Raw genomic sequence first — 57671 nt, 5'->3', positions numbered from 1 at the left:
ACAGGCGCTCAGGTTTGGCTGTCATCAAACAATTATAGACACACCTATAATTGTTGTGGCTCTATTTCCGTCCACGCATGCGAACGCCCGGGCGCGGCGGGCGCCCGGGCGTTCTGATGGGACGGCTACTTGGCGTTGGCCTTCAGGTAGTCGCTGTTCATCTGGGCGATGGCGTCCAGCGGGATGCCCTTGGGGCACACCGCGGTGCACTCACCGGTGTTGGTGCAGCCGCCGAAGCCCTCGGCGTCCATCTGGTCGACCATGGCCTTGGCCCGCGACAGCCGCTCGGGCTGTCCCTGGGGCAGCAGACCCAGGTGGGTGATCTTGGCTGCGGTGAACAGGGACGCCGACCCGTTCGGGCAGGCCGCGACGCAGGCGCCGCAGCCGATGCAGGTGGCCGCGTCGAACGCGTCGTCGGCGTCCTCCTTGCGCACCGGGACGCTGTGGGCGTCGGGCGCCGAACCGGCCGGCACCGAGACGAAACCGCCCGCCTGGATGATCCGGTCGAACGCGCTGCGGTCGACGACCAGGTCCTTCACGACCGGGAACGGCGCCGCCCGCCACGGCTCGATGGTGATCGTGGCGCCGTCCTCGAAGTGGCGCATGTGCAGCTGGCACGTCGTGGTCGCGCGCTGCTCGCCGTGCGCCACGCCATTGATGACCATGCCGCACATGCCGCAGATGCCTTCGCGGCAGTCGTGGTCGAAGGCGATCGGCTCGTCGCCCTCCACGATGAGGCGCTCGTTCAGGACGTCGAGCATCTCGAGGAAGGACATGTCCGGGGAGACGTCCTCCACCCGGTACGTCACCATGCGGCCCGCGTCCGAGGGTCCGCTCTGACGCCAGACCTTGAGGGTCAGATTCACTTGTAGCTCCGCTGGGTCATCTTGACGTACTCGTACTCGAGCGTTTCCTTGTGCAGGACGGGCCCGTCGGCGGTGTGCTCCCAGGCCGACACGTGCGCGAAGTGCTCGTCGTCGCGCAGGGCCTCGCCGTCGGCGTCCTGCGACTCGGCGCGGAAGTGGCCGCCGCACGACTCGGTCCGGACCAGCGCGTCGAGGCACATGAGCTCGGCCAGGTCGAAGAAGTCGGCGACGCGGCCGGCCTTCTCCAGCACCTGGTTCAGCTCCTCCGCGGTGCCGGTCACCTTGACGTTCTGCCAGAACTCCTCGCGCAGCTCGGGGATGCGCTCGAGGGCCTTGCGCAGCGACTCCTCGGTGCGCTCCATGCCGCAGTAGTCCCACATCAGCTTGCCGAGCTCACGGTGGAAGGAGTCGGGCGTACGGGTGCCGTTGACCGACATCAGCCGCTCGATCTTGTCGCGCACCTTGATCTCGGCCTGGGCCACGGCCTCCTCGTCGACGTCGCCGAACGGCCCGTCGGCGAGGTAGTCGCCGACGGTCGTCGGCAGCACGAAGTAGCCGTCGGCCAGGCCCTGCATCAGCGCGGACGCGCCGAGGCGGTTGGCGCCGTGGTCGGAGAAGTTGGCCTCACCGACGACGAACAGGCCGGGGATCGTGGACTGCAGGTCGTAGTCGACCCACAGCCCGCCCATCGTGTAGTGGACGGCCGGGTAGATGCGCATCGGCACGTCGTACGGGTTCTCGCCGGTGATGCGCTCGTACATCTCGAAGAGGTTGCCGTACTTCTTCTCGACGGCGTCGCGGCCGAGGCGGTTGATCGCGTCGCGGAAGTCGAGGTAGACGCCGAGCCCGCCGGGGCCGACGCCGCGGCCCTCGTCGCAGACGTTCTTGGCGGCGCGCGAGGCGATGTCACGCGGGACGAGGTTGCCGAACGCCGGGTAGATGCGCTCGAGGTAGTAGTCGCGCTCCTCGTCCGGGATGTCGCCGGGGGCGCGGGTGTCGTTCTTCTTCAGCGGCACCCACACGCGGCCGTCGTTGCGCAGCGACTCCGACATGAGCGTCAGCTTCGACTGGTACTCGCCCGACACCGGGATGCAGGTCGGGTGGATCTGCGTGTAGCAGGGGTTGGCGAAGTACGCCCCGCGCTCGTGCGCCCGCCAGATCGCCGTGGTGTTGCAGCCCTTGGCGTTCGTGGACAGGAAGAAGACGTTGCCGTAGCCGCCGGTGGCGAGCACCACGGCGTCGGCGAGGTGGCGCTCGATCTCGCCGGTCACCATGTCGCGCACGATGACGCCGCGCGCCCGGCCGTCGGAGATGATCAGGTCGAGCATCTCGTGGCGGGTGTGCATGGTGACGGTCCCGGCCGCGATCTGCCGCTCCAGCGCCTGGTACGCGCCCAGCAGCAGCTGCTGGCCCGTCTGGCCGCGGGCGTAGAAGGTCCGGGAGACCTGGGCGCCGCCGAAGGAGCGGGTGTCGAGCAGGCCGCCGTACTCGCGGGCGAACGGCACGCCCTGGGCCACGGCCTGGTCGATGATGTTCACCGAGACCTGGGCGAGGCGGTAGACGTTCGACTCGCGGGCGCGGAAGTCGCCGCCCTTCACGGTGTCGTAGAAGAGGCGGTAGATGCTGTCGCCGTCACCGCGGTAGTTCTTCGCGGCGTTGATGCCGCCCTGGGCGGCGATGGAGTGGGCGCGCCGCGGCGAGTCCTGGTAGCAGAACGAGGTGACGTTGTAGCCCAGCTCGCCCAGCGTCGCGGCGGCCGAGCCGCCGGCCAGGCCGGTGCCGACCACGATCACGTGCAGCTTGCGCTTGTTGGCCGGGTTGACCAGCCTGGCGCTGAACTTGCGCTTGTCCCAGCGGTCCTCGATCGGGCCCTCGGGAGCCTTGGTGTCCCGGATCTCGGGCCCTTCGGTGTACTTCACTTGACAACTCCGAACGTGATCGCGAGGGGCGGGGCCAGGAAGCCGAGCACCAGCACCACGGAGACCGCGGCGGCGGTCACGCGCAGCACGTGGTAGCGGTTGCGCTTGGCCCAGCCGAGCGTCTGGAAGGCGCTCCAGATGCCGTGGCGCAGGTGCAGACCGACCATGACGACGGCCACGGCGTAGATCAGCGTCACCCACCACCGCGAGGGGTCGAACCCGGCGACCATCCGGTCAGCGGGCTCGGAGTCGAAGCCCTTGGGGTTGACCACGCCGAAGGTGAGGTCGAGCAGGTGGTAGATGACGAACAGCACGATCGTCACGCCGCCCCAGCGCATGATGTGCGTGGTGTAACCGCCGGCCTGCGACTTCTTGGCGACGTACTTGACCGGGCGGGCGTGCGCCGCGCGGCGCGAGAGCGAGATGGCCGCCCACATGTGCAGCCCGACCGACGCGACCAGCACGATCTCCGTGATCGTGAGCAGGGTGCGGTACGGCAGGATGGGCTCGCCCAGCGTCCTCAGGGCATGGGCGTACTCGTTGAACGAGTCGTGCCCGAGGAAGATCTTGAGGTTGCCGATCATATGGGCGACGAGGAAGAGCACCATCACGGCGCCCGTGACGGCCATGACGACTTTCTTGCCGTTCGACGAGCTGAAGAACCCGCCTGGCCTCTTCCTCGTTGAGGACTTCTCTGGGGAGTTAACAGACGCGGTCGCTGAACCGCGCTCTATCGTGGCAGTCACGATTTCTGACGCTAGATATCCAGCATCGATCCGTCCAAGTCATCACAGGTCTCGTTTGCATAGCCTGAGGCTATGATGTGGGTAGGCGGGGCTTTATGCCGGTCTTACATCGCGCGGGTGCGAGGAATATCACATGCAGTTGCAGCAGCTCGCGTACTTCGTGGCGGTCGCCGAGACCCGGCACTTCACCCAGGCGGCGGAGCGCATGCGGGTCGCGCAGCCGTCGCTGAGCAAGCAGATCAAGGCACTGGAGGCCGATCTCGGCGCTCCGCTGTTCTCGCGGGCGCGCGGCAACGTCACGCTCACCGCCGCCGGCGAGGCCCTGCTGCCGCTGGCCCGCCGCATCCTCGCCGACACCGACACCGCCCGGCAGGAGGTGGCCCAGCTCGCCGGGCTGCGCCGCGGGCGCGTACGCCTCGGGGCCACGCCGTCGCTGTGCGCGGGGCTGCTGGCCGACGCGCTGGCCCGCTTCCACCGGGCGTACCCGGGCATCGAGCTGCTGGTGGAGGAGGGCGGCTCGCGCGACCTGGTCAGGGCGCTGGCCCGCGGGCAGCTCGACCTGTCGCTGATCATCATGCCGCTGCAGAGCGACGACCCCTCGCTCGCGACCCAGGAGATCCTGCGCGAGAACCTCGTCGTCGTCACCGCCTCCCACGAGCGCATGAAGAAGCCGTACCTGCGCATCGAGGAGCTGCGCGGGCGGCAGATGGTGATGTTCCGGCGCGGCTACGACCTGCGCGAGGCCACGCTGACGGCCTGCCGGCAAGCGGGCTTCGAACCCCGCTTCGCCGTCCAGGGCGGTGAGATGGACGCCGTGCTGCGGTTCGTGGAGGCGGGCCTGGGCGTGGCCGTGGTGCCGTCCATGGTGCTCGACGGACGTCCCGGCCTGTCCGGCACCCCGCTGGCACCGCCGGGCCTGAGCCGGACGATCGCGCTCGCCCACCGCAAGGACGTCGAGCCGACCAGGGCGGCGCAGGCGTTCCGTGAGACGTTGCTCACCTTCGTCGTCGAAGCCGGCCACGAGGGCACGCTTCCGCAAGGGGTGGAGCTCATCGCAGAATGAGCATCTAGGTCTCCGCACGCATCCCGAAGAGGCGTATGTGACGGCAAATCTTTCCGAGACGCTGACCTTGCTGCTCATCGAGGACGACGACGGAGACGCGTTCCTCGTCGAGGAGCTCCTCAAGCAGGCCGTGGCGCCTCCCAAGATCTTCCGCGCGCGCAGCCTGGAGGAGGCGAAGGCCAAGCTGACCTCCGACATCCAGTGCGTCCTGGTGGACCTCACCCTCCCCGACGCCACCCGCCTGGAGGCGCTGGAGGAGGTGCTCGCGCTCGCCCCCGACACGGCCGTGCTGGTGCTGACCGGGCTGCGGGACGTCCACGTGGGCGTGTCCGCCGTCCAGTCGGGCGCCCAGGACTACCTCGTCAAGCAGGACGTCGACGCGCGGCTGCTGGCCAGGTCCATCCGGTACGCCATGGAGCGCAAACGCGCCGACCTGGCCCACGTACGGCTGGTCCAGGCGGAGCTGACGGCCAAGGAGAACACCCGGCTGGAGGGCGCGCTGCTGCCCGGCCCCCTGCTGCGGACCTCGGGCATCCAGCACGTGACCCGCTACCTGCCGGGCAGCGGCGGCACGCTGGCCGGCGACTTCTTCGACACCGTGCAGATGCCCGACGGCTCGGTGCACGTCGTGGTCGGCGACGTGTGCGGGCACGGCCCCGACGAGGCGGCGCTCGGTGTGGCGCTGCGCATCGCCTGGCGCGCCCTCGTCCTGGCCGGCCAGGAGGGCGACACGTTGCTGCGCACCCTCGACACCCTGCTGCGCGCCGAGCGCAAGGCGCCCGAGATCTTCACCACCCTGTGCATGGCGACGATCTCCCCCGACCTGTCCCACGCCCGCATGCGCGTGGTCGGCCACCCGCCGCCGCTGCTCGTCCGCGACGGCGTCGTCACGGTGGTGCCTGGCACGCCGTCCGGCCCGCCGCTCGGCATCTTCCTCGACGCGCGGTGGACCGAGATCGACGTTCCGCTGGGCGAGGAGTGGACGATGATGCTCTACACCGACGGCCTGATCGAGGCCGCCGCGGGCGAGCGCGAGGAACTGGGCGTCGACGGCCTCGTCGACCTCGTACGCGAACACGGACGCATCGACCTCGACCGGTTGATCAGCCATGTGGGCACGCTGAGTGACGATCTCGCCGTGGTCCTGCTGGGCAGGAGGAGAACGTGAGCATCCACCCCCTTCCCCCGCCCAAGGAGCCCACCGGGCTCGGCCGGCTGCCGGTCGCCCGCTGGTTCCTCGCCATCGGGACGCTCGCGGGCGTGACGTTCGCGGCCGGGTTCGCGGTCATCATGACGATCCTCGGCGACGCCGTCGCCCTCTCCCAGCGCACCGACGTCGATGCGCAGATCGCGCGGCTGAACACCGCCCTGCTGCTGGTGTTCGGGCTGCTCCTGGCCTGCGGGCTCGGGCTGGTCTTCGTCGTCCGCTTCGCGGTGCTGAAGCCCATCGACCAGCTCACCGAGCAGGTCCGCGCTGTCGCGGGCGGCGACTTCGACCGCGATCTGCACGTCGACCGCCCGGCGGAGCTCGCCGAGCTGTCCAGCCACATCGACTCCATGCGCCGCCGCGTGGTGTCGGCCTGGCGGGTGGCGAGCGACCAGGCCGAGGAGCTGCGCAGGTCCAACAGCGAGCTCGAGCAGTTCGCGTACGTGGCCAGTCACGACCTGCAGGAGCCGCTGCGCAAGGTCGCGAGCTTCACGCAGATGCTGGAACAGCGCTACGGCGAGCAGCTGGACGACCGTGCCCGGCAGTACATCCACTACGCGGTCGACGGCGCCAAGCGCATGCAGCTGCTGATCAACGACCTGCTCGACTTCTCCCGCGTGGGCCGGGTCAACGGCGGCAGGTCGCCGATGGACGCGGGCGCCGCGCTCGACCGCGCGCTGGACAACCTCTCGGCCGCACTCGAGGACGCCGACGCCGTGGTCACGCGCGACGAGCTGCCCCGGGTCGACGGCAACGCCTCCCAGCTCACGCAGCTGTTCCAGAACCTCGTCGAGAACGCCGTCAAGTTCCGTTCCGCCGAGCCGCCGCGCATCCACATCGGGGTGCGGCGCGACGGCGACATGTGGGAGTTCAGCTGCTCCGACAACGGCATCGGGGTCAACCAGAAGTACGCCGACCGCATCTTCCTGATCTTCCAGCGGCTGCACGCCCGCGACGTCTACCCGGGCACCGGCATCGGCCTCGCGCTCTGCCGGAAGATCGTCGAGTATCACGGCGGGCGGCTCTGGCTCGACGGCGACGCCGACGGGCACGGCACCACGTTCCGCTGGCTGCTCCCCGCGGCGGGTGACGGACGATGAACGAGGGACGGCCCATCGAGGTGCTGCTCGTCGAGGACGACCAGGGCGACATCCTCCTGACGCGCGAGGCGTTCGAGCTCAACAAGGTGCGCAACCGGCTCCACGTGGTCAACGACGGGGAGCAGGCGATGGCGTTCCTGCGCCAGGAGGACGGCTACGCCGACGTCCCGCGCCCCGACCTGGTCCTCCTCGACCTCAACCTCCCCCGGATGAGCGGCCTCGAGGTCCTGGCCGAGGTCAAGGCGGACGCGGCGCTGCGGACCATTCCCGTGGTGGTCCTGACGACATCTGAGGCGGAGGAGGACATTCTGCACAGCTATCGGCTGCACGCCAACGCCTATGTCACCAAACCTGTCGATTTCGAGCAATTCATCCGAGTTGTCCGCCAAATAGATAATTTCTTCGTCACCGTGGTTAAGTTGCCGATTCCTGGGAATCGGCTTTGACGCACGGTACGTGACGGGAATCACAGCTGGCGTGAGTGACGCTGCTCACACAAATGGATCCTGTCGTCGTAACGTATCCCCCACCAAACGCGCGCCCCGTGCGGATCGAGCCGTGAGCGCGCCCAGCGAAACGACACCACGGACCCCCGGCGCGAAGGGTCCGCGGGAGGTGGAGAGGTCAACGATGACCCAGACGACGCCCGAAGCCCCGGTCCGACGACAGCGTGCGCAAGTCAAAGTTCGCACCTTGCGCACAGACAGATGGTGGCTGGTCCCGTTCGTAACATTTCTCGGGCTCAGCTCGTTCCTTGTCTATGGTGTATGGGCGATCATCGACACGAGCATTTTCGTCGAGCCCTACATCGCCCCGTTCGCCTCGCCCTGTCTGGCCGCGGTGACGTGCCCGGAAGGGGCGCGAGTGTTCGGCTGGGCGCCGATCGGCGACTGGTACACGCTGTCGCCAGGCCTGCTGATCCTGGCACTGCCCGGCGGGTTCCGGCTGACGTGTTACTACTACCGCAAGTCCTACTACCGCTCGTTCTGGCTGTCACCCCCCGCGTGCGCCGTCCAGGAGCCCCACGGGAAGTACACCGGTGAGCGCCGCTTCCCCCTCATCATGCAGAACATCCACCGGTACTTCTTCTACGCGGCCATCGTCATCGGACTCGTCCTGGCCTACGACGCCGTCCTCGCCGTCGTACACAAGCCGGACGGCCTCGGGTCGTGGATCCTGATCGCCAACGCCGTCCTGATCAACGCCTACACCGCGTCGTGCCACTCCTGCCGGCACATCACCGCGGGCCGGCTCAACCACTTCTCCCGTCACCCGCTGAGGTATCGGGCCTGGACGTTCGTCTCCAAGCTCAACGCCAAGCACCAGCAACTCGCGTGGGCCTCGATGTTCTCGGTCATGGGCGCCGACCTCTACGTCCGCCTGGTCGCCAAGGGCATCATCGCCTTCCCGTTCGCGTAAGGACCGACTTCAGTGGAAAACACGCACAACACAGAGCGCCACGAATACGACGTCGTCGTCATCGGCGCCGGTGGCGCCGGCCTGCGCGCCGCGATCGAGGCCCGCCAGCAGGGCAAGCGGACGGCGATCATCTGCAAGTCACTGTTCGGCAAGGCCCACACCGTCATGGCCGAGGGCGGCGCCGCCGCGGCCATGGGCAACGTCAACTCCGCCGACAACTGGATGGTGCACTTCCGCGACACCATGCGGGGCGGCAAGTTCCTCAACAACTGGCGGATGGCCGAGCTGCACGCCAAGGAGGCCCCCGACCGGGTCTGGGAGCTCGAGGCCTGGGGCGCGCTGTTCGACCGCACCAAGGACGGCAAGATCAGCCAGCGCAACTTCGGCGGGCACGAGTACCCGCGTCTCGCGCACGTGGGCGACCGAACGGGTCTCGAGCTGATCCGTACGCTGCAGCAGCGGGTCGTCGCGCTGCAGCAGGAGGACTACGAGACGCACGGCGACTACGAGGCCTACATCAAGGTCTTCTCCGAGTGCACGATCACCCGGCTGCTGAAGGACGGCGACGCGATCTCCGGCGCGTTCGGCTACTGGCGCGAGTCCGGAAATTTCGTGCTTTTCGACGCACCTGCCGTCGTCCTCGCCACCGGCGGCATCGGCAAGTCGTACGTCGTCACCTCCAACTCCTGGGAGTACACCGGCGACGGCCACGCCCTCGCCCTGCTCGCCGGCGCGAAGCTCATCAACATGGAGTTCATCCAGTTCCACCCCACGGGGATGGTCTGGCCGCCGTCCGTGCGCGGCATCCTCGTCACCGAGTCCGTCCGCGGTGACGGCGGAGTGCTGCGCAACTCCGAGGGCCGGCGCTTCATGTTCGACTACATCCCCGAGGTGTTCAAGGCGCAGTACGCCACCACCGAGGAGGAGGCCGACCGCTGGTACACCGACCAGGCCAACAACCGGCGCCCGCCGGAGCTGCTGCCGCGTGACGAGGTGGCCCGCGCGATCAACGCCGAGGTCAAGGCCGGACGCGGCTCACCCCAGGGCGGCGTCTTCCTCGACGTCTCCACCCGCCTGCCCGCCGAAGAGATCAAGCGGCGGCTGCCGTCGATGCACCACCAGTTCAAGGAGCTGGCCGACGTCGACATCACCGCCGAACCCATGCAGGTGGGCCCGACCTGCCACTACGTCATGGGCGGCGTCGAGGTCGACGCCGACACGGGCGCGGCCGCCGTACCGGGGCTGTTCGCCGCCGGCGAGGTGTCCGGCGGCATGCACGGCTCCAACCGGCTGGGCGGCAACTCGCTGTCCGACCTGCTGGTGTTCGGCCGCCGCGCGGGCGCGGGCGCCTCGGCGTACGTCGACCGGATCCCCGCCCGTCCCAAGGTGCTCGCCGAGCAGGTGGACGCGGCCCGCGAGGAGGCGCTCGCCCCGCTCGGGCGCAGCGGCGACAACCCGTACGAGGTGCACCACGAGCTGCAGCGGACGATGAACGACCTGGTCGGCATCATCCGCAAGGCCGAGGAGGTCTCCGAGGCCCTCCAGGTCGTGGAGAAGCTCAAGGAGCGCGTCGCGATGGTCGGCGCGGCCGGCTCCCCGATCTACAACCCGGGCTGGCACCTCGCGATCGACCTGCGCAACATGGTGCTGGTGTCGGAGTGCGTGGCGCGCGCCGCGCTCCTGCGCGAGGAGAGCCGCGGCGGTCACACCCGCGACGACTTCCCGGCCATGGACCCCACCTGGCGCCGCAAGCTGCTCGTCTGCTCCCTCGGCCCCGGCGACGGCGTACGCGTCGAGGAGCAGCCGCAGCCGCAGATGCGCGACGACCTGCTCGCCCTGTTCGACGGGGACGAGCTGAAGAAGTACCTCACCGACGAAGAGATGGCCGAGTTCGACGGGATAGCGAAGTCATGAGCTACAAGGCAAAGTTCAAGGTCTGGCGCGGTGAGGGCGGCGAAGGCAGGCTCGAGGACTTCACCGTGGAGGTCAACGAGGGCGAGGTCGTCCTCGACATCATCCACCGCCTCCAGGCCACCCAGGCGCCCGACCTCGCGGTGCGCTGGAACTGCAAGGCGGGCAAGTGCGGTTCGTGCAGCATGGAGATCAACGGCAAGCCCCGGCTGGGCTGCATGACCCGGATGTCCACCTTCGACGAGGACGAGACCATCACGGTCACCCCGATGCGGACGTTCCCCGTCATCAAGGACCTCGTCACGGACGTGTCGTACAACTACCAGAAGGCCCGGGAGGTCCCGTCCTTCACGCCGCCCGCCGGGGTGCGACCGGGCGAGTACCGGATGAAGCAGGTCGACGTCGAGCGCTCGCAGGAGTTCCGCAAGTGCATCGAGTGCTTCATGTGCAACAACGTCTGCCACGTGATCCGTGACCACGAGGAGAACAAGACCAACTTCTCCGGTCCCCGCTTCCTCATGCGGATCGCCGAGCTCGACATGCACCCGCTCGACGTGGCCGACCGGCAGGACGCCGCCCAGGAGCAGCACGGGCTCGGCTACTGCAACATCACCAAGTGCTGCACCGAGGTGTGCCCCGAGCACATCAAGATCACTGACAACGCGCTCATCCCCATGAAGGAGCGCGTGGTCGACGCCAAGTACGACCCGCTGGTCTGGCTCGGCAACAAGATCTTCAGGCGCGGCAAGTAACGCGCGACGCGAAGCGGGGGCCGGTCTGGGCGACCGGCCCCCGCTTCGTCGTGGGTCACTTCTTCTTGCGGCGCTTGTGCTTCCCGCTCTGCTGCTCCTCCGGCTCGGGCAGCGGCTGCACCGCCGTCACCTCGCCCGCCGACGGCGGATCCGCCGGAAGATCGGCAGGCAGGTACGGCGGCGGCTCGTAGTCCCCGGACGGCTCGCCGTGCTCCTTCGACTCACCGTGCTTCTTCGACTCACCGTGCTTCTTCGGGACGAACAGCGAACCCGGCTGCTCCCACGGCTCCGAGTCGCCCGCCTCGGCCGCCGAGGCAGGCCCGAGCGGCGGCTGCGGGCCGTCGTACGGGTCGGCGCCGCCCGGCGGGATGTCCCCCGGTGTCGGCTCCGCCGGGATCACCGGCTCGAACGGGTCACGCTCGCGGGCGGGCTCGGCCGACTCGGTGCCGGCGTCGAACGCGTCGGGCCGCAGCACCACGGGGTCCGCCGGAGGCGGCGGCTCCTGGTACGCCTGCTGCGGGTACGGCTGGGTCGGGTCAGGGAAGCCCGGGCCGTAGGGCGGCTGCGCGCTCGGGTACGTCTGCACCGGCACGAAACTGATGATCGGCGCGTACGCCGTACCGCCCGGGTAACCGGGGGCCGGGAAACCGGCGTACCCGGGACCCGCCGGGTAACCGCCCGGCGGCATCATGTCAGGTCGTGGCTGCGGGCCGGCCTTCCGTACCGCCGCCGCGTGGGCCATGCGGCGCAGCCGTCCCTCGAAGACGAGCACGGCGAACAGCGCGAGCAGCACCATCACCAGGGCCGGGATGCTGAGCTGCTGCGTCAGCGTCTTCTGGTCGAACTCCGGCGCCGCGTTGCGCAGCTCCAGCGGCACCTCCTCGGAGGCGGCCACCTCCGTTTCGGTCGGCACCGCCGTCGGGGTCGGATCGTCCGGCGCGACGGTCGGCAACTCGACGGACTGCTCAGGCGTGGGCGCGGTGGGCGTCGGCGGCGGCACGACCGGCACCTCGACGTCCTGCGTGGGCAGCGAGTGGGTCGGGATGGTCGGGGGCGCGCTCGTCGTCGGAGAGTCGGAGGTCTTCGTCGGCCTGGGAGACCTGGTGGTCCTCGTCGGGGTCGGAGTCGCGGTGACGGTCCTGGTGACCGTCGTCCTCGGCTGCTCGTCCTCCTCGGTGGACGTCGGGGACGGCGAGCCGAGTGTCGTGGTCACGGTGACGGTCGTCTCGGGGACGATGTCGCACACCTCGCCGACGTCACACGGCTCGACGACGGGGTCCAGCAGCACCGAGGCGCTCGCACTCTGCATGACGAACGGCGTCACCCCGACACCCGCCAGGCCCAGCGCCAGGGCGGCAGCGGACACGGCTGTCGCTTTCCTGCGTGCCACCGGTGTCCTCCGCAGTACTCCCGGAACCTTGGTCAAGGGAATACTAGTCGGGGGAAAGGAACAGTAAAGCCCGCTTTACGTCACGTTTCTCCGGTTACGGCCTCGTTGTACCGTGACAATGATCCACAGGGTGCCCATCAGCACGGCGATCCCCGCCGCCGTCATGAACAACCCGGTGGCGCCTTCGACCGCGTTCGCCGCCTTACCAGCCCGTACGGGCTGCGCCGACGCGACCAGCTCCCACGGCAACGGCGGCTCCACCGCTCCCTCGTCGTCCTGGAACGCGGCAAGCCCATTCGCCAACGCCCCACCACCAGCCTGCCCCGGCACCCCAGCCTGCCCGGGCACCTGCCCGGCCCCGACCTGCCCAGCCCCGGCCTGCCCCGGCACGCCGGCCTGACCCGGAACGCTCGGCTGATGCTCCAGCCCACCGATCAACCCCGGCTGCCCGGCACCACTCCCCTGCCCCGCCGCCCCCGGCTTCGCCCCGGCCGCACCGGCATTGGGCTGCCCCTTCGTCTCGGGGCGACCCGCCACCGCACCGGGCTTCCCTGCCGTGGCTCCCGTTTGGCCGCTCACGACGGTGGGCCGTGTGCCGGCCGCCGCCTGGCCACCGGTGCCCGCTGCCTGGCTGCCGGTCTTCCCGGCTTGGCCTGTCGCGCCCTGGAGACCCGTAGCGCCCTGTTGCGCGTGGCCCGCGCCTGCCGCGCCCGCGACCCTCCCGGGGGCGATCCCACCGGGACGACGCGCCTGTGCCAGCACCCGCGCGGGCCGTGGCGCCCCGACGACGGGAGCCCGGACGCCACCCGCCGCAGCCTGCCCCACAGCAGGAGGCCGAGCACCCGCCTGACCGGCAGTAGGAGGCCGAGCACCTGCCTGACCGGCACCACCGGCCGGTGTACCGCCCCGCGTCTCCCCGGCGGCCCCGGCCGCCCCGGGTGCCCCGGGTGCGGCAGCGTCGGGGCGACGGGTGGTTGCCGGCGACGTCCCGTCAGGCAGACCGTCCGTCCCGGAAGAAGTCGTGTCGGGCGAACCAGCAAGCCCGGAAGAGGCCCTGTCGGGGAGGGCCGACGTTCGTGAAGTGGTGGTCGGATCGGCGGAGTCGGTGGTTGCCGGACCGGCGCGGTGGATCGGGAGGGCGGCGGTCTCCGTCATCGTCGTCGTCTCGCCACCGGAGAGCGGCCGCATCCGGACCACCGCCGCGAGCACCATCTCCTCAGCCCCGGACGGCGCCGTCAGCGTGACATCGACGGCCCGCTCACCGCTGAGCTCCCCGAGCCGACACACCTGCGCCCCAGGCGGAACGGCCCCCGCCGAGAGCGGCGTGTCGGTCGCGGCCAGCGCCCGCTCGGCCAACGCCCCAGCGGCCACAACCCCAGCCCGCTCGGCCTCCGTCACACTGCCGGCACTCCCGACCTCGGCCACACCACCCTGGGCCCAGGCCGCACCACCGTCGGGCGCAGACCCGACGGCACCACGCTCGACCCCGGCCGCGCCACTCTCCGCCTCGGAGGCGCCGCCTTCGGCCCCGGCCGCGTAACCCGCGCGCTCGACCCAGGCTCCGGTCGGGGTGGGGACGGCGGCCTGGGCCGGCACCCGGGTCAGGGCCGAGGTCGAGGCCGGCGCGCGCATCGGGGCCGGGGTCAGGGAGGGCGAGGGCTGGGACGCCTGCGCGGTCCAGTCGGCCGCGTCGGGGCGCTGGGGCACGTTCATGTCGTCCGTACGATCGGCCAGGTACGGCGCGCGGCCGTCGAACCCCGCGGGACGGTCGCCCGTGAGGGTGGCGGTGAGGCCGGCAGGCGGGGCGCAGGCGACCTCAGCCAGCGCCTCCGCCGGGTCGGCGGCGACCGCCACCTGGGCCCCTTCGCCCATCCCGTTCAGGCGGACCTTGAACCGCTGCATGTCGCCGGTCCTGATCCACTTCCCGGTGCCGTCGGCTATGTCCACCCTTTCGAGCACCAGCGATACCCCCGTCGCCGCCCAGGGCACAGAGGGAACCGCCGCCAGAATCAGGGCCCCGGCGATGATCCAGCCACGCCGCATCATTCCGACTCCCCCGCTGCGACAAATCACTATGAGTAGTCATTGTGTCACAGAGAGGCACGATCCCATCCTCATGCCCTAGTCGCGGAGAAGGAGATTCTCGACCGTCTTCATGACCGGAAGGTCGGCTCCGAGCCAGTCGACGGAGTAGTACTCGCCCGGTCCGAGCCAGCGCAACGCCAGGTGTTCACGGGCCTGCGGCGTGCCCGAGACGAGCGAGCACAGGTACACGCGCATGAGGTAACCCTCGGCGAGCGGCCAGTCGTCCCCGACGCGTTCGCCCACAGCGATCTGCACGCCGAGTTCCTCGACGCACTCCCGTACGAGCGCCGCCTCCTCACTCTCGCCGGGATCCACCTTGCCGCCAGGGAACTCCCAGCCACCGGCGAGGGCGGGAGGGTCGGCACGCTGCGCCGCCAGCACCCGCTCTCCGGAGGCGACGATCACCGCAGCCACGACGACGACCGCGCTCATGTAGTCCTTTTCCTCACAGAGTGGGATTCTGCAGCCTCTTGAGCTGCTCCTGCACATCGGGGTTCTGCAGGGGGCGGGTGAACCCGACCCGGTCCGTACGGGAGCCGTAGCTCGTGACCTTGATGGGACCGCACAGCCGGCACCGCGCCTCCAGCATCTTGCCCTTCGACACCACGAGCCCCACGTGTCCCGGGCTGTCGGGGGACGTACCCGGCCCGGAGTTGAAGAACACCAGGTCTCCGGGCTGCTCCTGGCCCGCCGACACCTTGATGCCGAACGGCCACTGGCCGAACGTGGTGCGCGGGATCGCCAGCCCAGCCGCCCGGTAGGCGGCGTAGATGACCCCAGAACAGTCGTACGCGTCCGGCCCGGTGCCGCCCCACAGGTACGGCTTGCCGCGCTGCGCCAGCGCGAACGCGAGGATCTTCGCCACGACATCGCTGGGCGCGGCCTCGACCAGGGGGTCGTCGCAGTCCTCCGACGCCTGCGGCGGCAGTTCGACCTCGCCCGACTTGGCGTACCTCCTGGCGATCTCCTCCACCTGGTCGACGTACCACCAGGCGCGGTTGTAGACGAACAGCGCGCGACGCACGTTCTCGGGGGCGCCGTTGCGCTTCAGCATCTTCGCGGCGCCGAGGATGGCGTCGGCCGGGTTGTAGACGTCGCCCACTCCGTCGCCGTCGCCGTCGGAGGCGTACCCGTTGAAGGTCGAGGACATCGGGATCCTGGCCTTGCCGCCCCACGTGGAGATCAGGAACTGCATCGGCCCGGCCGCGCCGGCGTAGTTGGTGCCGCTCTTGACGCCCGGCAGGTCAGAACGGCCGTGGTCGGTCTCCCGCTTGCCCACGGCCGCCAGGATGGTCCACTGGACGCCGATCTTCTTGCCGTACTCCTGGTACAGCCCCAGGTAGTTCTCCGGGATGTCGGAGGCTCCCGAGTCGGACACCTGCTCGACGTCGGCGGTGTCCGTGCAGTCGGCCGTGGTGCCACCGTCGCTCAGGAAGGACGGCATCGTGATCAGCAGCATCGGCGAGATGACGACCGCCACGACGAGAAGCACCGCGGCGAGCCCGAGCAGCAAGGCGAGGCGTGTCGGTGAGAGCTTCACCCCGAGGTGTCTCCCTCCTGGCCCTCCGTGGCCGGCAGGATGTCGTAGATGCGCCAGTCGGATCCGAGCTGGCTGACGGTGACCGCGTAGTCCTCCGAGACGACCTGGTCGCCGCTCGCGGCGGCCACCTTCCTGGTCGCGGTCACCACGAAGACGATGGAGCTCCTCTCGACCTGCCTGATCTCCTTCAGCCGGGCCGTGGCCGTGGAGACCGTCCGGTCGGCACGCTGCTGCTCGACGGTCCCCGCCGACGTCATGGTCCTGACGAGCGTGTTGGCGAGCTCGGCGGTCGTGTACGCCTTCAGTCGCGCCGCGTACGCCGCCGGGTCCTCGTCGAAGCGGAACGTGCCGTACTGGGCGGTGAACCGCTCGGCGAGATCGGCCGCCGCGGCGAGCTGCTCCTTGGTCATCGGCAGGTACGCGTACACGTCGAACGGCTCGCTGCTCGCGGTCGCCAGCAGCGTGCTGGACGCCACCGCGGTCGTGGGCCGCGGCCGCGCCTCGGACGGTTCCGCTTCAGGAGGGTCTGACCAGACCGTCAGGTAGAGGCCGACGGCCGCCAAGACCACGGCGATGGCGGCGAAGGCCAACCCCCGCCGGTCACCTGGCTGCGCCATGTATCAGTCCTTGTCGGGGTTGTTCGGCTTGAGCCAGAAGGGCACGGACGGGCTCTCTCCCCCGGAGCCGCCGCCGTTCCCGCCGCTGCGCAGCCACAGCGGCGGCGCCTCCGTGGTACGGGACGACGACTCGTCGGAGCCGAAGATCCTGGAACCCCCGCCGGACCGGGACACGCCGCCGTTCGTACGCGGCCCGCCGGAACCGCCACCCGACCCGCCGAACAGGCCGCCACCGGACCGCGACCCACCACCGGACCGCGACCCACCGCCGGAGCGAGAACCACCACCGGAGCGAGAACCGCCGGAACCGCCGAACAGGCCGCCGGAGCCCCGCGACCCGCCAGAACCACCGAAGCGGGAGCTACGCGAACCGCCACCTGAACCGCTCGCCGTGCTGCCCCCGCCGCCCCGCCGCGCCCATCCGCCGCCTGACCGGCCGCCGAACCAGCCACCGGACCCACCGGACCCACCGGACCCACCGGAACCCGACCCGCCGGAGGCGGTCACGGCCGCCCCGGAAGCGCCGCCGCGCGCGCGTGCCGCCCCGCCCAGGTTGAGCGGAGGCGCGGTGCCCCGGCGCGGTTCGAGCGACGCCCGTGCCGCCGCCTTGCCGCCTTGGTGCTCGGTGTCCAGCGGAGCCGCCGTCGCGGGAACGCGGGTGCCCACGGACGCGCCCTCGCCCTCCTCACCGCGTACGCGCACCTGAGCCGTCGCCGCATTCGCCGCGGCGCCCGCAGGACTGGCCGCGCCCGCCGCCCGGATGAGCGGCTCGGCCTTGCGCAGCCCCCAGCGTCCGATGCGAGCCGACGCGACCGGTGGCAGCGCGGCCGCCGACCGCTCCAGCACCGACGAGCTCGCCGCCTCGCCCAGCATGCGGGTGGCCACCGTGTGCCCGCTCATGGACGCGAACAGGTGCTGGAACGGCCGCCGGTAGAAGAACACCGCGATCGTCAGCAGCGCCATGAACAGCACCTGCAGCCCCCACGGCATGGCCGTGGAGATGATGAGCGCGTACCCGTACACGAGGACGCTCAGCACGATGGTCAGGACGGCCTGCCGCAGCAGCGTCCCGACGAGCATCTCCACCCAGCGCATGGCGATGATCCGGCCGCTGCCCGGATGCACGCCGATGAGCAGGAAGATCGGCCCGAGGATCAGCAGCAGCAGGAACCCGACCTTCAGCACCAGCAGCGAGACCGCCACCAGGAAGATCAGCAACCCGGCCACGATGGCGGCGATGAACGCGCCGACGGCCACCCCGAGCCGGTTGCTCCAGTCGCGGCCGGAGAAGACGGTGTAACGGGGGTCGTTGCGCAGCTTGTCGGCGGTGGCGGCGTACTCCGACTGCCTGGCCCCCACGTCGGGGGCCGGTTGACCGGCCACGGCGGGCGGGATCGACTGGATCTCCAGCATCTTGCGGCCGAAGTCGCGCACGATGGGCTGCTGCGGGTCGGCGGTGCCGAACAGGCCGACCAGCCACGGCTTGCAGACGAGCGTCGACCACAGGGCGTCGGCGTTCTGCTCGACCCCCGGCGTGCCGGTCTGGCCGTAGCCGCCCGCCTGTACCTGCGGGTTCGTCTCGCCGGGAGGCGGCAGACAGGACGCGCCGCCCGCCCCAGGCAGGCCGGAGAACGCCGAGTTGACGACCTCGCCGGTCTTGTCGGTGACGACCTTGCCGAGGCCGGTGAAGTCGCCGGGACGGCTGAAGAACCAGACCGCCACGGTGACCGCGAGCACCATCCAGATGACGCCCTCGGCGGTCGTGGTGGCCCGCTTGCGGATGAGCCCGTACCAGGCGAGCCAGATCGCGCCGAGGATCACGATCGGCTGGAGGTACTGCCAGTACATGGCGTCGGCGAGGTTCTTCACGATGTCGTCGACGACGTCCTTGATGGCCTGGAGCGGCCCTTCGGTCGCCGCCGCCTGGTACGTCGTGATCGTCAGCCGGTCGATGGCCTTGGCGGCGGTGAAGATGCCGTTGGCCCACATGTTGCCGAGCACGGCCACGTAGTCGGAGCAGCCCAGATCGTGGGTGTGCCAGAACTGGCCGCTCATGCCGAACTGGCCGTAGTTGGTGGTCGGCGCCTGGGGCGGGCCCTCGGGGGCCGGCGGCTGGATCATGCCGTCGGTGCCGCCGCCGATCACCTCGGGAGCCAGGGCGCCCGACAGGTCACAAGGGGCCGCGGCGGCCGGCTGCGTGGCGCCCACGGCGAGCGGCACCACGAGGATGCCGAGGGCGAATGCGAGAACGAGCGCCAGCCGTCTGGACAGCCGGATCTTCATGACCGTACCTCCTGCGCCGTGCCCACGCCCCCTTGAAGATCATCATGCCCCGCGGCGACGGGTTTGTCGTGTGTCGGATTCGTGTCGAGCCAGCGGAGAAGCTCCTCGGAGATCAGGTCTACTCCGATGCGGCCCGCCCTGCCATCGAGATCGCGGAAAATGCATTCACCGTTGCCGAGGGAGCGCAGCACCGCCTTGTGCTCCTCCGACGACTCCACCCCGAGCAGCGACATGACGTGGTCGACCTCCACCCGTTCGGTGGACCGGAACGCGAACACGGACGACAGGCAGTTGGTCACCTGCTCGTTCAGCAGGTCTCCGGCGTTCTGGGAGACCAGCACCAGGGCGGTGTTGCGGGAGCGGCCCATCCGGCTGACCTCCGGCACGAGCTTCGCGCCCTCGGGCGTGGACGTGATCGCCCACGCCTCGTCCAGGAAGATCGCCTTGGGGGCGCGCCGGTCGAGGCCGTTCATCAGCCTGCGCGCGAACTGGGAGACGAGGTAGAGCAGCGCCACGGACAGGCGCTGCTCGTAGGAGTAGTCGTCGCGGCCCGTCGCCACGTCGGGCAGGGTGAGCCCGCCCAGCGTGAAGACGGTCGTCCAGCCCTCACTGTCGATCTGGTCGCCGCCCGAGGGGTCGAAGCAGAGCCGGGCCAGGTGCATCTCCGACATCGACCGCAGCACCGCCCCCAGGTTCTTCGAGGCGGGGTCGTCGGCCCGCTCCAGGAAGTCGACCACCTTGCCCAGCGACGGGTCGGGCTGGTTGGACACCGCCGCCACCGCCTGGATCATCGCCGACTCGCGCTCCTCCGACATGCGCGGCAGCAGCAGCCGCAGCGTCTCGGTGGCCATGGTCTTCTTGGCCGCGATGTCGTCGCCGAACGAGAACGGGTCGAGCAGCCCGGGCGCGGCAGAGCCGAGCGGGATGACGCGCGCCTTGCGCCCCCGCTTCTCCAGCAGCTGGACGAGCGACTCCGCGTCGCCCTTCGGGTCGATCACCGCGACCGTGACGCCGCGCAGCGCCATCTGGTAGATCATCAGCAGCGCGAGCGTGGTCTTGCCACCGCCCGGCTCACCGGTGATCGCGATGGCGGTCGGCCGGTTACGGGTCGCCGCCACCAGGGGGTCGAAGTGCACGATGCTGCGCGCCCTGCCGACCGTCTCGCCGATGTACGGCCCCAGCCAGCCCTCGGTGCTCTCGCCCATCCGGTCGCCGAGGTCGACGGTGGCCGTCGCCATGCCGCCCGCGATCGTGCGCAGCGGCTGGCGCTGGGCGTAGGCGTTGACGCGCACCTTCTCGCCGGGCAGCGTCTCGCAGAACAGCGAGAACTGGTCGCCGGTCGAGTTGACCACGTCGATGCCCATGTCGCGGTAGTGCTCGACCACCGCCTCCACCCGCTGCACGCAGATCTCCTCGGTGGGGGCCGAGACGATCAGGCGGTGCCAGCCGTACACGAACGGCAGCCGCTCCTTGGTGATGCCGTGCTCCAGCATCCGGGCCGCGTCGATCTGCTCGGCCAGGGCCAGCGGCGCCTCCGCCCCCGCCTCGCGGATGTGGTTGTCCATGTCGCGGGCGTGCGCCAGCTTGCGGGCGACGTCCTTCGACGCCTTCACCGCCGGGATCAGCCGCATCCGCGACGAGATCTCCACCGGGAACGGCAGCTGGTCGGCGAAGTGCAGCCACGGCTCGCCGTCGGGGAACGGCATGAGGTCGGGGAAACGGGCGAACGACAGGAAGGCGACGTACGAGTCGCCCTGCGGCTGCACGATCCGCAGCAGCGACCTGCCGTTGTGGATCTCGCCCTCCACCAGCGACTCGATCTCGCCCCTGCCCCACCGCCTGCGCGGGCTGGCCGACGGCGCCGGGTCGCCGATGCCGCCCGCGGCGGCGTGCTGGAACAGCCACGCCACCTCGACGGAGGTGGCGTGACGGGCGTAGAGGGCGCTGGACGCGAGCGCCCTGCCGAGGCGTTCGGCCTGCTCGGTCCATCGCCCGATCTCGCCGGCGGGCACGTGGTCGTCCTCCATGCCGAGGACCTTCTCGGTCTTCTGGTAGAAGCCGAAGAGCTGGGAGAACGCGCCGCCGAGCTGCTTGCCGCGCGGCCCGAGGCGGACGCCGAGGTAGACCTCCTTTGTCCAGAAGTCCTTCGCCCAGACGTGCCGGTACATCTCCTCCAGGTAGTCGCGCCAGCCCGGCCCCTCGTCGGAGGTCGCGTTGAGGGCCATGGCCCACTCGGCCGCCGGGTAGGTGCGGTGGGCCACCCGCAGGTGGACCTCGGCGTCGGGCATCCGGATCGCGGCCAGCGCGATCGTGATGTTGGTGGCCAGCGCCTCGCGTTCCTCAGGCGTGACGAACTCGTAGCTGACCGTCGGAAGGCGGAAGTACGCCCATGCGCAGGTGTCCGTGAGCAGGATGCGGTCGTCGAAGTACCGGACCGCGAGACGCTGGTGCGCACGCGATGCCCTGCTCATGCCGCCCCCTCGGCGCATGAACGGGCCAGACCTGCTCGCTTGTTCACTTATCGCTCACCGATTCTCGTGCCCGGGGGGTCACTCGCCAACTCCTCTTCGCTCGGTCGTACGGTCTGTGCCGCAAAGCCCGCGACCACGACACCGGCGAGGGCGAGGTAGGCCCGCCGCCCGGCCGCGCGCAACTGCCCGGGATCGACGACCTCGGCCTTCTCGGGCGCCAGGTCGTCCTCCCAGGGGACCCTGACGATGGCCCGGCATCTGCCTCTGGCCACCGACTCCGCCTGCTCGACGTCGGCCATCGAACGTCTGCTGACGCCGTTGACCACCATCACGGCGCGCCTGCGCAGTTCCGCGCAGCCGTGCCCGTCGAGCCACTCGTACGTCATCGCCACCGCCTCCGGCGCCTCCTCGCTCGCCGGCACCACCAGCACGAGCTGGTCGGCGTACGGCAGCAACCGGGCCGCCAGAGCGGCGGCCGGGTCGATGACCGCCAGCTTGTAGTGGCGGTCGAGCAGGCGCATGGACTCACCGAGCCGGTGGTCGGAGAAGAAGGACCTGTCCGCGAGGCGCTGTTCGGCGCCCGCGTCGGTGTCGGCGCTGATCACCTCGAGGCCCGAGGCGGTCCGCGTGGTGTATCCCCGCATGGTGAGGTAGCCGCTGACCCGGTCGAGCCCCGACAGCAACGACGTCAGGGTCTCGGGGGTCTCCGGCTGGATCTTGCTGGTCAGGGTGCCGCCGCCGGTGTTGGCGTCGACGGCGACGACCCGGTCGTCGCGGTATTTCGCGAAGGTGTGGCCGAGCATGAGCGCCGTCGTGGTCTGGCCGGCGCCGCCGGTGCAGCCCAGCACGACGACCCGGCGGCCGCCCGCGAACACGCCTCTGGCCCGCGCCTCGTCGATCTCGGACCCGTCCGTGCGCATGCCGCCGGTGTTGCCGACCACGACCTGGGCGATGCGCCGCCATCCGCCGGAGTCGCGCCCGACGACGGACTCGACCCGCCGCACGCGCCCCTCCCCCGGACGCGGCCCTGGCACCGGGGCGACGAGCTCGCCGCCGCCGTCACCCACGACCCTGCGCGGCCGCTCGAACGTAGGAGCCCCGCGCCTCTCACCGGGCGCGTCCGCCCGTCTTACACCCTCGGCGGCGTCCTGCCGCGCGACAGGGACGGCGTCGCTGCCGGCGTCGGACCCGTCCCGCGCAGCAGGGACGGCCTCTCCCCGACCCGCCCTGGTCGAGAACGCCCCCTCGCCCTCCTCCGCGGCAGCACCGCGGTCAGAGGACCCAGCAGCGGGACCGGCGTCCTTCACGGGCGTTGGGCCCGCGTCCTTCACGGGCGTTGGGCCCGCGTCCTTCACGGGCGTTGGGCCCGCGTCCTTCACGGGCGTTGGGCCCGCGTCCTTCACGGGCGTTGGGCCCGCGTCCTTCACGGGCGTGGAACTCGCGTCCTTCGCGGGGGTGGTGGTGTGTGCGGGGAGGTGGAAATCGGTGGCCGGGCGGGGCAGGGGCTTGCCCTCCGGGGTGAGCGCGGGCCAGACCTGCCCCGTGGCCGCCAGCACCTTGGCCGGGCCCACCCGGGGCGGCTGCCCCTTGCGGTGCTGGTCGCGAGCTACCTCCTCGTCGTACGCGTCCTCGTCCCGCACGTCCGCGACTGCCTCAGGCAACACGACGGGCACGCGCTCGGGCGACTCGGTCGCCACGGGCTCGGCCGGCGCGAAGACGGTGGGCGCGGGCTCGTCCTGCGCGAGGTCGGCGGACGCGAACCCGGCGGACGTGAGGTCGGCGGGCGTCAGGTCGGCGGGCGCGTCGACGCTCGCGGCGAGCCGCCGCAGCCGCCGCAACGCCTCGGTGTCGATCGGCTTGCCTGCCGCGGGCCTGCGGCTCTCAGCAGTCTTGATCGGTACGCCCACCTCACGCGCCACCGCGACCTCGGCGTCCATGTCACCCGGGTCGCCCGCCACGGCCTCGGCGTCCATGGCGTCGGGGTCGGCCTGCGGGGCCCTTCGCACGACGGCCGGTTCCCGCACCGAGCGAGCCGCTTCCTGGGACACGTCCTCGGAAGGGACGAGCGATCCGTCCTGCACGCCGGCGGGCTCCGGAGGGTCGGCGGCCGGAGCGGGGCCGGGGAGCGACACCAGGCGCCAGCCGGAGCGCGCAGGAAGCCCGTCCTCGCGCCGTGGCGGGCTCGCCGCCACGCCGGGCACCGGCTCGGGACGTACGCGCGCCCGGAGGGCGGGAGCGGCGCCGCGGCGGCTGCCCCAGCCCGTACGGGTGGCCGGCTCGGCGACGGGAGCCTGCGCGGCCGCGGCTGCAGCGGCGGCGACGGCGGGACGCACCTGCCGGGGCCCGGTGATCCGCTGCCCCTCACGCCGGCGCTGCGGCCGGCGGGCCTTGCGCGCCTCGGTGGACCTCGCGGGCGCGTACGTGGTCCGCCAGACGCGGCCGGAGAAGGTGACCGTGTCGGGTTCCGACCCGGGCGTCAGGCGGTACCAGGCCTTGGGCTCGCCCAGGTAGCGAAGATGGGACTCCAGGAGCTCGGTGAGCCGCTTGCCCTCGATGACCGGACGGGTCGACAGCCACGTCACGATGCCGGGCGGCACGAGGTAGAGCACGTGCCAGGGCATCTCCACCGGCACGCCCACCAGGACCAGCAGGAGCGACCACGGGACGAACACCCCCACGAACACACCGATCCAGACGATGGGCAGCGGCATCGGCAGCCGTAGGTCGTACAGCTTGTAGAGACGCTTCTCGATTCGCCAGATGTTCGTATACGTGGGCAGGTCCACGCGGTCCTCCTCTCCCACCCGCTCGTTCATGACCGCCGGGCGGCGATCTCAACCCTTACCTGATGCCGAGCGCTCCCGCGATGGCCTTCGCCGTCACCTCGATGATGTTGGGCACGTAGAAGATCACTCCGATGGCCACGGCCAGGATCAGGAACTGCACGAACCGCGTGATCTCACGGGTGAAGAGGAAGAAGAGCGCGACCACGGAGACGACGACGAGGAACAGCGGGGCGAAGAACGCGCGCAGGAAGTCGGCGAGCCCGCCGGTGTCGATGCCGGTGGACGTCGGCGCCGGCGTCATCTCCAGCAAGGTGAGCACTATGGTCTTCAAGGTCACTTCTTGTCCTCCCGGGGGGTACCGATCAGCGGAGCGGCCGCGCGTCTATCCAAGGACCCGGCCGCCGCCACGGATGTCGGCGACGAACCACTTGTCGCCCTGCTTCTCGACGGTCAGGCGATAGACCTGCTCCAGCGTGCCGCCGACCGCGGCCGGGTCGGTGGCGCTGGGCGTGGCCGGGACGTCGCCGTTCGGCACTGCCCAGACCACGACCGCCTGGATCTCTCGGGTGGCGCCCCCCACCGGCACCACGACTTCCTTGAGCTGCGAGAAGGTGAACGCGCCCGCGAAGCTCGGCAGGCTCTTGCCGGCGGCGACGTAGCGTTGCAGCCCGGCGGTGTCGCCGTCGGCGTAGTCCTTGAAGAAACCCTCCAGCTGCGGTTTGAGCTCGGCGGCTGTCGCGTCGTCGGTCTCGGGCTCGGCCACCTGGGGGAGCTGGGCCGGAGCGGGCGCGGGCAGGATCGCCGGTCGCCCGGCCACCACGAACCTCCTGCCGGCCTCGCCGCCGGAGGAGTAGAGCGGCACCGAGAGCATCAGCCGGCGGGGACCGGACTGGAAGGCCACGCTGACCACGGCGTTGTGGGCGTCGGCCACCTCGATGTCGTACGGCTGGATCGCGACGGCGGCGTAGCGGCCGAAGCCGTCCCAGCCCATTTGCGGGTCCATGCCCTCGGCCAGGAACGCCGCGAGCTTACGTGACCTGCTCGCGGCGTCGTCGGGGTTGAAATTCAGATAGACGCCGGCGAACTGTGCGGCGAATGACATGCCCTGTTCAGCGGGGAATCCCTTGTTCGCCGGCGTGACCCCGGCCGGCGAAGCGGACTCTTGCTGGGTAAACCTCTCAAATGGGGCACGGACCCCATTAACCAGGATTACTGCGATAAGTGCCCAGAGAATGATGCGGCCGGTCCACACCAGCCACCGCCCACCGCCACCCGACCAGCCACCCCGCCGCGGCCTGCGCGGCGGGGGCGTGTCGAAGTCGGCCGCGTCCAGGGTCGCGGAAAGGCCGGGACCGTCTGCGATCCGAGGATCGTGGACGGTAGACCTACGAGCCATCACGCCTCCGCTCGCGCCTATCCCCCCGGCTGGCGCGGTGTCGTCCGTTGCCGATCCCCATCATCCGCGGTGAAGTAGTCACCCTATCCGGTCTCCGCCATTGTTCCAGGAAAGCCACGCCCATGCTGCGGCATGACGGTCCCGGACGGCAAACCGGTCTCACAGGGCGGGCTCAGGACCCGATTGCCGGCACTTCTGGGCGAAATCACCATTCGACCAGGCCATTCGCCATAAAGGCGCATAGCCCGGCCGCCACGGAATCCTGTCCAAAACAGGCAAGTACTCTCACGACCTGCGGATTCGGTATGGATCGCGAGCGGAGGGAACCGATCAGGCGGGTTCGGAGTCCTGGCTCGCCCGCGCCTGGCGCCTGCTCTGCAGGTCGACCACCTTGGGCCGGACCGTACGCTCCAGCGAGCCGCGCAGGTCGGCCAGCATCTCGGCGGGCTCGCGGTCGCGCATGCGGCTCACCGTCTCGTTGCGCTCGTCGACCTTCCTGCGCAGGTACGCCTCGCGGTTGACGCGCAGGCCGTACATCAGCTCGACCCTGATGAGCGCGAGCTCCTCCTCCAGGCTGATGCCGACGAGCGTGGGCGCGGGGCGCCGTTTACGGATGATGCGACGGATCATGAGGGGCCTCCCGAGTCAGCGTGACCGCCGTGTCGATTCGACGCGCGGGATCCCCCGGTGGTTGACGTGAGGGGCGGGCGCCCGGCCGGCGTCCGCCCCTCACCGTGTCACTTGAGGCCGAAGGCCCGCATGACGGTCTGGGTGACGCCGTCGCCGTTACGCTGCTCGGCGGTGACCCTGATGGAGACGTACTCGGCTCCGCGCGGCGCCTTCAGAGACGTCTGCCAGGCGCCCTTCTTCTCCTTGACGCTCTGCTGCTGCCAGGTGGCCCCGTCGTCGTAGGAGACCTCAAGCTTGAGCGAGGAGGGCTTGTACTCGGCCGCGTCGCTGCCGACCACCACCGGCATGACGGCGAAGTCCGAGTTGCGCTTCGCCTTGCCGTCGGCGTCCGTGTCGGCGTCGTAGTCCAGTTGGAGCAGCGGGACGGCCAGGAAGCCCGCCGGGTCGTCCGGACCCTCGGAGGTGAAGTGCCAATCCGTCGAGGTGGTGGTGGAGTAGGGGCCCAGGTTGCCGTCGTTCTCCGTCTCGACGACCAACCGGTACGGCAGCTTCTCCGGCGTCATCTCGACGTAGAGCTCTCCGTTGTTGGACATGTCCCGCAGGAGCTTGTCGCCCTGGTACACCCTGATCCGCTGCGGCAGGTTGGTCCCGCCGCTGTGCGCCGTTCCCGCGTCGCCGAATCCGTTGATGACGGCGCTGAGTGCGTACTGACCGCGGAACGGGATGTCGGTGCTGATCATGCGGGGCCGCGTGACGGGCCCGTACCAGCGGTCCTCCTGCACACTCCCCGGCCGGTACGACAGCACTTCGCCGAGCGACTGCCCTGTGAGGGTCGCCCCGAACATGTCGCCGGGGTTGACGGCATGCCGCCACCGGATGTCGTCCCCTGCGGAGACCCAGTCGGTACGCGACCCCGCGGCGAGCGTCAGCTGATCGTTGCTGACCCCGACGCCGTAGTACTCGTACGGCTGGAAGTCGGTTCGGCTGTCGACCAGCCGCAACCCGGCCTGCGGGGTGAACTCCTCATCGATCCTGGCGAGGTCGTGGGTGCCGGTCTTCGGGGAGGGGTCCGCGGGCACCGCGCCGACGTGGCGGTCGGCCAGGTCGTACAGGTACGCGGGCGCCGGGTGGCCCTCGACCTTGAGCTTCGTCTTCTTCTTGCCGGAGGTGAGCTCGTCGATCAGCGCCTCACCCTCGTCCCTGCGGACCGTGGCGACCGGGATGGGCCCCATCGTCATGAAGTCGCCCGGGGTGCCGTACCAGTCCATCTTGCGGCCGGGGACGTCGTTGACCACCAGGAGCATCGCGGCGCCCGCGGCGTGCGCCGCCGCGCCACGCTCCGCCGGGGTGACGGCGTCGCTGCTGCGGACGATCGCGATCTTGCCGCGCGCGGACACGCCGGCGTAGTCGGCCTGCGAGCCGGTACCGGCGAAGACGACCTCGAGCTGCTGCTTGCCCTCCGGACCCGGCGTGGAGCCAGGCTGCACGAGCGGTTCGATGTGGCGACCGCCGTAGCTGATCTGCAGCGGCGGCTGCTGGGCGCGGAACCTGGTGGTGAAGACGAAGCTGCCCTTCTTCACCTTCGGCCCGGTCGGCAGCGCCCACACGCTGTCGTACGCGGCCGGAAGCAGGATCTTCTCGTTCAGGTCGCTGTAGTCGCCCGGCTTCGGCTCGCTCGACGTGAAGGAGCGGTAGAGGTCGATCCTCGTGCCGGTGACGGCGGTCGGCTTGGGGGTGTCGACCTTGACCTGGGGTGCCTGCGAGGCGTCGAGGGTCACGGTCCGGTCGGCCGTCAGCTCGACCTCGGGGGCGGTCATGATGGCGAGTCCGAGGGAGTCGGGGCCGTTCAGTCCCTCGACGTCCATGATGGCGACGACCGCGTACGTGCCGGGGGCCCAGCGGCTCGTGAGCTTGCCGTTCCTGGTCCACATGTAGGTGCTGACTCCGGCGGCGTCCCTGATCTCGAGCTCGGCGTCCACGGGCCGGCCGGCCCGGTCCTTCACGTTGACGGTGAGGACGTGCCGCTCGGACTCGACGGAGAGCCCCACCACCGTGTGCACCTCGTCGGCCGCGCCGCCGGTCGCGACGGCCTTGACCTGGGCGGCGTACTGGCCGGCGGCGAGCCCGCCCGGCTTCACCGTGACGTCGACCGTCGAGGTTCCGTGCGCGGGCACGGTGACCTGGTCGGCGGCCAGCTCGAAGACCTCAGGAGAGTTGCCCGGGTCGACGGACAGGTCCAGGGTGACGGGGCTGTCCGTCACGTTGGTGTAGGAGATCTGCCGCGTGATCGGCTCCCGCTTCTTGTCCGACCACGCGACGAGGCCCGCGTCCACCGAGCCGGTCGCGATTACCCGGTCCTGCCGGTAGGCGGCGGCCAGGTCGAGGCGGCCGGTGCCCGCCAGGTAGGGGCTGTAGTCGGGGGTCGGCTTGGACGTGCTCATCAGAGCGTCCTTGAGCTGCTGCGCCGTCCACTCGGGGTGCTTCTGCGCGAGCAGGACGGCCGCTCCTGCGACGTGCGGCGCCGCCATGGAGGTGCCGCTGTCCAGGCGGTAGTAGCCCTCGCCCATCCACGAGTACTGCGAGCGCGCCGCGAGCACGTCCACGCCGGGGGCGGAGATGTCGGGCTTGAGGCCGTCGTCGTTCATGCGCGGCCCGCCGCTGGAGAACTCGGCGAGGTGGTCGGAGGAGTCGACCGCGGCGACGGTGAGCGCGGCGTCCGCGTTCGCCGGGGCGCCGATGTTGTACGGGCCGTTGCCGTCGTTGCCGGCGGCGACGACGAAGAGCGCGCCCGTCTCGGCGGTCAGCTGGTTCACGGCCTGGCTCAGCGGGTCGTCCTGGGAGTGCCAGGCGCTGACGCCCAGGCTCATGTTGACGATCTGGGCGTGCTGCTCACGAGCCGCCCATTCCATGCCCGCGATGATGCCGGACACCGTACCGGTGTCGTCGTCGCTGAGGACCTTGCCCACCATCAGCTTGGCGCCAGGGGCGACACCCCGCTCCTTGCCGTCGGAGGCGGCGCCCGTCCCGGCCAGGATGGAGGCCGTGTGGGTGCCGTGCCCGTGGCGGTCGGTGACCTCCTCGCCGGGGATGAAGCTCCGGGACGCCGCGATGCTGCCCGCGAGGTCGGGGTGCTCGGTGTCGACGCCGGTGTCGAGGATCGCGACCCGGACCCCTTCGCCTGTGCCTCCACCGGCCCAGACCTCCGGGGCGCCGATCTGCGCGGTGGTGTCGGCCAGGGTCGCCTTGGCCTTCATGTCGAGCCACACCTTGTCGATGCCGGCGGCGAAGGACGGCGTCTCCGGCTCAGCCTGCTTGAACGCCGCCAGTCCCGCGCCGGTGAGGGCCGACCAGAAGTCCGTGGCCTTCGACCGGTGGGCGCGGATCGCCTCACCCTGGACGGACGGAAGGCTCAGCGTGGTCTCGGCGCCCGGCAGGGTGGTGCTCGACGGCGGCGCGGTGGTCCTGGCCTCGGCCGTGGCCGCGCCCTTCGTGACGATCAGCGGGAGGTCGGCGCTGTGCGCGTCGTCGTACCCCTGGGCGATCAGCTGGGTGACGTCGAAGAGCTGCTTGTCGAGGCGGCCTGCCGCGATGTAGGCGATCGCCTCGGCGGGGTAGACGTAGGTGTCCCCGCCCTCGGTGGCGATGCGCACCGGGCCCTTCGCGCCGGGCGCCCGCTCGACGCTCACGCTGGGGTGTCCGTTGGGCTGCGGGGTCAACGTCACCTTGTCGCCGGTGATCAGCGTCACCGTGGTGGGCGCGCCACCGGTCGCGGACGTGAACGGCTGGTCAACAGGTGCGCTGTGCGCCGCCAGGGGGGTGGCGACGACCGCGAGAAGTGCCGCGGCGGCTGACGCCGCAGGCAGACGAGCTAAAGAAAGCCGCACATTTCCTCCAAAGGTGATGAACCGGGCGGAATCTGATCACCTCTGGACATGCGCTGTAAAGCCAATGTGCAGATATCGGGACAAAATGCTCGATGTTTTACATAAACGAAATATGTCCGCATAACGGACAGGGTGTACAGCAGTGAGGCCGGCCCCGTACGGGACCGGCCTCCGCGCAGGACCGGTTAGACGTTGAAGCGGAACTCGACCACGTCGCCGTCGCGCATGACGTAGTCCTTGCCCTCGATCCGGGCCTTGCCGGCCGAGCGGGCGCTGGCGATGGACCCGGCCTCGACCAGGTCGTCGAAGGAGACGACCTCGGCCTTGATGAAGCCGCGCTGGAAGTCGGTGTGGATCACGCCGGCCGCCTCGGGGGCGGTGGCGCCCTTGCGGATCGTCCAGGCCCTGGTCTCCTTCGGGCCGGCGGTGAGGTAGGTCTGCAGGCCGAGCGTCTCGAAGCCGACGCGGGCGAGCTGGCGCAGGCCCGACTCGTCCTGGCCGACCGAGCGCAGCAGCTCCAGCGCCTCCTCCTCGTCGAGCTCGACCAGCTCGGACTCGATCTTGGCGTCGAGGAAGACGGCCTCGGCCGGGGCGACCAGCTCGGCGAGCTGCTTGCGCAGCGCCGTGTCGGTCAGCTCGTCGGCGTCGAGGTTGAACACGTACAGGAAGGGCTTGGCGGTCAGCAGGTGGAGCTCGCGCAGCTCGTCGCGGTCGAGACCGCTCTCGAAGACGGTCTTGCCCGTCTCGAGGACGGCCAGCGCCGCCTCGGCGGCCTCCAGCGCGGCCTTCTTGTCCTTGTTGTTGCGCGCCTCCTTCTGCAGGCGCGGGACGGCCTTCTCGACCGTCTGAAGGTCGGCCATGATCAACTCGGTGTTGATGGTCTCGATGTCGCGCCTCGGCGAGATCTCACCGTCGACATGGGTGACGTCGGGGTCGCCGAACACGCGGATGACCTGGCAGATCGCGTCGGTGTCGCGGATGTTGGCGAGGAACTGGTTGCCCCTGCCCTGCCCCTCCGACGCGCCCTTGACCAGGCCGGCGATGTCGACGAACTCGACCTTGGCGGGCAGGATGCGGGCCGAGCCGAAGATCTCGGCCAGCACGGGCAGCCGGTCGTCGGGCACGCCCACGATGCCGACGTTGGGCTCGATGGTGGCGAACGGGTAGTTGGCCGCGAGCGCGTTGCCGGTCTTGGTCAGCGCGTTGAACAGCGTGGACTTACCGACGTTGGGCAGGCCGACGATGCCGATGGAGAGACTCACGGACGCTGAGTTTACTTGCTCAGCACGTCCAGACAGGTCACCGGCCGGAACGCCCCCTCGACCCGCAGATAGCGCTCGGAGCGGGACGGGCAGCCACCCGGCGAGGTGCCGAACGCCACCACCCGCGCCCAGGCCTGGCGCGACTCGCACGGCACCCGGACGACCGCGGAACGGGCCGTCGCCGCGGCCGACGGCCTGGCCACGCAGGCGCCCCGCTCCAGCACCTGGCCTCCCGGGCCGAGGCAGACCACCCGGGAGTCGTCGCTGAGCGTGTCGAGGGTGCGCGAGGGACAGGCGGAGACGCGCCCGGTGATCGCGATGACCTTGCCGTACCAGCCGGGACGGTCGCACGCCTGCTCGCGGCCGTCCAGCCGGACGCAGTCACCCGCGCGCAGCAGCCCCCCGCCCCCGCCCGGCATGCCCGGGTGCGGGTCGAGGAAGTTGCGCACGCACGCCGTACGGTTCGCGCCGACGCGCAGCACGTTGTCGGTGTCGACCGGGCAGTCGCCTGGACGCGGCGGATCGGGGGCGAGGGCCACCACCCGCGACTCGCCGCCGTTGCACGCGGTCAGCGCGTAGTCGCGCGTCACGCACGCGCCGGGCGTCCAGCGCAGCACCGGACGGGCCTGCCCGACCAGCGCGCCGCCCGCCTGGCCGGGAGCGCCGTCGGAACCGGACGGCGAACAGGCGATCACCGCGCCGGCCAGCGCCACCAGGACGGCTACCACCACGGCGGTTCTCGGCAGCGTGCTCACTCCATCACTCTGCGTGACGCGAGACGTGCCGCACAAGCGGAACGCCGAAGCGTGTCGGTGACATACGCCCGCCGCGGCCCTGCAATCATCGACCGGGTGGACGTCCTCGCGCTTCTCACAGGTCTCGCTGTCGGACTGCTCGTCGGATTCCTCCTCGCCAGGACACGCGCGGCGGTACGGGTCGCCGAGGCCGACGCCCGCGCCAAGGCCGCCTCGGAGAAACTCGTCTACGTCGAGGAACAGCTGGCCGAACGCTTCCAGGCCCTGTCCACCCGCGCACTCGACGTCAACAACGTCCGCTTCCTCGAACTGGCCGAGACCCGGCTCGCGGCCAGCCGCGCCGAGGCCACCGGCGACCTCGACCAGCGAAGGCAGGCCGTCGAGCACCTGGTGGAGCCGCTGAAGGACGCCCTTGCGCGGGTCGAGGCGCAGCTGCGCGACACCGAGTCGGGGCAGCGCGCGGCTCGGGCGGAGCTGGCCCAGCAGATGGAGTTCGTCCGCCAGAGCCACGAGCAGCTGCGCGCGCAGACCACCGCGCTCGTACGGGCCCTGCAGCGACCCGAGGCGCGCGGCCGGTGGGGCGAGCTGCAGCTGCGCCGGGTCGCCGAGATCGCCGGTATGCAGCGCCACTGCGACTTCGACGAGCAGGTCACCGAGGGCTCCATGCGCCCCGACATGGTCGTGAGGCTCGCCGGCGGCAAGAACATCGTGGTCGACTCCAAGGTGTCGCTGGCCGCCTACCTCGAGGCCGCCGAGGCCGGCGACGAGACGCACGCGTCCGTACGGCTCGACGCGCACGCCCGGCACCTGCGCGAGCACATCGACCGGCTCGCCGCCAAGTCGTACTGGCAGGGGTTCAACCCTTCGCCCGAGTTCGTGGTGCTGTTCATCCCCGGTGAGGCGTTCCTCGCGCCCGCGCTGGAACGCGACCCCAGCCTGCTGGAGTACGCCATGGCGCGGCGCGTGCACATCGCCACGCCGACGACCCTGATCACGATGCTGCGCACCGCCCACTACGCCTGGCAGCAGGCCGCGCTCAGCGAGAACGCGCGCGCGGTCTTCGACCTCGGCAAGGAGCTGTACGAACGCCTGTCGTCCCTGGGCCGCAACGTCGACGCGCTGGGCCGGGCGCTGACCCGGGCCGTGGAGGCCTACAACAAGTCGGTCGGGTCGCTCGAGAGCCGCGTGCTGGTCACCGCGCGCAAACTGCACGATCTGGGCGTCGTGGACGGTGATCTCGACTCGCCCGAGATGCTCGAAGGCCTGCCCAGACCCCTGGCATCGCCCGAACTACTCGAAACCTCACCTCTGATTTCGCACGCGAACGGTAAGTTGGCCAACGGGTCGCAGTAAACGGGGGTGGGCCGGTGGCTGGGAAAGGCAGGCGTTCGGCGGTCAGGCTGACCGCTCGCGGCGCGGTCGCGCTCGCCCTGGTCGCCACCCTGGCGGGCTACGTGCTGACGGCGGTGCTCGCCGTCCCGTACCTGGTGGGGGCGACGTTCGTCGCGGCCAGCACGCTCGGCGTGCTGCTGGTCAACCGGCGCGAGCTGCTGTCGCTCGTGGTGACGCCGCCGCTGGTGTTCTTCTGCGCCACGCTCTTCGTCGAGCTCGGGCGCGCCTTCGGGTCGGTGTCGATCGTGCAGTCGCTGACGCTCGGCCTCTACACGTCGCTGACCCGCGGCGCGCCGTGGCTGTTCGCCGGATCGGCGATCGTGCTCGGCATCGCGTGGCGGCGCGGCCTGCGCGACAACGTACGCGAGCTCCGCGAGGAGCTGAAGGCGGGCGCGGAGGTGCCGCGCCCGCGCCAGCCGTTCGTGCCCGAGCCGGAGGGCTACTTCGAGCCCAAGGTCTACGGCACCCCCCGCGGCGACGACTGACCGGCCGCTAGCCGGCCCGCAGGTCTTTGCGCAGCTCGTGGGGCAGTGCGAAGCGCATGCTCTCCTGCACCGGCTCGACCTCGCTCACGTCGCAGAACCCATGCGCGGCCAGCCGCTCCAGCACCTCGTGCACCAGCTCGTCGGGCACGGACGCGCCGCTCGTCACGCCGACCGTGGTGACCCCGTCGAGCCACTCGTCACGGATGTACGAGGCGTTGTCGACGAGGTAGGACGCCTTGGCGCCGTAGTCTTTCGCCACCTCGACCAGCCGCTTGGAGTTGGACGAGTTGTCGGAGCCCACCACGATGACCAGGTCGGACTCGGCGGCGATCTCCTTGACCGCCACCTGCCGGTTCTGGGTGGCGTAGCAGATGTCGTCGCTCGGCGGGTCGATCAGCGTGGGGAAGCGCTCCTTGAGCCGGGCGACCGTCTCGGTGGTCTCGTCGACCGACAGCGTGGTCTGCGACAGCCACACCAGCTTGCTCGGGTCTTTCACCTGCACCCGGTCGACGCTGTCGAGCCCGTCGACGAGCTGGATGTGGTCGGGCGCCTCGCCGGAGGTGCCCTCGACCTCCTCGTGGCCCTCATGGCCGATCAGCAGGATGTCGTAGTCGTTCGCCGCGAACCGCTTGGCCTCGTTGTGCACCTTGGTGACGAGCGGGCAGGTGGCGTCGATCGTGCGCAGGCTGCGCTGTCTGGCCTCCTCGTGCACGGCGGGCGACACGCCGTGGGCCGAGAACACCACGATCTCGCCCTCCGGCACGTCCTCGGTCTCGTCGACGAAGATGGCGCCCCTGGCCTCGAGCGTCTTGACGACGTGGGTGTTGTGGACGATCTGCTTACGGACGTAGATCGGCGCGCCGTACTGCTCCAGCGCCTTCTCGACCGCGACGACGGCTCGATCGACTCCGGCGCAGTAGCCCCGCGGCTTGGCCACGAGGACTCGGCGGGAACTGGGGGTCTGGGGCTCCATACTTCTTATGCTACGTGGAACGGCCCGCTGGCCCGAGCGTGCGCGCTTGCCCGCGATTTGCCAGACTGGCCGTCTATTACTGACCTCCCAGGGAGACGTTCATGTCCCTCAGCGACGTGATACGCAACATCGCCAGAACTGTCACCAACAAGGACCAGCTGAAGGAGAAGGCCAAGGATCTCCCGCTCCTCGTCGTCCAGGGCACCTTGAGCGCCGCCGGGCAGGCGCTGCTCGTCGTCGACCGCATGAAGAACTCCGTCAAGGGCCTCGGCCGCAAGGACGAGGAGCGCGAGGCGTCTCCCTCGGCCGCCGAGCAGGTGGCCGAGGCGTCCGTTGAGACGGCGGAGGACAAGCCGGCGCGCAAGGAGCCGGTGATCTTCGCCCCCAGGTCGGCCCCGGCCGAGCCGGAGCAGGCGCCAGGCACCGCCACCGAGCCCGAGGCGGAGCCGGTTGCCACCACCCCGGCCGCCAAGGCCGAGCCGACCGCCGAGCCGAAGCCCGAGCCCGAGCCCGCGGTCGCCACGGAGAAGAAGCCCGCAGAAGCCCCCGCCGAGAAGCCCGCCGAGGTCGCCGCCGAAACTCCGGCGGAGAAGCCCGCCGAGGTCGCCGCTGAGGCCCCTGCCGAGACCGTCGCCGAGAAGCCCGCCAAAAAGCCCGCCGCGAAGCCCGCCAAGAAGGTCAAGGCGGCCGAGGCCACCCCCGAGCCCGCCGGCGCCGCGCCCGCCGAGGGCGGGCTGGTCGAGCCACTGCCCGGGTACGCCTCGCTCACCGTCGCGTCGCTGCGTGCCCGCATGCGGGGCAAGACGGCCGAGCAGATCGGCGACTACCTCGCCTACGAGAAGGCCACGACGGCACGCCCCGAGGTCGTCAAGATGTTCGAGAACCGCCTCGCCAAGCTCGAGGCCGAGAAGCAGGTCGTACCGAACCCGTAGTCTTCCTGCATGACCTCGAAGACCACGCCGGAGTCCCCGCTGCCGATCCGCACGGTCCTGCAGATGGTGGGCGGCTGGATCGGCAGGCTCGGCACGGTCTGGGTCGAGGGCCAGATCACCGACCTGAGCGCGCGCGGCGGCACGGTGTTCCTGACGTTGCGCGACCCGGTCGCCAACGTGTCCGCCCGCGTCACCGCGCCGCGAGGCGTGTACGAGGCGGCCGTGCCCAGGCCCGCCGACGGCGCGCGGGTCGTCATACACGTCAAGCCCGACTTCTGGGTCAACAAGGGCTCGTTCGCGTTCACCGCGCTCGAGATCCGGCCGGTCGGCGTCGGAGAGCTGCTGGCCCGGCTCGAACGGCTCAGGCAACTGCTGGCCGCCGAGGGGCTGTTCAACTCCGACCGCAAGCGGCGGCTGCCGTTCCTGCCCGGCACGATCGGGCTCGTCTGCGGCCGCGAGTCGGCGGCCGAGCGTGACGTGCTGGAGAACTCCCGCCGCCGCTGGCCCGCCGTCCGGTTCAAGGTCGAGCAGGTCGCCGTCCAGGGGCCGTACGCGGTGGGCGAGGTGACCGAGGCGCTGCGCAAGCTCGACGCCGACGCCTCGGTCGAGGTGATCGTCATCGCGCGGGGCGGTGGTTCGCTGGAGGACCTGCTGCCGTTCTCCGACGAGACGCTGGTGCGCGCGGTGGCCGCGTGCCGCACGCCCGTGGTGAGCGCGATCGGCCACGAGCAGGACAGCCCGCTGCTCGACCTGGTCGCCGACGTGCGCGCGTCCACGCCCACCGACGCGGCCAAGAAGGTCGTGCCCGACGTCGGCGAGCAGCTGTCGATGGTGCGCCAGCTGCGCGACCGGGGCCGGCGGGTGGTGAGCGGGTGGCTCGACCGCGAGATGTCCTGGCTGACGTCCGTACGCTCCCGGCCCGCGCTCGCCGACCCCGTACGCGAGCTGGAACGCCGGGCCGAGCAGGTGGAGGCGCTGCGCGACCGGGCGCGCAGGTCACTGTCGGGGTCGCTCGACCGCGCGAGCGACGACCTCACCCACCTGCGCGCTCGCCTGGTCACCCTGTCGCCGGCGGCCACACTCGAACGGGGCTACGCGATCGTGCAGCACCCGTCCGGCGAGGTGGTGCGGCGGGCGAAGGACGTCGCACCGGGGGCCGCACTGACGATCCGGCTGACCGACGACCGGGTGAACGTGCGCGCGGAGGACGCCCCCGAGGACGAGTGAGTCAGAAGGGGGCGTCGTCGGAGCCCTGCGCCTGGTCGGCGCGCCGGGCCATGGCGGCGGCCAGCTTGACGCGGGCCCCCTGGAGCCACTCCTCGCAGACGGCGGCGAGCTTCTCGCCGCGTTCCCACAACTCGATCGACTGCTCCAGCGTGAGCCCGCCGGTCTCGAGGCGGCGCACCACCTCGGTCAGCTCCTCGCGGGCCTGCTCGTATGAGGGTGCCTTCTCGTCTGCCACGTCACCACCCTAGACGCATCGGCCCACGCGCGCCGTCAGCCCTGCGGCCGCTGCTGGAGCTGCGCGGCGAGCTCGCCGAGCTCGGGCCAGTCGGCCGTGCCGGTGATGACGAGCGTCACGTCGGGCAGGACGCGGACGAGCGTGCGCTGGTTCTTGTCCTCGCGGTGGCGCTGCTCCCAGGTGACGCCGCCGATCTGCTGCGTGCCCGTGGCCTTGTCGCTGTTGGCCATGCGGGAGGCGAACCCGGCCGCGGGCCGCTCGTTGCTCTGCGCGAACATGACGTGCTGGCGCTTGGCGGTGGCGTAGCCCAGGTAGAGCACCTGCGCGCCGTTCTCGCCCTTGGCGATGCGGTTGCTGTTGGGCACCCAGCCGGGCGGGTCCTGGCGCGGCGCCCAGACGCCGTACGGCACCTGGTGGCCGAAGTTGGCGACGGTGATCGTGTAGTCGAGCCGCGGAATGTGCTCCTCACGGCTTTGCGGGGTGACCAGCAGGAACAACCCGGCGCCCGCGAGGCAGACGAACAGGGCTACCGCGTAGCCGTGGAAACCTTCGGTGAACCGTCGCACACTTCGCGAGACTACCCGTTGGAGGGTGCGGTCGCCGAAGCGGCCGGACGGATCTGCCCGATGATGGCGAGCGCCTCCTCGGCGAGGTCGCGGTCGCCGGAATCGACGACCTCCGACACCGCAGCGGCCAGCGCCCCGGTGACCACCACGGCGAGCGCCGGCTCGTCCTCGAAGAGCGCCGCGTTGCGCTGCGCCCACGTACGCAGGCGGTCGCGCATGAGCACGTCGAAGCCGGGCGGGCCGTCGCCGCGCAGGAACAGCGCGGCCAGCTCGCGCTCTTCGAGGCAGCCGTCGAGGTAGGCGCGGGCGGCGCTGACGAACACCCGCATCGGGTCGCTCTCGCCGCCGGCGCGGGCCGCGCGGGCGGCCTGCTTGGTGCGTTGCGCCTGGCGGGCCTGGAACTCCTCCCACAGGGTGAGGTAGAGGTCGGCCTTGCCGGAGAAGTGGTGGTAGAGGCTGCCCACGCTGGCCTCGGCCCGCGACACCACGTCGGTGACGCCGGCCTCGGCGAAGCCCTTCGAGACGAAGACCTCGCGTGCGGCGGCGAGCAGCGAGCCGCGCGTCGCGGCACCGCGCTCGGACATGCGCGGCTGGACGACCACGTCTTCCACATCGCTCATCGGGACCTCCTCCACGGCGGGGCGGCACGCTCCATGGTGAAGGCGAGACCCGTGGCGCGCACATGGTATGGCGCAAAATCCGCGCTCCGCTAGGAGATTATCCCCCTCCGACCGGGATGAAGAGCGGCAACTACCATCAGATGAGACGTCCCACGAGGAGGCCAGCATCATGTCCGACCAGACTTCCGTGCCGCCACCGCTCGCGACGAGCGAGCACGCCCCTGATCGCAACCTGGCGCTGGAGCTCGTCCGCGTCACCGAGGCCGCCGCGATGGCGGCGGCCCGGTGGGTGGGCCGGGGCGACAAGAACGGCGCCGACGGCGCCGCGGTGAACGCCATGCGCCAGTTGATCAACACCGTGTCGATGAACGGCGTGGTGGTCATCGGTGAGGGCGAGAAGGACCACGCCCCGATGCTCTTCAACGGCGAGCACGTCGGCGACGGCAGCGGACCCGACTGCGACGTGGCGGTGGACCCCATCGACGGCACCCGGCTGACGGCGCTGGGCATGCCCGACGCGGTGTCGGTGATCGCGGTGAGCGAGCGCGGCTCGATGTACGACCCGTCGGCGGTGTTCTACATGGAGAAGCTGGTCACCGGCCCAGAGGCGGCCGACGTGGTGGACATCGAGGCTCCCGTGGCGCACAACATCAACGCCGTGGCGCGGGCCAAGCACTGCTCGCCGTCCGACGTGACCGTGGTGGTGCTCGACCGTCCGCGGCACGAGCGGATGGTCAAGGAGATCAGGGAGACGGGCGCCCGCATCAAGTTCATCGTCGACGGCGACGTGGCCGGCGCGATCATGGCGGCCCGTACGGGCACCGGCATCGACCTCATGATGGGCGTCGGCGGCACCCCCGAGGGCATCGTGGCCGCGTGCGCGCTCAAGTGCCTGGGCGGGGTGATCCAGGGCAAGCTGTGGCCGCGCGACGACGCCGAGCGCTCCCGCGCGATCGACGCAGGGCACGACCTCGGCCAGGTGCTCACCACCAACGACCTGGTCCGCTCCGACGACGTCTTCTTCGCCGCCACCGGCATCACGCAGGGCGAGCTCATGCAGGGCGTACGGTTCCGCTCCGGCGCGGCGATCACGCAGTCGCTGGTGATGCGCGGCCGGTCGGGCACCATCAGGAAGATCGAGAGCGAGCACCAGCTTTGGAAGCTGCGCGCGTACAGCGCGATCAACTTCGACACGGCGGGCTGAGCGCCGGACGGCCGGGCCGGGTCAGCGGCGGCGCTTGCGGCGTGGGGGTTCCTTGACCTTGACCTCGCCGGCGAAGTTGGTGGTGCGGACCTCGACGACCGGCGCGCCCGGTTCGGTGGGCTGCTTGGTGAGACGGACGGTCTTGTCCTTGGCGACCCTGATCACCTCAAGGCCCTCGGGCACGTGGATCTCCAGGCCGCCGAAGACGAGGGTGGCGTTGATGACGATGCGCCGGTTCTGCAGGATCGCGTCGCGGAAGTCGAGCTTGGTGGTGCCGAACATGGCGGTGACGCCCAGCTCGGCCGGCACCACCCAGCGGCCCCCGCGCTCCTCCTTCTTGAACACGGCCGACACCGGGCGGCCGTCGAGGTTGAGCGGCTGCTCCTCGGCGGGCAGCAGGTCCTGCGTGAGGGCGGCCAGCTCGCCGAGCGTGCGCGCCGCGTAGAGGGTGCCGAGGCGCTCGTCGAGCTCCTCGATCGTGATCCGGCCGTCGGCGTGGGCGTCCTGGAGGACCTGGGCGATGCGTTCGCGGTCGGCGTCGGACGCGCGCAGCTCGTGCGGTTGCGGCAGGTCGGGTCGCGAGGGTGGGCGGCGGGCGGTGACCCATTCCTCGGCCAGCCGCTCTCCGACTTCCTGCAGTTTCGGCAACCACGAGCCCGAGCGTTCGTTCACACTTCTGACGATATCCGCCGACAGCCCTGGACGCTCTGCCTAAATCGGACAGCATCGGTGGATCCTCGCGAGCAGTCCGGCGATCCCCTCGGCGAGCATCACGTTCGCCTCGGCGTGGCGGTCGAGCAGGCGCCCTCCTGGACGGAACCCCCTTCGGGACTCGTCCGTTGGTCCATGGCGAAAGGGAGGTGTCGGCGTGCATCGAGCGGCGCGGTGGGGTCTCGGCGCGGCGGGTGCGGGGGTCGCGCTGATCGCGGGCCTGGAGGTCGCCGCCCTCGACGAGATGAACCCGGTCAGGCGGACCATCAGCGAGCACGGCCTCGGCCCCGACGGCTGGGTGTTCGCACTCGGAGTGGGGCTGCTCGCGGCAGGGTCGGCCGCCATCGCGGTGTCGCTGGCACGCAGGGGGCTGGCCGGTGTCCTCGGCACCCTCGCGCTGCTGGGCTGGAGCGCCGGGCTGCTGGTGACGGCGGCGTTCGAGAAGCACGACTGGTCGGTGGGGCCGAGCATGAGCGGCAGCATCCACCGGGTGGGCAGCTTCGTGGCCTTCCTGTGCCTGCCCGCGGCGGTGATGATCATCGCGTGGCCGTGGCGGCGGTTGCGGTCGCGGGCCGCGCTGGTGGCGTTCGGGCTGGGCGTGTGCTCGCTGCTGTGGGTGGCGGGCATCGGCACGGCGATGCTCGTCGGGGCGAGCAACGGGCTGGCGTGGTGGCGGGTCATGCCGCTGGGGCTGGTGGAGCGGGGGCTCGCGGTGACCGAGGTCGCCGCGCTGCTGGCCCTCGGCATGTGGGCGGCCGCACGGCCCGTCCCCTCCCCGTCCGCGCCGCCCTGCCCCTCTCCGGCCGCGCCGCCCTGCCCCTCTCCGACCGCGCGCGGGCCGGTCACTCCCCCGCCGCACTGACGGCGCCGCGGAGAGCGGTGGACGGGGTCTGGCGGAGCGGGGTGGCAGGGGCTAACCTGACCGCGCCTCACGTTTGATTCCCCCCGATCAGGAGGCCACCGTGCCGTCCTCACGTGATCGCCAGGCCCGTCTCGCCACGTACGTCGTCTACGGCGTCCAGGGGCTCTCGTTCGCGTCCCTGCTCGTCCAGGTCGCGAACCTGCAGACCAAGCACGGTGTGGACGAGGGCACGCTGACGCTGCTGTTGCTGATCGTCCCCGTCTTCGCGGGGGCGGGCAGCGTCGCGGCGGGCGCGTTCGCCGCCCGGCTGGGGAGCAGGCTGCTGCTGCGGGTCGCCCAGCCGCTGCTCGCCGCCGCCGTCGTGCTCGCCGGGCTCGCGCCCGACCTGATGCTGCTGGTGGCGGCGCTGCTGCTGTTCGGGGTGACCGTCGGCGCCGTGGACGCGGGCATGAACATGCAGGGCGTGGCGGTCGAGCGCAGGTACGGCGTCGAGGTGCTGAACGGTTTCCACTGCGTGTGGAGCGCGCTCGGCATGACGGCGGCGCTGTGGGTGTCGGTGACCGCAGGACTGCCGTTGGAGCTCGTCATGGCGCTCCCGATGGTGCTCGCGGTGGCCGGCTCGCTCTACGCGGGCCGCCACCTGTGCTCGCCGGAGGAGGAGAAGGCGGCGACCCCGGCCGGCACGCCCGCCACCGGCCGGTTCCCGTGGCGGCCGATCATCCCGCTCTGCCTCGCCATGGGCTTCCTGTACGTGTGCGACGCCGCCGTCTCCAACTTCAACACCGTGTTCATGAAGGACGTCCTGGAGGCGGGCCCGCGGGTCATCCCGCTCGCCTACGTCGCCTACCAGGCCGCCACGCTGGCCGTACGGCTCGGCGGCGACGTCGCGGTCCGCAGGTACGGCCCCGCCGCCGTGGTCAGGATCGGCGGGGTGCTCGCGGCCCTCGGGTTCCTCGGCGTGGTCGCCGCCCCGAACCAGGTGCTCGGCATCGTCGCGTTCGGGCTGGCCGGGGTGGGGCTCGCGGTGGTGGCGCCGCAGTCGTTCTCGGCGGCGGGACGGCTCGACCCGGCGGGCACCGGCGTGGCCATCGCCCGGGTGAACCTCTTCAACTACGTCGGCTTCATCGTGGGGGCGGCCCTGGTGGGCGGGCTCGCGGAGGCCGTGGACATGCGGGTCGCGTTCGCCGCGCCGCTGCTGCTGTCGGGCGCGATCATCGCGCTCGCTTCTGGCTTCGAGCCCAGGCGGGCGGCGGAGACGTCACCCGCCTGACGCCTCATCGCACCTCGTGGATCTCGACGGGACGGCGCGCGCGCAGCGACAGGTCGGCGGCCTCGGCGATGTAGAGGGCCTCGAGGGCGTCCTCGATCGAGCACGGGTTCGTCTCGCCGCGCAGGAAGCAGTCGATCTCGGCCCAGTACGCGGTCTCGAACCGGGTGAGGAAGTCGGGCCAGGGACGGCGCGGACCTGGCAGGCCCTCCGTCGAGTGCAGCGGGGCGCGGGGGCCGAGGCCGACAGCATGGGTGCGCCGGGTGCCGGCCAGTTCCATGCGTACGTCGTAGCCGCCGCCGTTGTAGCGGGAGCCCTGCAGCGTGGCGAGCGTGCCGTCGTCCAGGGTGAGCAGGGCGGCGCTGTTGTCGACGTCGCCCGCCTGCGCGAAGATCGCGGCGCCCCGGTTGGCGCCGGTCGCGTACACCGACCTCACCTCGCGGCCGGTCACCCAGCGCAGCGCGTCGAAGTCGTGGATGTGGCAGTCGCGGAAGATCCCGCCCGACTGGGGGATGTAGTCGGCGCGCGGGGGCACCGGGTCGGCCGTCACCATGTGCACCCGGTGCAGCTCGCCCAGCTCCCCTGAGCGCAGCGCCTGCGCGGCGGCCACGTAGCCGGGGTCGAACCTGCGCTGGAAACCGATCTGCACCCGGTGTTCCGCGCAGGCGTCCAGCACCTTGACGGTCTCGCTGAGCGTGGGCGCGACCGGTTTCTCGCAGAAGGCGGGCACTCCTTGGCGGGCCGCCCTGAGGATCAGGTCGGCGTGGGTGGCCGTCGGGGTCGCGATGACCACCACGTCGGCGTCGAAGGGGTCGCCCTGCTTGCCGTACGGCGACGTACGGACCGGGTCGGCCACGATCAGCTCGTCGACCAGCGGGTGCGCGGCCAGGGTGGCCGCGTGGAAGGCCCCTATCCGGCCCAGCCCGAGCAGTCCCACACGCATGGCGCCTCCAACCTCATGGTCCGTTTCTTTCTAAGCGACTTTTTGTCCCTCAGTCAACCTTTTGTCCTGACATATGAGCTTTCAAGCCGCGGATCGCGTCCGCGGCCTTGTGCGTGGGCAGGCGGGCGAAGCCCACCGCGACCGCCGGCGGCCCCGCGCTCTCCCGCATCGGCCCCACCGGCTCGGCCGACAGCCCGTGCTCCGTGGCGATCCGCGCGGCGCGCTCCTCGTCCCAGCCGTCCGGCAGCTCCAGGTACAGGTGCAGGCCCGCCTCGATGCCCCCGACCCGGACGCCGGGCAGCTCCTCGGCCAGCGCGGTCACCAGCGCGTCACGACGACGGCGGTACTCCCGGCGCATCCGCCGCAGGTGCCGGTCGTATCCGCCGGTACGCAGGAAGTGCGCGAGGGCGTACTGCTCGACGACCGGGGAGCCGAGGTCGAGCTCGCCCCGTGCGCGGCGGACGGCCTCGGCCAGGTCGGGCGGGGCCGCCACCCAGCCCAGCCGCAGGCCGGGCGCGAGCGCCTTGCTCACGCTGCCCACCAGGACCACCCGGTTGGGCGCGAGGCCCTGGAGGCAGCCGACGGGCTCGCGGTCGTAGCGGAACTCGGCGTCGTAGTCGTCCTCCAGGACGACCCGGTCGCCGGCGTGGGCCCACTCCATCAGCGCCGCCCGGCGCTCGGGCGACAGCACCACGCCGGTCGGGAACTGGTGGGCGGGCGTCACGAGCACGGCGTCGCCGCCCAGCCGCCGTACGTCGAGGCCCTGCGCGTCCACCGGGACCCGGACGAGCTGCGCGCCCGCCCGCCGCAGCAGGGGGATCTGGCGATGGCTCACCGGGTCCTCGACCGCCAGCCGTACCGGACGCTGCCCCACCAGCACGTGCAGCACCAGGCTGAGCCCCTGGGCGACCCCGCCCACGATGACGAGGTGCTCCGCGCGCACGTCGGCCGCCCGCACCCGCCGCAGGTAGCCGGCCAGCTCTTCCCGCAGCTCGGGCACGCCGCCAGGGTCCCCGTAATCGAGAGCGTCCGAGGGTACGGTGGCGAGGACGTGCCTGACGGCCGACAGCCAGCGTTCGCGGGGGAAGTGGCCGAGGTCGGGGGAGGTGGGGCGATGACCGTAGAACGAAGCGTGCGCAAGCCCGGGCGGGGCGCTTTCCTGCACCGTGGCGGACCGCCGGCGCAGACCGGCCCGTACGGCGCTCTTCCGCGCGACCCGGGTGCCGACGCCCACGCGCGAGACGAGGAACCCCTCGGCCACCAGCTGCTCGTACGCCTCCACCACCACTCCCCTGGAGACCCGCAGGTCGGCGGCGAGGTCGCGCGACGACGGCAGGCGGGTGCCCGGAGCGAGCCGCCCGCCGCGGATGGAATCGCGCAGCTCCGACGCGACCTGCCCGGAGATGCCGCCCTTGGCACGATCTATCTGGATATGAAGGTCGGCCATGATGGTCCTGTCTTCCGGGCGGACGTCGGGCTGTTTCCGCGAACCACCGTCTTCCTAGCATCCGTCGCATGAGGAACGGCATCGTGGGGGCCGCCACGGCCATGTTCCTCGTCGGGACGCTGGCCGGGGTCTCGGGGCTCATCGACTCCTACCCCGTGTACGGCGGGCAGGCCCTCCGCTACTTCGTGGCCGCGATCATCCTGCTCGTCGTCACGCGCGTGCTCGGCCTGCGGTTCGTCCGCCCGACGGCGCGCGAGGCGCTGTGCCTCGGCGGGCTCGCCCTGCTCGGCCTGGTCGTGTTCAACGTGTGCGTGATCGAGTCCACCCGCGCCTCCGGCCCCGCGCTGGTCGGCACGGTACTCGGCACCGTGCCGCTCGCCCTCGCGCTGGCCGGCGGGCGCCCGGCGCCGCGGGTGCTGGCCGGGGCGTGCGTGGTCGTAGCCGGGGCGACGCTCGCCACCGGGCTCGGCAGCGGCAACGCCACCAGCCTGCTGTGGGCGCTCGGCGCGCTCGTCGGCGAGGTGAGCTTCTCGCTGCTCGCCATCCCGCTGCTCCCCCGGCTCGGGGCGATCAGGACGTCGGCGTACTCCACGACGCTCGCCGTCCCCATGCTGGCCGCGATCGGGCTGGCGACGGAGGGGACGGGCATCCTGCGCACCCCGACGCCCGCGGAGGCGTTGGGGCTGGCCTACCTGGCGATCGTGGTGACGGTCGTGGCCTTCTTCCTCTGGTACAAGTCGCTGCCCAGGCTCGGGCCTGGGCGGGCCGGGCTGTTCGCGGGGCTCATCCCGGTGGCGGCCATCGTCACGGGAGCGGTGCTCGGGGTGGCGATGCCGTCGGCGTACGACCTGCTGGGGGCGGGCCTGGTGGTCGCGGGCATCCTCGTGGGGCTCAGCCGCAGGAACCCGGCGGCGGGCACGGTCGTCAGCCCGTCGGAGGCGTGAGCCCTCGGTCGCTCCCCAACGGGCGCCCAAGGGCGCGTAATCTCTTGGGGGACCGAAAGGATGGACATGGGCGAGTTCGACTACACCGACCTTCTTCCGCTGGGAGCCGACGACACCGAATACCGGCTGATCACGACGGAGGGGGTGCGGAAGGTCGAAGCGGCTGGGCGTACGTTCCTCGAGGTCGACCCCGAGGCGTTGCGACTGCTGACCGAGACCGCCGTCCACGACATCTCCCACTACCTGCGCAGCTCCCACCTCGCGCAGCTGCGGAAGATCATCGAGGACCCCGAGTCCAGCGGCAACGACCGGTTCGTCGCCCTCGACCTGCTGAAGAACGCCTCCATCTCGGCCGGCGGCGTGCTGCCCATGTGCCAGGACACCGGCACCGCGATCGTCATGGGCAAGCGCGGCCGCCACGTGCTGACCGACGGCCGTGACGCCGAGCACGTCTCGCGCGGCGTGTACGACGCCTACACCAAGCTCAACCTGCGCTACTCCCAGATGGCCCCGCTGACCATGTGGGAGGAGAAGAACACCGGCAGCAACCTCCCGGCCCAGGTCGAGCTGTACGCCGAGGACCCCCACGGCCACCCTGACGAGTACAAGTTGCTGTTCATGGCCAAGGGCGGCGGCTCGGCCAACAAGTCGTTCCTGTACCAGGAGACCAAGGCGGTACTCAACGAGACGCGCATGATGGCCTTCCTGGAGGAGAAGATCCGCTCGCTCGGCACGGCGGCCTGCCCGCCGTACCACCTGGCCATCGTCGTGGGCGGCACCTCCGCCGAGTACGCGCTCAAGACCGCCAAGTACGCCAGCGCCCGCTACCTCGACTCGATCCCGACCGAGGGCTCCGAGTCCGGGCACGGGTTCCGCGACCTCGAGATGGAGGCGAAGGTCTTCGAGCTCACGCAGAAGCTCGGCATCGGCGCGCAGTTCGGCGGCAAGTACTTCTGCCACGACGTACGCGTCATCCGCCTGCCCCGTCACGGCGCCTCCTGCCCGGTCGCCATCGCGGTGTCCTGCTCCGCCGACCGCCAGGCGCTGGCCAAGATCACGCCCGAGGGCATCTTCCTGGAGCAGCTGGAGACCGACCCGGCGCGGTTCCTGCCGGAGACCACCGACGAGCACCTCTCGGACGACGTGGTCAACATCGACCTCAACCGTCCCATGCAGGAGATCCTCGCCGAGCTGTCGAAATATCCCGTCAAGACGCGCCTTTCCCTCACCGGTCCTCTTGTCGTGGCCCGCGACATCGCGCACGCCAAGATCTCCGAGCTGCTCGACAACGGCGGCGAGATGCCGCAGTACCTCAAGGACCACGCCGTCTACTACGCCGGTCCCGCCAAGACCCCCGAGGGCTACGCCTCCGGCTCCTTCGGCCCGACCACGGCCGGGCGCATGGACTCGTACGTCGAGCGCTTCCAGGCGGCCGGCGGCTCGATGGTGATGCTGGCCAAGGGCAACCGCTCGAAGCAGGTCACCGAGGCGTGCCAGAAGTACGGGGGCTTCTACCTGGGCTCCATCGGCGGCCCGGCCGCCCGTCTGGCGCAGGACTGCATCAAGAAGGTCGAAGTGCTCGAATACCCCGAGCTGGGCATGGAGGCGGTGTGGAAGATCGAGGTGGTCGACTTCCCCGCCTTCATCGTCGTCGACGACAAGGGGGAGGACTTCTTCACCGACCGTACGGGGCCGGTGCTGAGCATCGGCCGTCGCTGACTCAGACCAGCACGCCGAACGGTGCCGGGTAGGCGATCGTGCCGCCCGGCACCCGCCCCGAGTCGTCGAGGACGAGCGCCATCATGGCCTCGTCCGGCACGTCGAAGGGCGCGCGGACGCCGTACAGCGAGGCGGGGACGAACCCGAACCGCGGGTAGTAGGACGGGTGCCCGAGCACGAGCACGAGACTCTCGCCGAGGTCGCGGGCGGCGGCGAGGGCGCCTTCGATCGCGGCCGTCCCGGCGCCCTGCCGCTGGTGGGCGGGGAGCACGGCGCAGGGGGCGAGTGCCAGGGCAGGCACGCCGCCGATGTGGCAGCGGGTGAGGAGCGCGTGCGCGGCCACCAGGCCGTCGCGCTCGGCCACGTACGACAGCCCCTGAATCCACGCGGGGCTGTCGCGCAGCGCGTCGACCAGGTCGGCCTCGGCCGGCGTGGAGAACGCGGCCATCTCGATCGCGCGGACGACCGGGATGTCGCGCCGCTCCTCCGGCCTCGCGACCCAGGAGGCGCTCACGCGGCGACCGCGGCGCGGTGCGGCGCGACGACCGAACCGTCGGGCAGCAGCATGCCGGTGTCGTCGAACAGGACGACGCCGTTGCAGAGCAGGCTCCAGCCCTGGTCGGGGTGAGCCGCGATCACGTGCGACCGCTCCCGGTCGGGAGAGTCAGCATCCGGGCAAACAGGAATGTGTCTGCACATTTCGCACCTCTCACTTTGCGCTTCCGGCGGAGTCAAAAAGGCAGTTTCCGCCCCGACGGCGTGCGAAGGTCCAGCGAGGCCTCGGTCGGCTTCCTGGGCCGGCGTGGGACCTGGATCTGGCGCGTCTTCATCACGTCCTCCAACGGTCTGTTCAAGCCTGTTGTCAGCGGTTCGACCTGGGCGTCAGTACCAGCCTGGCATTCAGGGGCGGCGCTTTGCCGCGGTCTGCGGGAGCGTGCCGGCTTTCACGGTTCAACCATGCCCCCACCCTCTTACCGGATCCTTACAGCTCGCTGACAGGACTCCGTGGGTATATGCGTGTCAGCCTGCCGCAAACGGGAAAAGCCCCTACCGGGCATCATGCACAAACCGCGGCCCGATGACTGTGCCGATGGACACATCGGGCGGGCCGCCGCTCGCGTGCATGGCGTCCGTACCGGCCAAAACAGGCACTCGTACGGAGGTAAGCCGCCCTGTGCGATCGGACCGATCCGACATCCGGCCTGTCACCCACAGGACGCGAAGGACGGTCGGCGGGCCGCCGCAGGGCGGGCGATCCGGGCCGGACGGACGCGTCCCGGCACGCCGGAGAAGGCCACTTCCGCACCCGGTCGGCGCGCTGTGGCGCGGCGGCCGACTGAGCCGTGGCACAGGGCCACCAACTGGGTGGATGTGGCCCTGACCTTTGCTGACGTGACGAGTCAGGCGGGATGACTGAACTTCGCAACAAATTATCGGCCCCGCCTCTACTGGTCGGTTTACACAAATAGGTAAGCTGCCTGCCATGCGTGCGCCCTCCGGTTACCTCCTCGCCGCGCGCTATCGGCTGATGGAACCGGTCGGACGCGGCGGCATGGGCACCGTGTGGCGGGCGCACGACGAACTGCTCGACCGCGACGTCGCGGTCAAGGAGGTACGGCTGCCGGCCGTGCTCGACGAGGAGCTGCGCGCCGAGCTGTGCGCGCGCACCGAGCGCGAGGGCCGGGCGACCGCGATGGTCGCGCATCCCTCCGTCATCACCGTCTTCGACGTGGTCACCGAGGACGACCGGCCCTGGATCGTGATGGAGCTGCTCCGCGCCAAGTCGCTGGAGCAGATCATCCAGGAGGAGGGCCCGCTCCAGCCGCGCCTGGCCGCCGAGATCGGCCGGCAGATCCTCGGGGCGCTGCGGGCCGTGCACGCCAAGGGCATCCTGCACCGCGACGTCAAGCCCAGCAACGTGCTGGTGACGGAAGACCGCGCGGTGCTCACCGACTTCGGCCTGGCCGCGCTCGAGGGCGACGTGTCCATCACCCAGGCGGGCATCGTGCTCGGGTCCGCCGGCTACATCGCGCCAGAGCGGGTGCTCGGCGCCAAGGCCAGCCCCGCGGCCGATCTGTGGTCGCTCGGCGCGACCCTCTACACCGCCGTCGAGGGCAGGGGCCTGCACGGCAGGCGTACGGCCGCCGCCGCGCTCGCCGCCCTCACCACCGGCGAGCCGATCCCCATGAGCAAGGCCGGCCCGCTCGCGCCGGTGCTCGACGCGCTGCTGCGCATCGACCCCGCGACCAGGCTCGACTCCGTACGGGCCTCTCTCATGCTGGCCCGCGTGGCGGCGGGCGGGTCGGCGGAGGAGCCGCTGCCGCCGCGCAAGCCGTCACGACCGTCGCGGCCGTCGTCCGTGGGCGCCCAGACGCCTTTCCCCCGCCGGCCGTCGCACCGCGGAATGCACCGCGCCGAGACCACCGGGCCGCAGGTCAGCGTGCCGTCGCCGCGACAGGAACGGAAACCCGGCGAAGGCGTTCACCGTAGGCGCGGAGAATCTCGTCCCGCTCCGTCTACTTATGTCCGTTTCAAGGCGACGGTGATAAAGTTGTTCCTTCCTCGACGGTTCTGGCCCCGAGAACTTCGCAAGCGAGGGTAAAGCACTTCCCAATCGAGAATAGATATCGTCGTCTCATGCCGGAACAGCAGAAACGCCTGCTCGCGGACCGTTACGAGCTCATCGCCCCCATCGGCCGGGGCACCATGGGCACCGTGTGGCGCGCCCGCGACCGTGCGCTGGGCCGAGAGGTCGCGGTCAAGGAGATCCGCCAGGATCCGGGGCTCACCGAGGAGCAACGAACCGAGCTGCGCGAACGCATGGTCCGTGAGGGCCGCCTCGCCGCCCGGATCAGCCACCCCGCCGTCGCCGCCATCCACGACGTGCTGATCCACGACGGCAGTCCCTGGATCATCATGGAACTCATCGAGGCCCGCTCGCTGGAGCAGGTGATCGACGAGGAGGGCCCGCTGCCGCCGCGCCTCGTCGCGGAGATCGGCGTCGACCTGGTGGGCGCCCTGCGCGCGGCGCACGCCCAGGGCATCACGCACCGCGACGTCAAGCCGGCCAACGTGCTCATCACCGAGGGCGGCCGGGTGGTGCTGACCGACTTCGGCATCGCCAAGTCCGAGGGCGACCCCCGGCTGACCAGGACGGGCATGGTGATCGGCTCCCCCGGCTACACCGCCCCAGAACGCGCCAGAGGCGAGTACACCGGGCCCGAGTCCGACATGTGGTCGCTCGGCGCGACGCTGTACTTCGCCGTCGAGGGACGTCCCGCCTACGAGCGGGCCACCGTCGCCGAGACGCTGGCGGCGCTGCTGTCGGAGAGCACCGACCCGCCCACGCAGGCGGGGCAGCTGCGCCCGGCGCTGAACGGGCTGCTCAACAAGGACCACCGGCAGCGGCTCAGCGCCGCGAAGGCGGAGACCATGCTGCGCATGGTCGCCGACACCCCCACCAACGAGATGCCGGCGATGACGGCCGAGGCTGTCAGGGCGCAGGAGGCCGCTTTGCCCGACCGTAACCCGAAGCCCCCGACCACCGGCCCGTACGCCCCGCGGCCTGCCGGCACGCCGTACCCGCCCGCTCAGCCGTCCGCACAGCCGGCCGCACAGCCGACGGGCGCACCGAGCCCGCAGCGGCCCGCCCAGCCGACCGGCCCCGGGCAGCAGCCGCCCGTACGGCAACCCGGGCAACAGCACGGGCAGCAGCCAGGACAGCCCGGGCAGGCCCCAGCCGGTCACGGCGGCCCGCCGGCCGGACACCCCGGCGCTCCCCAAAGACCGCCCGCGCCGGGGCCCCAGCCGGGCTCAGGGCCGCAGCGGGTCGGGCCCCCGTCGGGGCCGCAGCCGGGCTCAGGGCCGCAGCGGGTCGGGCCCCCGTCGGGGCCGCAGCCGGGCTCAGGGCCGCAGCGGGTCGGGCCCGCGTCGGGGCCGCAGCGGGTGGGGCCGCAGGGTGCGCCCGACGGCGGCGTCACCGTGCCGAACATGCCCCCGCCCGGACGTCCCCCGCAGGGGTCCGCGCCGTACGCGAACCCCGGTGAGGCGGGGTTCGACCCCGACCGGACGGTCCACGTCATGCGGCCGAAGTTCCCGACTCCCGCGCCCCAGCAGCAACAGCAACCGGCACGGCGTCCCGAGCAGCGCCCCGACCAGCGCCCCGAGCAGGCCCCGCGGCCGCAGGCTCCCGAGGGGCCGTACGCGGGGCACGGGCTCGGCACCGACCTGTTCGCCATCGCCGGGCCGCCGGAGAAGGAGTCCAAGGGCAACCGCAACGGCATGCTGCTGCTCATGGGCGTGGCCGCCGCCGCTGCCGTGCTGATCGCCATCCTGATCGTGGCCTTCATCACCAGCTGACGGCCATGACGCTCGTCCCGGCCCGCCTCCCCGCCCGGGCCGGGAGGCGTGGGACAGACTGGGAGTCATGAGCGAGTTCAGAATCGAACGTGACTCGATGGGCGAGGTCCGCGTCCCCTCGGGGGCCAGGTGGCGCGCGCAGTCCCAGCGAGCGGTGGAGAACTTCCCGATCTCGGGACGCCCCCTGGAGCCCGCCCACATCGCGGCGCTCGGCCTCATCAAGGCGGTGGCCGCCGAGGTCAACGGCGAGCTCGGCGTCATCGACAAGGACATGGCGGAGGCGATCGCGCAGGCGGCCGCCGACGTGGCCGACAACGAGCACGACGACCACTTCCCGATCGACGTCTTCCAGACCGGTTCGGGCACCTCGTCCAACATGAACGCCAACGAGGTCGTCGCGACGCTGGCCGAGGAGCGGCTGGGCCGTCCGGTGCACCCGAACGACCACGTGAACGCCTCGCAGTCGTCCAACGACGTGTTCCCCACCTCGATCCACGTGGCGGCGGCCACGGAGGTGACCTACCACCTGCTGCCCTCGTTGCGGCACCTCGCGGAGGCGCTGCGGGCGAAGTCGATCGAGTTCGCCGGCGTGGTGAAGGCGGGGCGCACGCACCTGATGGACGCGACGCCGGTGACGCTGGGCCAGGAGTTCGGCGGGTACGCCACGCAGATCGACCACGCCGTCGTCCGCGTCACGACCGCGCTGGAGAGCGTGCTGGAGCTGCCGCTCGGCGGTACCGCCGTGGGCACCGGCATCAACACGCCGCCGGGGTTCGCCGAGGAGGCCGTCAGGAAGCTGCGTGAGGCGACCGACATCCCGTTCGTCGAGGCGCGCGACCACTTCGAGGCGCAGAGCGCGCAGGACTCGATCGTGGAGCTCTCGGGCCAGCTCAAGGTCGTGGCCGTGTCGCTCGTCAAGATCGCCAACGATCTGCGGTGGATGGGGTCGGGGCCGCGGGCCGGCCTCGGCGAGATCAACCTGCCCGACCTGCAGCCCGGGTCGTCGATCATGCCCGGCAAGGTCAACCCCGTCATCCCCGAGGCCACGGCCATGGTCGCGGCCCAGGTCATCGGCAACGACGCGGCGATCACGTTCGCGGGCGCGTCCGGCTCCTTCGAGCTGAACGTGCAGCTGCCGGTCATCGCGCGCAACATCCTCGAATCGATCAAGCTGCTGGCGAACGTGTCGCGGCTGCTCGCCGACCGCTGCGTCCTGGGCATCACAGCGAACGTCGAGCGCCTGCGCGAGTACGCCGAGTCGTCACCGTCGATCGTCACCCCGCTCAACCGGTACGTCGGCTACGAGGAGGCCGCGAAGATCGCCAAGCAGGCCCTCCAGGAGCGCAAGACGATCCGCGAGGTCGTCATCGAGCGCGGCCACGTCGCCAACGGCACCCTCACCGAGGAGCAGCTGGACGCCGCGCTCGACGTCCTGTCCATGACGAGGCCCTGACCGGGCTACCCGCGCGCCGCCGCGGCCCTGGTGGCCTCGGCCCAGCGGTCGAGCAGCGCGAGGGCGGCGCCGGAGTCGACGGCGTCGGCCGCGCGCTTGACGCCTCCCTCCAGGGCCGAGGCCAGCTCGGCCGCCGGCGGCGTGCCGTCGGCGGCCACCAGCGCGGCGGCCGCGTTCAGCAGCACGATGTCGCGGACGGGGCCGCGCTCGCCGCCCAGGACGGCACGGGCCACGTCCGCGTTCTGCTGGGCGTCGCCGCCGCGCAGGTCGTCGCGCCCGGCCCGCGGGATCGACAGGTCGAGCGGGTCGAACGACGTCGGGGTCACCGTGCCGCGCCGTACGACCCAGACGGTGGACGGGCCGGTGGTCGTCAGCTCGTCGAGCCCGTCGTCGCCCCTGAAGACCAGCGAGGAGCCGCCGCGCTCGGCCAGCACCCCGGCGATGACCGGCGCCATCGCCGCACTGTGGACGCCGACCGCCTGGGCGGACGGCAGCGCCGGGTTGGTCAGCGGCGCGAGGATGTTGAAGACCGTGGGGACGCCCAGCTGGCGGCGCGCCGCCGAGGCGTGCTTCAGCGCCGGATTGAAGACGGGCGCGAAGCAGAACGTGATGCCGACCTCCTCCACCACCTCGACCACGCCCGCGGGCGGCAGATCGATGACCACGCCGAGCTCCTCGAGCACGTCGGCGGAGCCCGCCCTGGACGAGGCGGCCCGCCCGCCGTGCTTGACGACCTTGGCGCCCGCGGCGGCGGTCACGACGGCGGCCATGGTGGAGATGTTCACGGTGTCGGCACGGTCGCCTCCGGTGCCGACCAGGTCGACCGGTTCGCCGGGGACACGGATCGCGGACGCCCTCGCGAGCATGCCGTCGGCGAGCCCCGCCAGCTCGGCGACGCTCTCGCCCTTGGCGCGGAGCGCGACCGCGAACGCGGCGATCCGGGCGTCGCCCGCCCGCCCGGACATGATCTCGCCCATGGCCCACGCGGCTTGGCGGGAGGTGAGCGACACGCCGTCGAGCAGCGTGGTGAGCAGTGTCGGCCAGGTGGTGGAGGCCATGTGCGTCCCTTCTCGTCGGTGCTCGACGGGGGGACACCCACCGGAAACGGTGACGGCCGCCTCGCCGAGGCGGCCGTGGTGCGCATGCTCAGGGGGCCGCCTAGGAGGCGGGCCACCACTGGGACAGATGCGCGAACACGGCGTCAACCTAGCACAGATGGTGATCCACATATGCCGACGCCCAGCTATGTCGGCGGCACCCATGCGTCACGGCGGAAGGAACGCCTAGGGTTCGGGTTATGGCGAAGGATCTGACGGGGCGGACCGCGCTGGTGACGGGGGCCGGGGGCGGCATCGGAGCGGCGTGCGCCAGGCGGCTGGCCGCCGAGGGGGCCCGGGTGCTGGTGGTCGACATGCGGGCCGAGCCCGCCGAGCAGGTGGCCGCCGAGATCGGCGGCACGGCCGTGGTCGCCGACCTGAGCGAGCCGGGGTTCGTCGACTCCCTGCCCGGCGAGCCGATCGACATCGTGGTGAACAACGCGGGGTTCCAGCACGTGGCCCCGATCGAGGGCTTCCCTCCCGAGGTGTTCTCCGCCATCCTGCGGGTCATGGTGGAAGCGCCGTTCCTGATCGCGCGCAAGGTGCTGCCCGGCATGTACGAGCGCGGGTGGGGCCGGTTCGTGAACATCTCGTCGGTGCACGGGCTGCGGGCCTCGCCGTACAAGTCGGCGTACGTGACGGCCAAGCACGCGCTGGAGGGGTTCTCCAAGGTCGTCGCCCTGGAAGGGGCGGCCCGCGGGGTGACCTCGACGTGCGTCTGCCCGGCGTACGTGCGCACGGCACTGGTGGAGGCGCAGATCGCCGACCAGGCGAAGGTGCACGGCATCTCACCGGACGAGGTCGTCGAGTCGGTCATGCTGGAGCCCGCCGCGATCAAGCGGCTCATCGAGCCCGAGGAGGTGGCCGAGCTGGTCGCCTACCTGTGCGGCCCGGCCGGCTCGTTCGTCACCGGCGTCTCCCTGCCCGTCGACGGCGGATGGACCGCCCGCTAGTGAACCGGTCACCCTTTTGAGCGCGCGGCGGTTTCTCGAGCTGCTGGCCCGGGAGGCGTCCGCGGTCGAGTTCGAGGGGCCGATCATCGAGGCGCGCGCGGCCGGCGCGGACGCGGCCACGATCGAGGAGCTTGAGCAGGCCAAGGTCGAGGCGTTGCGGGTGCGGGCGCTGCTCAGGCGGCGGGCCAGGCGCGAGGCGGAGCTGTCGGCGCTGTACGACACGGCCGGCGACCTGGCCGCCCTGCGCGACCTCGACGCCGTGCTCGAGGCGATCGTGCACCGGGCCAGGCAGCTGCTGGCGACCGACATCGCATACATGACGTTGCACGATCCCGAGCGCAGCGACACCTACATGCGGGTCACCGACGGGTCGATCTCGGCGAAGTTCCGCGCGGTGCGGCTGCCGATGGGGGCGGGGCTGGGCGGGCTCGTGGCGCAGACCGCGGTGCCGTACGCGACGGCCGACTACTTCGCCGACGCCAGGTTCCGCCACAAGGACGACATCGACGAGGCCGTCAAGGAGGAGGGCCTCGTCGCGATCCTCGGCGTGCCGCTGCGGCTGGGGCAGCGGGTCATCGGCGTGCTGATGGCGGCCAACCGCAGCGCGCGGCCGTTCCACCAGGAGGAGGTCGCGCTGCTGGCCAGCCTGGCCGCGCACGCCGCCGTCGCGATCGACAACGCGCGGCTGCTGCAGGAGACGAGGAACGCGCTGGAGGAGCTGTCGCAGGCGCACCGGAAGGTGCGCGAGCACGGCGAGGCGGTCGAACGGGCGGCGATGGCCCACGACCGGATGACCTCGCTGGTGCTGCGCGGCGGCGGCATCGAGGACGTCGCGGCGGTGGTGACCGACGTGCTGGGCGGGTCGCTGGCGGTGCTCGACGACGCGGGCCGCCCGATCAGCGGCGACGTGGGCGAGCTGGACGCGGGCGTGTTCGAGGCGGCGCAGGCCTCGCGGGCGCTGGGCCGTACGGTGCGGCGTGCCGACCTGCTGATCGCGTCGGTGGACGTCGGCGGCGAGCCGCTGTGCACGCTGATCCTGCGCAGCGACGACGCCGACGAGCACATCCTGGAGCGGGCGGCGCTGGTGTGCGCGCTGCTGCTGCTGTTCCGCCGGAGCGTGGCCGAGGCCGAGGGCCGGGTCAGGGGCGAGCTGCTGGACGACCTGATCACCCGTCCTGGCTCCCCCGGGCTGGCCGACCGGGCGCGCAGGCTGGGCGTCGACCTGGGGGCGTCGTACGTCGTGGTGGTCCTGCGGCACGGCGGCCAGCGGGAGCGGGCGGCGTTCTGGGCGTCGTCGCAGGCCACGGTGCGGCAGGGGCTGGCCGCGGGCCGCGGCGACGAGGTGGTGCTGCTGCTGCCGGGCGACGGCGCGGGCACCGTCGCGCAGCGGGCGGCGGCCGAGCTGACCGCGTCGCTGCACACGCCGGCCACGGCAGGCGCGTGTCACGTGCCGGCCGGGCCGCGCGAGGCGGGGAACGTGGCGGCCGCCTACCAGGAGGCGCGGCGGTGCGCCGAGGCGCTGATCGCGCTGGGGCGGACCGGCGGCGGCGCGAGCGCGGCCGAGCTGGGGTTCGTCGGGCTGCTCGTCGGCGACGGCCGCGACGTGCGCGGCTTCGTCGGACGCGTGCTCGGGGCCGTGATCGACTACGACGCCCGCCGCGGCACCGCCCTGATCGCCACGCTGGCCGCGTACTTCGGCACGGGCGGCTCCCCTTCGCGTACGGCCGAGGCCATGCACATCCACGTCAACACCGTCACGCAGCGGCTCGACCGGATCGGCAGGCTGCTCGGCGACGGCTGGCTGGAGCCGGAGCGGGCGCTGGAGATCCAGCTGGCGCTCCGGCTGCACCGGCTCGGCCACACATCCACCCCGGAGACTGTGGGTCCCGAGCCCATATGAGTGACGCCGGTCACTCCTTACCGTGACCGGCATGGCCACTTCCATCAAGAAGATCGTCGCCGCGAGCCTGATCGGCACCACCATCGAGTGGTACGACTTCTTCCTGTACGGCTCGGCAGCCGCTCTCGTGTTCAACAAGCTGTTCTTCCCCGAGTCCGATCCGCTGACAGGCACGTTATTGGCGTTCCTCACGTACGCGGTCGGCTTCGTCGCCCGCCCGCTCGGCGGCCTGGTCTTCGGCCACTTCGGCGACCGGATCGGGCGTAAGACCCTGCTGGTCGTCAGCCTGCTGATGATGGG

50 protein-coding genes (2 of these 50 cut by a window edge) are annotated in these 57671 nt (G+C 71.3%); 22 read left to right on the top strand and 28 right to left on the bottom strand.

Annotated elements, in window-relative coordinates; translation table 11 throughout:
- The 4 genes from BLR04_RS04645 to BLR04_RS04630 all read right to left on the bottom strand — a co-directional run.
- A protein-coding gene (locus BLR04_RS04645; RefSeq protein ID WP_090759935.1) for an AAA family ATPase crosses the window boundary here: on the bottom strand, positions 1 to 25 show its 5' portion. Its footprint begins 1445 nt before the window's first position; 25 of the gene's 1470 nt are visible here — the first part of the coding sequence; it begins with the start codon at positions 23 to 25; the stop codon falls past the left edge of the window.
- Positions 26 to 125: 100 nt separating this feature from the next.
- The gene (locus tag BLR04_RS04640; protein WP_090759934.1) at positions 126 to 866 is read right to left on the bottom strand and encodes a succinate dehydrogenase/fumarate reductase iron-sulfur subunit; all 741 of its coding nucleotides are present in this window, start codon (positions 864 to 866) and stop codon (positions 126 to 128) included.
- Positions 863 to 2785: a fumarate reductase/succinate dehydrogenase flavoprotein subunit gene (locus tag BLR04_RS04635; RefSeq protein WP_090759932.1), complete on the bottom strand. Its 1923-nt coding sequence runs from the start codon at positions 2783 to 2785 to the stop codon at positions 863 to 865. Before BLR04_RS04635 ends, BLR04_RS04640 begins: the two co-directional genes overlap by 4 nt.
- Positions 2782 to 3531: a succinate dehydrogenase cytochrome b subunit gene (locus tag BLR04_RS04630; RefSeq protein ID WP_090759930.1), complete on the bottom strand. Its 750-nt coding sequence runs from the start codon at positions 3529 to 3531 to the stop codon at positions 2782 to 2784. Before BLR04_RS04630 ends, BLR04_RS04635 begins: the two co-directional genes overlap by 4 nt.
- A gap of 133 nt (positions 3532 to 3664) precedes the next feature.
- Here BLR04_RS04630 and BLR04_RS04625 point away from each other — a divergent pair, with 133 nt between their 5' ends.
- From BLR04_RS04625 to BLR04_RS04595, 7 genes are all read left to right on the top strand, one after another.
- The gene (locus BLR04_RS04625) at positions 3665 to 4594 is read left to right on the top strand and encodes a LysR family transcriptional regulator (RefSeq protein ID WP_090759928.1); all 930 of its coding nucleotides are present in this window, start codon (positions 3665 to 3667) and stop codon (positions 4592 to 4594) included.
- Positions 4595 to 4631: 37 nt separating this feature from the next.
- Positions 4632 to 5762, top strand: coding sequence for a PP2C family protein-serine/threonine phosphatase (locus tag BLR04_RS04620; protein ID WP_090759926.1), 1131 nt, complete (start codon positions 4632 to 4634; stop codon positions 5760 to 5762).
- The gene (locus BLR04_RS04615) at positions 5759 to 6901 is read left to right on the top strand and encodes a sensor histidine kinase (RefSeq protein WP_245740026.1); all 1143 of its coding nucleotides are present in this window, start codon (positions 5759 to 5761) and stop codon (positions 6899 to 6901) included. The genes BLR04_RS04620 and BLR04_RS04615 overlap by 4 nt, the downstream gene beginning before the upstream one ends.
- On the top strand, positions 6898 to 7347 hold the full coding sequence (locus tag BLR04_RS04610; RefSeq protein WP_090759924.1) for a response regulator: 450 nt from the start codon (positions 6898 to 6900) through the stop codon (positions 7345 to 7347). Before BLR04_RS04615 ends, BLR04_RS04610 begins: the two co-directional genes overlap by 4 nt.
- A 247-nt stretch (positions 7348 to 7594) precedes the next feature.
- On the top strand, positions 7595 to 8320 hold the full coding sequence (locus BLR04_RS04605) for a hypothetical protein (protein WP_425413425.1): 726 nt from the start codon (positions 7595 to 7597) through the stop codon (positions 8318 to 8320).
- A 12-nt stretch (positions 8321 to 8332) separates the two neighbouring features.
- Positions 8333 to 10234: a fumarate reductase/succinate dehydrogenase flavoprotein subunit gene (locus BLR04_RS04600; protein ID WP_090759920.1), complete on the top strand. Its 1902-nt coding sequence runs from the start codon at positions 8333 to 8335 to the stop codon at positions 10232 to 10234.
- Positions 10231 to 10983, top strand: coding sequence for a succinate dehydrogenase/fumarate reductase iron-sulfur subunit (locus tag BLR04_RS04595; protein WP_090759918.1), 753 nt, complete (start codon positions 10231 to 10233; stop codon positions 10981 to 10983). The genes BLR04_RS04600 and BLR04_RS04595 overlap by 4 nt, the downstream gene beginning before the upstream one ends.
- A gap of 55 nt (positions 10984 to 11038) precedes the next feature.
- On the opposite strand, the gene BLR04_RS40445 is transcribed toward BLR04_RS04595, so the two are convergent.
- The 14 genes from BLR04_RS40445 to BLR04_RS04525 all read right to left on the bottom strand — a co-directional run bounded on the left by BLR04_RS40445 (position 11039) and on the right by BLR04_RS04525 (position 32082).
- Positions 11039 to 12349, bottom strand: coding sequence for a hypothetical protein (locus BLR04_RS40445; RefSeq protein ID WP_090759916.1), 1311 nt, complete (start codon positions 12347 to 12349; stop codon positions 11039 to 11041).
- Positions 12350 to 12448: 99 nt separating this feature from the next.
- Positions 12449 to 14332 carry a hypothetical protein gene (locus BLR04_RS04585; RefSeq protein WP_143021955.1) on the bottom strand — a complete coding sequence of 628 codons (1884 nt, stop codon included), beginning with the start codon at positions 14330 to 14332 and terminating at the stop codon, positions 12449 to 12451.
- A gap of 162 nt (positions 14333 to 14494) precedes the next feature.
- Positions 14495 to 14890, bottom strand: coding sequence for a (deoxy)nucleoside triphosphate pyrophosphohydrolase (locus BLR04_RS04580; protein WP_090759912.1), 396 nt, complete (start codon positions 14888 to 14890; stop codon positions 14495 to 14497).
- A gap of 13 nt (positions 14891 to 14903) precedes the next feature.
- A complete protein-coding gene (locus BLR04_RS04575; RefSeq protein ID WP_090759910.1) occupies positions 14904 to 15998 on the bottom strand; it encodes a C40 family peptidase in 1095 nt (364 codons plus the stop codon).
- Positions 15995 to 16615 carry a hypothetical protein gene (locus BLR04_RS04570; protein ID WP_090759908.1) on the bottom strand — a complete coding sequence of 207 codons (621 nt, stop codon included), beginning with the start codon at positions 16613 to 16615 and terminating at the stop codon, positions 15995 to 15997. The genes BLR04_RS04575 and BLR04_RS04570 overlap by 4 nt, the downstream gene beginning before the upstream one ends.
- Before the next feature lie 3 nt (positions 16616 to 16618).
- Complete coding sequence (locus tag BLR04_RS04565; protein ID WP_090759906.1) at positions 16619 to 18898, bottom strand: TrbL/VirB6 family protein; 2280 nt, start codon at positions 18896 to 18898, stop codon at positions 16619 to 16621.
- A complete protein-coding gene (locus BLR04_RS04560) occupies positions 18895 to 21369 on the bottom strand; it encodes an ATP-binding protein (protein ID WP_090759904.1) in 2475 nt (824 codons plus the stop codon). The genes BLR04_RS04565 and BLR04_RS04560 overlap by 4 nt, the downstream gene beginning before the upstream one ends.
- Before the next feature lie 47 nt (positions 21370 to 21416).
- Positions 21417 to 24155: a conjugal transfer protein gene (locus BLR04_RS04555; protein ID WP_176902933.1), complete on the bottom strand. Its 2739-nt coding sequence runs from the start codon at positions 24153 to 24155 to the stop codon at positions 21417 to 21419.
- Between the two features lie 55 nt (positions 24156 to 24210).
- Entirely contained in the window at positions 24211 to 24456 is a 246-nt protein-coding gene (locus tag BLR04_RS04550; protein WP_245740063.1) for a hypothetical protein, read from the bottom strand.
- 81 nt (positions 24457 to 24537) lie between these two features.
- A complete protein-coding gene (locus tag BLR04_RS04545; protein ID WP_245740025.1) occupies positions 24538 to 25257 on the bottom strand; it encodes a conjugal transfer protein in 720 nt (239 codons plus the stop codon).
- 624 nt (positions 25258 to 25881) lie between these two features.
- On the bottom strand, positions 25882 to 26181 hold the full coding sequence (locus tag BLR04_RS04540; RefSeq protein ID WP_090759896.1) for a hypothetical protein: 300 nt from the start codon (positions 26179 to 26181) through the stop codon (positions 25882 to 25884).
- Between the two features lie 107 nt (positions 26182 to 26288).
- Positions 26289 to 30065, bottom strand: coding sequence for a S8 family serine peptidase (locus tag BLR04_RS04535; RefSeq protein ID WP_218128716.1), 3777 nt, complete (start codon positions 30063 to 30065; stop codon positions 26289 to 26291).
- A 185-nt stretch (positions 30066 to 30250) separates the two neighbouring features.
- On the bottom strand, positions 30251 to 31327 hold the full coding sequence (ychF, locus tag BLR04_RS04530) for a redox-regulated ATPase YchF (protein ID WP_090759894.1): 1077 nt from the start codon (positions 31325 to 31327) through the stop codon (positions 30251 to 30253).
- Between the two features lie 11 nt (positions 31328 to 31338).
- The gene (locus BLR04_RS04525) at positions 31339 to 32082 is read right to left on the bottom strand and encodes a hypothetical protein (protein ID WP_090759892.1); all 744 of its coding nucleotides are present in this window, start codon (positions 32080 to 32082) and stop codon (positions 31339 to 31341) included.
- A 96-nt stretch (positions 32083 to 32178) separates the two neighbouring features.
- Here BLR04_RS04525 and BLR04_RS04520 point away from each other — a divergent pair, with 96 nt between their 5' ends.
- Both BLR04_RS04520 and BLR04_RS04515 read left to right on the top strand, forming a co-directional pair.
- Positions 32179 to 33435 carry a DNA recombination protein RmuC gene (locus BLR04_RS04520; RefSeq protein WP_090759890.1) on the top strand — a complete coding sequence of 419 codons (1257 nt, stop codon included), beginning with the start codon at positions 32179 to 32181 and terminating at the stop codon, positions 33433 to 33435.
- A gap of 14 nt (positions 33436 to 33449) precedes the next feature.
- Entirely contained in the window at positions 33450 to 33959 is a 510-nt protein-coding gene (locus BLR04_RS04515; RefSeq protein WP_090759888.1) for a DUF6542 domain-containing protein, read from the top strand.
- A gap of 7 nt (positions 33960 to 33966) precedes the next feature.
- Here the strand turns inward: BLR04_RS04515 and BLR04_RS04510 are convergent, their stop codons facing one another.
- The gene (locus tag BLR04_RS04510) at positions 33967 to 34932 is read right to left on the bottom strand and encodes a 4-hydroxy-3-methylbut-2-enyl diphosphate reductase (protein ID WP_090759886.1); all 966 of its coding nucleotides are present in this window, start codon (positions 34930 to 34932) and stop codon (positions 33967 to 33969) included.
- Between the two features lie 101 nt (positions 34933 to 35033).
- On the opposite strand from BLR04_RS04510, the gene BLR04_RS04505 reads away from it, so the two are divergent.
- Both BLR04_RS04505 and xseA read left to right on the top strand, forming a co-directional pair.
- Positions 35034 to 35864 carry a hypothetical protein gene (locus BLR04_RS04505; RefSeq protein ID WP_090759883.1) on the top strand — a complete coding sequence of 277 codons (831 nt, stop codon included), beginning with the start codon at positions 35034 to 35036 and terminating at the stop codon, positions 35862 to 35864.
- A 9-nt stretch (positions 35865 to 35873) separates the two neighbouring features.
- Positions 35874 to 37091: an exodeoxyribonuclease VII large subunit gene (xseA, locus tag BLR04_RS04500; protein WP_090759881.1), complete on the top strand. Its 1218-nt coding sequence runs from the start codon at positions 35874 to 35876 to the stop codon at positions 37089 to 37091.
- Position 37092: 1 nt separating this feature from the next.
- Here the strand turns inward: xseA and BLR04_RS04495 are convergent, their stop codons facing one another.
- Genes BLR04_RS04495 through BLR04_RS04485 form a run of 3 tightly spaced genes read right to left on the bottom strand, consistent with a single transcriptional unit; the run spans position 37093 to position 38512 of the window.
- Complete coding sequence (locus tag BLR04_RS04495; protein ID WP_090759879.1) at positions 37093 to 37326, bottom strand: exodeoxyribonuclease VII small subunit; 234 nt, start codon at positions 37324 to 37326, stop codon at positions 37093 to 37095.
- A gap of 35 nt (positions 37327 to 37361) precedes the next feature.
- Positions 37362 to 37892, bottom strand: a complete 531-nt coding sequence (locus BLR04_RS04490; protein WP_090759877.1) for a DUF4245 domain-containing protein — start codon at positions 37890 to 37892, stop codon at positions 37362 to 37364.
- Positions 37893 to 37903: 11 nt separating this feature from the next.
- Positions 37904 to 38512 carry a TetR/AcrR family transcriptional regulator gene (locus BLR04_RS04485; RefSeq protein ID WP_090759875.1) on the bottom strand — a complete coding sequence of 203 codons (609 nt, stop codon included), beginning with the start codon at positions 38510 to 38512 and terminating at the stop codon, positions 37904 to 37906.
- 169 nt (positions 38513 to 38681) lie between these two features.
- Here BLR04_RS04485 and glpX point away from each other — a divergent pair, with 169 nt between their 5' ends.
- Positions 38682 to 39716 (top strand): class II fructose-bisphosphatase, encoded by a 1035-nt coding sequence (gene glpX, locus BLR04_RS04480; RefSeq protein ID WP_090759873.1) that lies wholly within the window; start codon positions 38682 to 38684, stop codon positions 39714 to 39716.
- Between the two features lie 21 nt (positions 39717 to 39737).
- On the opposite strand, the gene BLR04_RS04475 is transcribed toward glpX, so the two are convergent.
- Positions 39738 to 40388: a DUF1707 SHOCT-like domain-containing protein gene (locus BLR04_RS04475; RefSeq protein WP_176902931.1), complete on the bottom strand. Its 651-nt coding sequence runs from the start codon at positions 40386 to 40388 to the stop codon at positions 39738 to 39740.
- Positions 40389 to 40584: 196 nt separating this feature from the next.
- On the opposite strand from BLR04_RS04475, the gene BLR04_RS04470 reads away from it, so the two are divergent.
- Together BLR04_RS04470 and BLR04_RS04465 are read left to right on the top strand one after the other, a co-directional pair.
- Positions 40585 to 41289 (top strand): DUF998 domain-containing protein, encoded by a 705-nt coding sequence (locus BLR04_RS04470; protein WP_176902930.1) that lies wholly within the window; start codon positions 40585 to 40587, stop codon positions 41287 to 41289.
- Positions 41290 to 41389: 100 nt separating this feature from the next.
- Positions 41390 to 42559, top strand: a complete 1170-nt coding sequence (locus tag BLR04_RS04465) for an MFS transporter (protein WP_090759868.1) — start codon at positions 41390 to 41392, stop codon at positions 42557 to 42559.
- Between the two features lie 4 nt (positions 42560 to 42563).
- Here BLR04_RS04465 and BLR04_RS04460 read toward each other — a convergent pair whose 3' ends face one another.
- Complete coding sequence (locus BLR04_RS04460; RefSeq protein ID WP_090759865.1) at positions 42564 to 43499, bottom strand: Gfo/Idh/MocA family protein; 936 nt, start codon at positions 43497 to 43499, stop codon at positions 42564 to 42566.
- 49 nt (positions 43500 to 43548) lie between these two features.
- Positions 43549 to 44946, bottom strand: a complete 1398-nt coding sequence (gene pdxR / locus BLR04_RS04455; protein ID WP_090759864.1) for a MocR-like pyridoxine biosynthesis transcription factor PdxR — start codon at positions 44944 to 44946, stop codon at positions 43549 to 43551.
- A 68-nt stretch (positions 44947 to 45014) separates the two neighbouring features.
- On the opposite strand from pdxR, the gene BLR04_RS04450 reads away from it, so the two are divergent.
- A complete protein-coding gene (locus BLR04_RS04450) occupies positions 45015 to 45890 on the top strand; it encodes a DMT family transporter (protein ID WP_090759863.1) in 876 nt (291 codons plus the stop codon).
- 66 nt (positions 45891 to 45956) lie between these two features.
- Positions 45957 to 47609, top strand: coding sequence for a fumarate hydratase (locus BLR04_RS04445; protein ID WP_090759861.1), 1653 nt, complete (start codon positions 45957 to 45959; stop codon positions 47607 to 47609).
- A 1-nt stretch (position 47610) separates the two neighbouring features.
- Here the strand turns inward: BLR04_RS04445 and BLR04_RS04440 are convergent, their stop codons facing one another.
- Both BLR04_RS04440 and BLR04_RS04435 read right to left on the bottom strand, forming a co-directional pair.
- Positions 47611 to 48123: a GNAT family N-acetyltransferase gene (locus tag BLR04_RS04440; RefSeq protein ID WP_245740024.1), complete on the bottom strand. Its 513-nt coding sequence runs from the start codon at positions 48121 to 48123 to the stop codon at positions 47611 to 47613.
- Complete coding sequence (locus BLR04_RS04435) at positions 48120 to 48308, bottom strand: DUF5999 family protein (protein WP_090759859.1); 189 nt, start codon at positions 48306 to 48308, stop codon at positions 48120 to 48122. The genes BLR04_RS04440 and BLR04_RS04435 overlap by 4 nt, the downstream gene beginning before the upstream one ends.
- Before the next feature lie 784 nt (positions 48309 to 49092).
- Between BLR04_RS04435 and BLR04_RS04430 the strand changes: the two genes are divergently transcribed.
- The 3 genes from BLR04_RS04430 to BLR04_RS04420 all read left to right on the top strand — a co-directional run bounded on the left by BLR04_RS04430 (position 49093) and on the right by BLR04_RS04420 (position 53421).
- A complete protein-coding gene (locus tag BLR04_RS04430) occupies positions 49093 to 50211 on the top strand; it encodes a serine/threonine-protein kinase (protein WP_090759857.1) in 1119 nt (372 codons plus the stop codon).
- A 35-nt stretch (positions 50212 to 50246) separates the two neighbouring features.
- On the top strand, positions 50247 to 51968 hold the full coding sequence (locus BLR04_RS42240; RefSeq protein WP_090759855.1) for a serine/threonine-protein kinase: 1722 nt from the start codon (positions 50247 to 50249) through the stop codon (positions 51966 to 51968).
- 67 nt (positions 51969 to 52035) lie between these two features.
- Entirely contained in the window at positions 52036 to 53421 is a 1386-nt protein-coding gene (locus BLR04_RS04420) for a class II fumarate hydratase (protein WP_090759853.1), read from the top strand.
- Positions 53422 to 53426: 5 nt separating this feature from the next.
- On the opposite strand, the gene trpD is transcribed toward BLR04_RS04420, so the two are convergent.
- Positions 53427 to 54479 carry an anthranilate phosphoribosyltransferase gene (trpD, locus tag BLR04_RS04415; protein WP_090759851.1) on the bottom strand — a complete coding sequence of 351 codons (1053 nt, stop codon included), beginning with the start codon at positions 54477 to 54479 and terminating at the stop codon, positions 53427 to 53429.
- A gap of 239 nt (positions 54480 to 54718) precedes the next feature.
- Here trpD and BLR04_RS04410 point away from each other — a divergent pair, with 239 nt between their 5' ends.
- The 3 genes in view from BLR04_RS04410 to BLR04_RS04400 are tightly spaced (at most 31 nt apart) and all read left to right on the top strand, a layout consistent with a single transcriptional unit that may run on beyond the window.
- Complete coding sequence (locus BLR04_RS04410; RefSeq protein ID WP_090759849.1) at positions 54719 to 55471, top strand: 3-hydroxybutyrate dehydrogenase; 753 nt, start codon at positions 54719 to 54721, stop codon at positions 55469 to 55471.
- 16 nt (positions 55472 to 55487) lie between these two features.
- A complete protein-coding gene (locus BLR04_RS04405) occupies positions 55488 to 57371 on the top strand; it encodes a helix-turn-helix domain-containing protein (RefSeq protein ID WP_090759847.1) in 1884 nt (627 codons plus the stop codon).
- Between the two features lie 31 nt (positions 57372 to 57402).
- Positions 57403 to 57671, top strand: partial view of an MFS transporter gene (locus tag BLR04_RS04400; RefSeq protein WP_090760721.1) — the start only. It continues 1006 nt past the right edge of the window; only the first 269 of its 1275 coding nucleotides appear in the window; it begins with the start codon at positions 57403 to 57405; the stop codon falls past the right edge of the window.

The organism is Nonomuraea maritima (assembly GCF_900100395.1).
GTDB classification, from domain to species: domain Bacteria; phylum Actinomycetota; class Actinomycetes; order Streptosporangiales; family Streptosporangiaceae; genus Nonomuraea; species Nonomuraea maritima.
Note: the sequence above shows the minus strand (reverse complement) of the source record. Positions and strands in the feature narration are given on the sequence as shown.

Excerpts from the sequence above, each read along its gene's own strand:
- xseA (WP_090759881.1), top strand. The coding sequence starts at position 35,874 with ATGACCTCGAAGACCACGCCGGAGTCCCCGCTGCCGATCCGCACGGTC.
- BLR04_RS04560 (WP_090759904.1), bottom strand. The coding sequence starts at position 21,369 with ATGAGCAGGGCATCGCGTGCGCACCAGCGTCTCGCGGTCCGGTACTTC.
- BLR04_RS42240 (WP_090759855.1), top strand. The coding sequence starts at position 50,247 with ATGCCGGAACAGCAGAAACGCCTGCTCGCGGACCGTTACGAGCTCATC.
- BLR04_RS04410 (WP_090759849.1), top strand. The coding sequence starts at position 54,719 with ATGGCGAAGGATCTGACGGGGCGGACCGCGCTGGTGACGGGGGCCGGG.
- BLR04_RS04430 (WP_090759857.1), top strand. The coding sequence starts at position 49,093 with ATGCGTGCGCCCTCCGGTTACCTCCTCGCCGCGCGCTATCGGCTGATG.
- BLR04_RS04610 (WP_090759924.1), top strand. The coding sequence starts at position 6,898 with ATGAACGAGGGACGGCCCATCGAGGTGCTGCTCGTCGAGGACGACCAG.
- BLR04_RS04460 (WP_090759865.1), bottom strand. The coding sequence starts at position 43,499 with ATGCGTGTGGGACTGCTCGGGCTGGGCCGGATAGGGGCCTTCCACGCG.
- BLR04_RS04435 (WP_090759859.1), bottom strand. The coding sequence starts at position 48,308 with ATGTGCAGACACATTCCTGTTTGCCCGGATGCTGACTCTCCCGACCGG.
- trpD (WP_090759851.1), bottom strand. The coding sequence starts at position 54,479 with ATGGCCTCCACCACCTGGCCGACACTGCTCACCACGCTGCTCGACGGC.
- BLR04_RS04595 (WP_090759918.1), top strand. The coding sequence starts at position 10,231 with ATGAGCTACAAGGCAAAGTTCAAGGTCTGGCGCGGTGAGGGCGGCGAA.
- BLR04_RS04420 (WP_090759853.1), top strand. The coding sequence starts at position 52,036 with ATGAGCGAGTTCAGAATCGAACGTGACTCGATGGGCGAGGTCCGCGTC.
- BLR04_RS04565 (WP_090759906.1), bottom strand. The coding sequence starts at position 18,898 with ATGAAGATCCGGCTGTCCAGACGGCTGGCGCTCGTTCTCGCATTCGCC.
- glpX (WP_090759873.1), top strand. The coding sequence starts at position 38,682 with ATGTCCGACCAGACTTCCGTGCCGCCACCGCTCGCGACGAGCGAGCAC.
- BLR04_RS04450 (WP_090759863.1), top strand. The coding sequence starts at position 45,015 with ATGAGGAACGGCATCGTGGGGGCCGCCACGGCCATGTTCCTCGTCGGG.
- BLR04_RS04540 (WP_090759896.1), bottom strand. The coding sequence starts at position 26,181 with ATGATCCGTCGCATCATCCGTAAACGGCGCCCCGCGCCCACGCTCGTC.
- BLR04_RS04510 (WP_090759886.1), bottom strand. The coding sequence starts at position 34,932 with ATGGAGCCCCAGACCCCCAGTTCCCGCCGAGTCCTCGTGGCCAAGCCG.
- BLR04_RS04545 (WP_245740025.1), bottom strand. The coding sequence starts at position 25,257 with ATGTCATTCGCCGCACAGTTCGCCGGCGTCTATCTGAATTTCAACCCC.
- BLR04_RS04580 (WP_090759912.1), bottom strand. The coding sequence starts at position 14,890 with ATGAGCGCGGTCGTCGTCGTGGCTGCGGTGATCGTCGCCTCCGGAGAG.
- BLR04_RS04485 (WP_090759875.1), bottom strand. The coding sequence starts at position 38,512 with ATGAGCGATGTGGAAGACGTGGTCGTCCAGCCGCGCATGTCCGAGCGC.
- BLR04_RS04505 (WP_090759883.1), top strand. The coding sequence starts at position 35,034 with ATGTCCCTCAGCGACGTGATACGCAACATCGCCAGAACTGTCACCAAC.
- BLR04_RS04445 (WP_090759861.1), top strand. The coding sequence starts at position 45,957 with ATGGGCGAGTTCGACTACACCGACCTTCTTCCGCTGGGAGCCGACGAC.
- BLR04_RS04625 (WP_090759928.1), top strand. The coding sequence starts at position 3,665 with ATGCAGTTGCAGCAGCTCGCGTACTTCGTGGCGGTCGCCGAGACCCGG.
- BLR04_RS04550 (WP_245740063.1), bottom strand. The coding sequence starts at position 24,456 with ATGACGCCGGCGCCGACGTCCACCGGCATCGACACCGGCGGGCTCGCC.
- BLR04_RS04570 (WP_090759908.1), bottom strand. The coding sequence starts at position 16,615 with ATGGCGCAGCCAGGTGACCGGCGGGGGTTGGCCTTCGCCGCCATCGCC.
- pdxR (WP_090759864.1), bottom strand. The coding sequence starts at position 44,946 with ATGGCCGACCTTCATATCCAGATAGATCGTGCCAAGGGCGGCATCTCC.